Here is a 52,930-nt window from a genome sequence, read left to right on the forward strand (position 1 = left end):
TGAAGGCCGCCGCGAACGAAGCCAATAGCTGATGAATATCCATGCCTTTGCCGACACTAGCTGTCAGAGAACAGGCATGCTATCAAGCATCATGCTGTTCGCCTAACCCAGGTGCGCCAGCATTCGACCAACCACGATAAACGGTAGGAACTCCCGGTCTGGCGAAGTGTGTGGCCAGGACCTTGTTCACCACACTGCTATGCCCATGTCACGCCATCTCAATCTCGAGCACGTGCTCCTGTTCATTCGGCTGCAGCAGCATGCTGCGCAAGCGCAGTGCAGTCTGGACGAACAATGCAGTTGCTGGCGCAACGGGCACTGGCCGGCACCTGGTGTCGGCACTGTTATGACCCAAACCGGAAACGCTATCCCGATTGGAATCAGGCAGCTTATGCAGGTGGGGTACAGCAATCTGCTCACTTGTGAGCAACCATTTTTGCACTGGTGATTACCCCCACTTGAATGCGTTCAGGGAGGAATGCATGTACATCGAGAGCATGACCTTTTCGGGCTTCCGCTGCTTCGCTGCGGAGCCTGTCGCTGTGTCACTAAATCCGCAGTTAACCGCCGTAGTAGGCCCGAACGGCGCTGGCAAAACTGCACTCCTGCAGGGACTCATCCGCATGTACGGGGCGACCAACGCTGAGCGGACGGTCACGCCGCAGGACTTCCATCTGCCTAAGGGTAGCGCTGCCGAGGACAAGACCAAGCAACTGTCCATCGATGTCGTACTGCGCTTGCCCGAACTAGCCGACGGCTCCGCGACGGCGGCTTCCGTGGCGCCGGTGTTTCGAAGATTGCAGATCGCGACGCCGGGCAGTATCCCGGCATGCCGCATGCGCTTGGAGGCCCGCTGGGATGACGATGGCACGGCCGAAGGCAGCGTCACGCAAGAGCTGTTCTGGATCTCTACGCTCGACACAGCAATCAAGGACGAGCAAAAGATACCGGTGGTCGCACCCGACCGTGGCTTAATCCGGGTCTACTACACCCCGGCAAACCGCGACGCGCAGGCTCAGATCCGCGCCACGACGGGCGCTCTCGCTGCACGCCTGCTCAAGGCCATTGAATGGTCCAAGGGAACCGAGAAGGCAATCGACAAGGCCAGTGAGGCCCTAGCCAAGGCCTTCGAGGGCGAAGGCGCGATCCAGGCCATCGCCGCCTCTCTGAAGGCCCGCTGGGAGGAACTGCACGACGGTGACATCGACAAGGCGCCTGGCTTGAGCTTGATCAGCCGCCGCTTCGAGGACGTCGTCAGCCGCATCGGCGTCGTCTTTCGGCACGGACCGGCCGGGGAAGACCGGGGCATCGACGCGTTGAGCGACGGCCAGCGATCGCTGTTTTATTTCGCCCTCGCTGCGTCGGTCTTCGAGCTGGAGCGCGACGCGGCGAATGGCAAGGTCAAGGGCTTCCTCCGCGAGGAGCTCAGCGCGCCCGTCCTGACGCTCTTCGCCATCGAAGAGCCAGAAAACCACCTGTCACCCTATTACTTGTCGCGCATCCTCCAGCAGCTGCGCAAGCTCGTGACGGATTCGCCCGCGCAGGCCATCGTCAGCAGCCACTCGCCGTCAGTCGTGAGCCGCGTCCCGCCGGAAAGCGTCCGGTACTGCCGACTGGCCCGCGGCGCCTCGAAGGTCCAGGTCATACCCATGCCTGCGGACGGAACCGAGGCCGTCAAATTCGTGCGTAGCGCGATGCTGGCTTTCCCAGAGCTCTATTTCGCGCGCATGGTGATTCTGGTTGAGGGCGACTCCGAGCGCATCGTCCTGCCTAAGCTCGCCGAGGGGCTCAACTTGCCGCTTGATCCCTCCTTCGTGGCCATCGCACCTTTGGGTGGTCGACATGTGACGCATTTCTGGCGTCTGCTTTCAGGATTGGGTATTCCCTACGTGACGCTGCTAGATCTCGATCTGGGCCGCAATGGTGGCGGCTTTGGCCGGCTGAAAACCGCGTTCGCGAACCTCATTGAACTCGGCAGCGATCCTGGAGAGCTGCTGATGACCGAAAGCGGCAAGCCTTTGACCAATGCAGAATTTGAGGGCATGCACACTTGGGTGGACCTCTCTCACCTTGATGGATGGGTGACCCATCTAGAGACTAAAAGCAACGTGTTCTTCTCCAGCCCGCTCGACCTGGACCTGGCAATGCTCGCCGCATTTCCAGCCGCTTACGAAAAGGTGATCGACGGTACCGGCCCGAGGATGACCAATGAGGCCGCAGCCGAGGTCGTCCTTGGCACAGGGGGAATGGGTGACAAGGCATATACCAAAGCGCGCGCCCCTTTCTTGAGCCACATGGCGAACTACCGCTACCACTTCCTAACGCATAGCAAGCCGGCCACCCATTTGCGCGCATTGACCTACATCGAAAATGCCGACCTTGCATTGAAGATGCCAGACGCGCTCAAGCGCCTGCTGAAGCATGTGGATTCCACCCTAAGTAGGCTGATCTGAGATGAGCCTGCCACCTCGCCGCGTTGCCGAGGATCTGTGGCTGCCTGTCGGCATAGAGCAACTGGAGGCCAACGCGCTCACCGTGGTCCGGTCGACTGATCACCACTCGGTGATCGCGGGTCCTGGCGCGGGGAAGACTGAGCTGCTGGCGCAAAGGGCAGCTTTCCTACTGCAGACCGGGCACTGTGCGTCGCCGCGGCGAATCCTGGCCATCAGCTTCAAGCGCGACGCCGCGCGCAACCTGGCAGAGCGCGTAGCCGAGCGCTGCCAGCCGGATCAGGCAGCCCGCTTTGATTCGATGACGTTCGACGCCTTTGCGAAGAGCCTCCTCGACCGATTTGGACAGGCACTTCCGGATTGTTGGAGGCCGAGTCCGGACTACGAAATCTTGATGCTTAAAACCAAGGACTGGGGAAACCATCTAAGGCTGGTACGGACTGCGCCCGGCCGCGTTGGTAGTGCAGCGGACATTGAGAATCTCGCCGCTGAGTTCTTCGAACGCGACTGGGTGGTCGCACGACCGCTGCCGGAGGTCGATGGGGCAATCGCTTCGCCGGGTGAGTGGGCGGCGCGAGAGTTCTGGCGCAGAAAGCTAAAGTCACCGAGCAGCCTCACGTTTCCAATGATCGGGCGCCTTGTAGAGCTCATCGTACGGCTAAATCCAATGGCGAGGGCGGCACTTTGCCTGACCTATTCGCACGTGTTCCTGGATGAGTTCCAGGACACCACTCAGGTCCAGTACGACCTGATGCGGACCATCTTCCTGGGAAGCAATGCGGTACTCACAGCAGTGGGAGACAACAAACAGCAGATCATGCGCTTCGCCCTGGCCATGAAAGATCCGTTCAAGGCCTTCGAAGCGGATTTCGGGGCGATGCGCACGTTGCTTGCAAACAACTATCGTTCGTCGCCGGAGCTTGTTCGCATCCAGCATGTTCTTGCTCAGGCCCTGGATGTCAAAGCGGTCGCTCCAGTGTCGAAACGAGCAACCTCGATCAATGGCGACTGCTGCGCAGTACTGGATTTCCCAAGTATCAAGGCAGAGGCGGACTACATCGCGTCCTTCATCGCCAACGAGGTGGAAAATTTGACGACGCAGCCTCGCGACTACTGCCTCCTGGTGCGCCAGCTCGCCGACAACTATGCCAAGGCGCTCGTTCCCAGCTTTGCCAGCTATGGCATCAAGCTGCGTAATGAATCAGGCTACGCCGCCCCTGGGTTGATGCTGCAGGAGCTGTTGACTGAGGAGGTGTCGCAACTCGTCATCCAGATTCTGAAGCTTGCGGCCGGCGTCGATGCAGCAACAGCTTGGACACTATCGCTGCGAGCTTATCTGGACCTCCACAGCATTCACGACCTGACCAGTACCTCCCGCGAGAAGCTGTCGCGCGCCCTTGACGACTTTGCGACAGATCTCGCAGCTCGGTATCCCAAGCCACCGTCTTCCAAGAACGACGCCGAGGTCGTGGTGGCCGCCGTGATCGACTTCTTGGGGGAGGATCGCATCGTCGCGTGGCATCCCTCCTATGCGCAGGGTAATTGGTTTAGCACCGTCGAGGACGGCATAGCCGCGCACCTCTTTTCCAGTTCTGCGGGAACGACGAGTTGGGTTGAGGCGCTTTCCACCTATGAAGGGAGAGACTCTGTGCCCTTAATGACCCTTCACAAGAGCAAGGGCCTGGAGTTTCACACTGTGCTCTTAATCGGGCTTGATGACGAAGCGTGGTGGAGCTACAAGCAAGACGTGGACGAAGCGACGTCATGCTTCTTCGTGGCCTTCAGTCGCGCAAAGCAGAGGGTTGCCTTCACCTATTGCTCCTTGCGCGGCGCCCGCAACTTGATTGCGCCGCTGTATCGGCTTCTTGCAAAGGCCGGAGTGAAAACCTTTACGATGACGTAGCTAACACCGGCATGCGCCGCGATGTTAGGTATGCAGCCTAGACGGTGCGTAGGACGACCGAGCGTGGTCGCCCGCTACCTCTGCAAAGCGGGCATTGGTCATCACGAAGTAAGCGGCAGGAGTGGGTCGAAAGCGGCCATCTGGTGCTGACATGATGATTGGCCGCTTTGGCCGATAGCCTCACCAACCGTCGCTCAAATGACCGGCGGACCTGGGCGGCAACCAATGGCGATCACCAGCGGCGGCATTTGACTGAAACTGGTCAAATTCGACCGGTGCGAGTGGTCGAATTGACCGGAATCCGGAGCCAGCGGCGACACCTCACACATCAAGTAGGACTTGCTGGAGTTGGCGCCAGCCAATCTCAGCCCCACCACCGCGACTGGCTCTCCGGTGAGGGAGTGACTCTGGCCCAGAAGTGCTGCCCCCAATGCCGCGATGAGCGCTTGGTGAGGATGGTCTGGATGCTCCGAACAGGACAACGCCAACGTTGCCAAACCTCTTTCCGCAGCGGCCGGCAGCAAGTCCTGGGTGAGATATTCGGTCTTCCCAATCCCCTGCGGGCCCCGAAACGCCAAACGCGTAATGCCAGCGTCCACCATGGCGGCAAACCGGACAGGGCTGTAGTTGTTGAGCCTGCGACATCAGGTGACGTGAGTAGACTGTCCAAGATGTTTCATCAGTGGCGGCCCGACGATGATTATTCTAGCCGAGCTGCCTGCGCCGCAGCGTGACCTGCCAGTGACGTCACGAAGGTCTTGAAGCTCGTCATGTCGGACAACCCGTTGTACTCGCCCGTCGTAGCGCCGCTGCGCGGCGATGTCATGAGCGCCGCCGTGGTGTAAAGCTGTTCTTTGATCAGGCGCTGGCAGAGGATGTCGTAGCGCTGCTGGTACGACGCTCCCTGAAACTCCTTAAAAACCGGAAAATGTGGGGAGGCGTCGCGAACCGGACGGCGTGATGCCGTTTCGTCCTCCACCAGCATCATCCAGCCGACAAAGGGCTTCGGCTGCTTTCCAAAGGCCTCTTCACGATACGCGGTCCAGAGGTCGTGTGCCGTGCCGATGGCTTCCTCAGTGCGGTTGTTGAAGTTATTGCCAAAGGAGGGGCCAACCTGGCTCTTCAGTTCGATGGCGGCAATCAGCTCGCCCTTGTCCACGACCAGCAAATCCCAGAGCTTCGTGGGGCGGAAGTATCCGGGTAACGTCAGGACGGCACGTTCCTGATAGATCTTTGCGTGAGCAAGGCCGTTCGCCTTGATAATGTCGATGATCAGCGAGACGAACCCGTCCATGTTCTTGCCACTGGTCACGCCGGCCCGCTCGCCTTGGTCGGACCTCCCCGACTCAATCTGCTTCTGCTTTGCCTTTTCTCTGTTGCCCCAGAACGCCATGACCGCTTCCTGTGCCTTGCGTTCGTAATCGACCAAATCAAGTGCCATTCTTCTTCACCATTTTCTTGTAAAGCTGCTTTGTCTAGTTGTTCAGATAGCCAAGGAACGGTGCAGGTACGCTTTTATCAAATCGATTTTCCCGGAAGGCCGTCCAGATGTCTTGGGCGCTGCCAAGCGCCTCTTCAACGCGGTTGTTGAAGTTGTTCTGATCGACTTGCCAGCGTGCGACTTGAAGTCCATCGCGAGGACCAGTTGCCCCTCGGAGACAACAATGAGGTCCCACTTCTTGGTCGAGCGGAATGGCCGGGCAGCTCCAGGGCCGTTCGGATCCGCACGTCGATGCGCTTCAGGCCTGCTTCGCAGAGGATGTCTGCAATGAGGACCTCGAGCGCCCCAATTTGCGTCCCGCCGGTTACCTCGCCGCGCGTACCCGCGTCGATCTTGCCGGACTCAACCTGCTTCTGCTTGTTCTTGGCTCTGACGTCCCAATAGCTTTGGACGGCATCCTGCAAACGCGTGTTGATATCAATCTTGCTGGTCAACGGATCCCCCGAGGGCGGCTTTTTCCTCTGCGGTCAGTCCATAGAGCTTGAACGCGGCGCGATTGCAGGCAGCGAGGTCCTGCATCTCCGCTGCTGTCTTCAACTCGCGGCGAAGATTGGCGGGAACATCCTTCCAGCGCGGCACACGGATGCGCCGCAGGTATTGCGCCTGAAAACGCAGAAAACCGCCGCGCATCTTCGTCGAGTAAGTTGCTATGAACAGGCGGGCAATGGCCGAGAGCAACACGGCCTGCAGTGAGCGCAGGTCCCATTCATCGGACGTGATGAAATACAGATTGTGATGAGGATAGAGTCTGCCGTCCTCATAGACGATGTGCGATTCACCCTTGATGTCCGGGACCAGCAGTTTCGGTTTCCTGGTCAGCGAGGGCGTGATGCGGTCAATTGTGCGATACCAGTTGACCGGAGTCTTCTTCGCGCAATGGCGAGCTGCGATCTCTTCCTTGTGTGCCTCCAGATAGCGCTTGAGGCGCGGGTAGTCGGCGAGATCAACAAGCCCGCCGCCAGTGGCGAAGGGGTTGATGACGCCATAGCCGCGCCATTCAACCGTGCCGCTCATGATGTCTCGCGTCATTACCAGCGGCTCTTTGCGATCGTCCTCGACGTCCAAAGCGTTAAATTGACCGATGAATGCTCGGTCAGCACCCGTCGCGACGCCGATACCAACCTTGCATCCGGCCTCTTCGATGGCGGGAAAGTCGCGCTCCAGGCGACGAACGATGGCAAGCTGGTCAGGCGACTCCAAAAGCCAGGGTTCGGAGCCCGCCGTCACGCCCGCGAGCTCACGCACCTCTCCGTGGTCCTTTGGCAACTTCTTCGCCGTGAGAAGGCCAGCGAGGTTGGTCAGTGCCGCGCGGTCGATCGCGGGTCGATGCGCAAGGCGCGTGACACCGGACTTTTCCCGCGTGATGACAGTAATCGCGGGATAGGCAGTGACCTCCACGTGAAAGGCCGGAGTGTCCGTCATATCCACGTGCACCTTCAGGTGATATCCCTTGTCGACGAGTGCGCGTAGCGGCCCGCCATAGCGGTTCTTCATCCAACGGTCTGCGCAGATGAAGCCGAGCGCGCCGCCCTTCTTCAGAAGACCCAGCGAACGTTCGATGAATGGGATGTAGAGATCCGCCCGGTCATACATAGTCGTGTAACGGCTGCGGTACTCCGCCAGGAGCGCCGCCGGAATCATCTCTTGACGGACATAAGGTGGGTTTCCGATCACCATATCGAACGCATCGGGGAGAGGCGTTAGCAGGAAATCCCCGTGCAGCAGCCACGCATCGGCAATTGCGCTTGCCACGCTCACAGCGATGCCGGCGTCAGCAATCCTAGCGACGACGGCGGCACGGGTGTGGCTGAACGTGTCGCGGTGGAGCTCGACTGCGCGGATACAGCCTCCGAGCGTTTCAAGCGGGTGCGTTGTCTTGCCATGCGCCTTCCAGGCGCACAGCAGACGGTCGATGACGGGCAGCAGAAAGTCCCCATCACCAAATGAAGGCTCGAGGAGGGACAACTTGTGCAGGGGCTGGTCGATCGTGTAGCCGACTAGATCGAGAATGAATTCAACTACCTCACGGCGCGTAAAGATCGCGCCGCGTTCTTCAATGCCGCCAGCGTGCGCGAGCTCTCCCACGGCTGCCATCACGGGGCAGACGTCGGGCAGTGAAGGCTGGCGCAGAAGGAGTTCGTTCATGGGGCGTCTGTTGCGGAGGATTTTAGGATTGATGGTAAATCGTGGTGACTAGTTCTTACTTGTCTTTCGGACGAAATCCCAACGGCGGACGAGGCCGACAACCTGTGCATTCATGCAGCGGAGAGGCGGCGCGCACACAAATGACCTAGGCCGAGGAGCGGCAGATCCGGCCCACCCCGTCTAACTTCTGCTTTTGGCCGATAGTAGCCATTCTACGCATGTAAATGACTGGGCACTTTGGCCGAGTTGCAGTCAAAAAGATGATGATCAGTTAACCCATCGCCTGCTCATGAGTGAACCGCGAGGTGGTCACAAGTGATCAGAGCAGGTGGTCATGTCGGTGCGAATCCACGTTCATCCGTTCGGTACTCATCTGTAACTGCGCCTTCCGCTCGTTCAGACTCCATTGCATCAAGCCCGTTCTCGCTAGCACCGATCTGTTTCGCCAATGCTCCCGGATGCCTCACCGTCGCCGATGATCTTTCGGATTGCCGTGACATACCCAGGCTTGAAGATCACCCGACCGGCCTCGTTGCGGACGCGCCCCTCAGCGTCCGTCGTCCAGCCTTCATCCTGTAGTAAGCGATCACTGATGGCGTGGCGCAACGCCTCAACCTCGGAGGGATAGAGGCCCATCGATGCGGGAAGTATCTGCACTGTCTCTCGCGACTCGACTCCTCTTGGGCGCATGTCGATCACCCGGTTCCCTTCGGCCTTGAGCAGTGTGATTTCCCGGCGCATCTGCCTGTTCTCGGCCAGAATGCCATTCATCATCGAACGCAGCGCCGGATTCTCGATTTTGTCGATCAGCGCTGCGTAGGGGTTCTCGCTGACCTGGCGCACCTTGCGGGTGACGCCCCCTGTATGCTCGGCCCAGGCTTTGATCAGCCCCTTGTAATCATCACCCGTCTTGTTGTGGATCGCGCCCTTGCTGGGGCCGCCCCGGTCCTCCGCAATGCGGGCGATGGTTGCCACGGAGAAGTCGCGGCTGCGGCGCTCGTACTGTTCCCTGCAGACCTCGTAGATCAGGTCGAGGGTCTTCTGCTTGCGCGGCGTAGCGGTTTTCTTGAGCTGGTCCAGCAGGTCGTCAGGATGCATCGTCACTGGAATCCTCCTTGGGCGAGGTAAGCATCCGCTTGGATTTGGCATGATCAATCAGCATCTGGGCCTTGACCTGGGCGATTTCGTTGAGCACCTGATCTTTGAGAAGGCCGATTTCCTTGAGTTTGAGCCGGCATTCGGCATAGGGCAGCGCACCCTGGATCGAGCCGGTGCGCGCCTGGATAAGCTGCATCACGGCATTGCCGACCAGCAACTGCTCCTCCTGGTCGAGGTACATCAGCACGGGGTCCATGCCGTTGTAGCGCAGCATGGCATCGAGGATCTGCGTCCGCCGGATGGTGGCAAAGCCAGCATCGATGTCGGGGTAGATCACCGCATTCTCACAGACAACTTCCAGTTGGTGCAGGACCGATTGCGACTCGATGAAACCCACCTCAAGGTCAGTCATACTCCCCTTGGCAACGAGTTTCACGCCGTCCGTGTTCTTGTCCCTGGCGATCTGAATCGAGCGCTGAACCAGGTGATGCGTGGCCTGCAGGTCGTTTATGTATTTGTTGAGGATCAGCGCCTCGGCCTCGACGTACTTGTTTAACTGATCGAGTTCGCGTAACCGTAGAAAGGGCTGGTTCTCCCGTTCGGCCTCGCGTTGCTGGTCCTCCAGGAAGGTCAGCTTGTCCTGCAAGGTGCTGTAGCGCTCGCTCTGGCGGTGGGTCTTTTCGGAGACCGTGTTGAAATGCGCGATCAGGCCCGGCAGGAAGGCGGGGCCGGTCAGGAAGAATCGGCAGCAGACGCAGTTGCGCTCCTGCGGGAAGCCGGGCACGGGGGCGTAGACTGGCTCCTTTTTGCTGTCGTTGACCTTTTCTCCGCCCACATCGCACAGCGTCGCGCCATTGGGGCAAATGCCTTTGTCATCGAAAACAAAAGCGGCAACCGCGCCTTTGTTGGCAATGGCCGTGCGCACCGCATCATCGGAGACATAGGCGAGGCGCTGGCTCACCTGTTCGAAGGTCGCGTCCTGAAGGAAGCGACGGTGATTGGTTTGCTCGGCTTCCAGTTCGTTCTTCTCCGCCTCGCTTAACACCTCCCGCATATAGGCCTTGCCGAACTTGGTGTAGTAGAGCGTCATGATGATGTTCGCGTGGCCGGCGATCATCTTGGACACCACGGCGATCGGGAGCTTGAGGTCGAGGATGAAGTAGGAGATCAGCGAGACGCGCAGGGCGTGCAGGGGGAAGGCGGTTACTGTATCGGAGTCTGGATTGACAAAGCGCAGCGGCGTGCCGTCGTCCAAAGTCTCGCCCCGATCTGCGCAGTGCTGTTCCAGCCGCGCCAGCAACTTGTACCAAATTGGCTGCAGCGCCATATGGGTAAGCGGTTTGTCGCCCTCGCTATCCGTCGGACCACGAAACAGAAAACAGGCCGCACCGCGTTGCGCCAGTACCTCTGGATGGGGTGGCGTGGTGCCAAAGTGCCGGGTTTTCAACGCTGTCCAAGGTGTCGGCACGGCAATCGGGTTGTAGCGCTCTTGCCAGTTGCGCAGCTTTTCCAGCCAGTACAGCACCTCGTCGTTGGCCCAAGGGATGACATACCCCTTTTCGTTCTCAGCTTTGTTGATATCGGCGGTCTTGTTGGTGTTGATGTAAAAGCCTGCCTCTTTCTCATTCGCGCTGCGATGAAACACCCCGCGCTGGTAGGGGCGTTTCTCGCCGCCGGTGGCCAGTGGGCCATGGTTGAGCACGAAGCCGCCGCCGCCGGGTGCATGGATGTAGCGCCAGGTGTCCGCCTCACCCGAGTCCAGCATACGAACCTGGGAGGTGCGCAGCGGCAGTTGCAGCTTGATATACAGCGCTACCGCACGCGCTGGCGACCACAGCTCCCACACTTCAGCGGGATAGCCCTTAATTTGTATTTCAGTCCTAGTGGCAGCACGCTGCCGCGCTACGCAGTCCGGGTCGTTGGCGTTGATGAGCTTTGGATCGACCACGAACCAGTCGCCGCCGTAGTTTTTTTCTTCAATTGCCTGCTGAGCCCAGGCCCAGTCGCCAAAGTGAAGCCCCTCGGCCAGCATGCCACGCAGCTCGCGGATGTAGCGGATCGAGAGCGCGGCCTTGTTCGATTGGGTGTTGGTGACCAGACCGGAGTTCGTTCGCCGCTGGATGGGGTTATGGAACCGCGATCGATCCCATTCACCAGTATCGGGATCACCCAGCTTGGTCGCCAACACCCAATCGAGGAAGTCGGCGGCACAGTTGCAAAAGCCCACATCGGCCGCTTGAAGCGTCTGCGTGCCCTGTTGTTTGGCGCCGACGAGCACCTGGGCGAAGTCCGGCTTCTCGGTCTCGCGTAACAGAAAGCGCCCAAAGTTGCGTTCCAGGTTCTGATGGTGGATGTAGTGGATCAGGAACCTGTCGAGGGAGTTGCGACGCAGAGCGACGGCGCTTTTCTGATCCTGTAGCCATTCCGCGGCGAGGCTACGCCAGTCCTCAAGCTTCGGATCGAATTGCAGCACATGGGCGAAGCTGAGGTCAGAAATCTTGCCGTGCTGCTTGATTTGCCTTCTCGGGAAGGGATTGGCGAGGTGCGGCGGCACCACACGGTGGCCGTCTGCATCAGCTTGGGCGAGCTTTTGACGGAGAATCCAATCGAGGAAGTCGCTGACGGAGTCGTGTTTATTGTTGGAACTTTTGTTGTTGAGCAAACCCAACCTCAGTGCCGCATCGAGTGCTGGCAGGGCTCGATCCCTTGCGAAGAATGCCTCGGGCGACAGGCTATGCAGCCCCTGCCCATGAAGGTAGGTCACAAGGAAGGCGGATAGGGCGGATTGCATTTGGTTGGATTTCTTGGATATGCCCGCCCAATACTCCGCCGCCCACGCCCGCCAGCCTTCCAGGGCCGGATCAAGATCAAGCAGAAAACGGAAGTCGGGGTCGAATTTTGCGACGGCCTTTCGTCTCTTCCGCATCAGTTTCTCCTCAATAGTCTAGGGTTGGGGCCAGAGAACAGGCCGAGCGGGTCAACGTCCTTGAAGCCGTAGGCGAGGAAGTCGGGAGGTGGCAGCGCCGCGCCATCGTTGGACTTTTCTGAACGGGCCATAGCGGCATCAATGGCCCGGTTGAGCTTCACGCGATCCGGCTCGATGTAGACGGCCTGTGATTCGAGCGACTTGTGGTGCAGCGCCTTCTTCAGGAAGATCGCATCAAGTCCCAGATCTGACAGCCGCTGGCCATAGGCATGACGGTGACCATGCGGTGTGGTGCCGAGCGCCTTGGCCGGCACCAGTCCGATGCGCTTCACCGCCTTGGCATGGGCGTCCTCGAAGGCATCGATGCTGTAGGGCTTGCCTTCGCGGGTGACGAAGGCATACGGGTGGTCAGGGTTGAGTTGATCTCGTTGCGCCATGTAGAACACCCACAGCTTCCAGAACAGTTCCCCCGCCCAGCGTGGCGCCCAATGCACATGCATGAAGTGCTGCTTGCTGTCGAGCGCATTACCCTTCCAGCCGGCATGCAGTGTGTGTGAACTCTTGTAATCCGTCCTTGGTAGCAGCCCGTGCTTGTTGCGCAGGTAGGTGGCACGGTCACAGGCCACTGGCTTGCCCTTGGCATCGCGTAGATCGCCCGGCGCTTGCCCGTGACTTGGGTGATAGACCTTGACTAGCGCCTCTCCGGGGGCGGTGTCGTCGGGAATCACGTCGTGCACGAAGATGTGGGAGGGCTCGCTCACGCGTAGCCCGCCGTAGTGCATCAACATCGTGATCAGGATGTCGCGCAGGTTCAACCGCTCCTCGATGCGCGGGCTCTTCTGCTTGCCCGGCACGATGAAGCCCTTGAACAGCAGATCGACCATGCGCTCCGCGGGGAAGAACTTGACCGGCTCGTGATCGATGACGGGGTTTCGCTTGAGCAGGACGCTACGGGCCTGGCTAACTTTGAGTGCCGCCACGTCAACGTTCAGGGTGTGCCCCAGGAAGGAACGACTCTTTTTGTGTTGCCACGCTGCCCACGCCAGTTGTTCCTCGGCCCGTGTAGCTTGCCGCCACGGATTGAGTGGCTTGACGACGTGCTCTTGCGCCATCCAGTCGCTGAACTTGGAGAGGTGGTACACCAGTATGCGCACCACCGGCGCGCTGCGTGCATCCCAGTACAGGCCGCTGGGGTCGACGCCATCGACACCCACCGTGCCGCTGTAGAGGCGCTGCACGAAGGTATTGAACAGATCATCCGGGTTGTCGAAGGCCTGATGGTTGGCCTCCATGTAATCGACCAGGAGCCCCACCGCCTGCACCAGTTTGGTGGTATTGCTCTTCGAGAGCATGTGCCGATGATTGAGGATGTAACGAATCAGCGGATGCAGTGGGCCGAACTCGGTCAGGATGACTGGAATTTCCTCATGAATTCCGGTGTTGTCGCGTGCGACCTTGTAGTGCACGACGGTATGGGTCATGCCATGCCTTCCAGAATTTGAGTCAGCAACGAGCTCAGGGCCACTTGACGCAGCGACACATCGGGCGGCACTTCGAGGATTTGCGGGGCGTGCTTTACAGCTGTGCTTTGTTCAATCTGTTGTTGGCCGAATAGATTGTTAGCTGGACTCATATTAGTAGTGAAAAGACTCCAGACAAACTAAATATCAAACGAAAAAAATGCCGCCTCCCGGTGCAGAAGCGGTATTTTTGGCCATCAAATATTAGTGTCTAGTTACTCCACATAACAAAGCGGTCTGGTTGTTAAGCGCGATCACACGCGGGCTGGACAGCACCCGGGTGCGACCGAACTGTTCCAGTAGCCGCACCGTGAGATTGAAGGTGCCACCGAACACACCGTCGACATCGGTGTAGCTGAACACGCTGAATGGCGATTGCGCGAGGTTGCCCCCGGTGAAGCTGGTGCCGATGCTGAGGCCGGCGTTGCCATCGGTCAGCCGACTCCAGTCGACGCCGGCCTGATACTGGTCGGACAGCATCACCTCGACGATGGTCGCCTCGATCATCACCTGGCGGCGAGCGCCCGCCTCGACCGAAGCGAGGTAGTCGGCGACGCGCGCGTGATTGCGCTCGGAGGCCCGTACCGTCAGCGTGCCGGTTTCCGGATGGACGATCACAAGTGTGCCGCCTGGGGAGACGGTGGTCGGCGTCGTGGGTGGGGGCGCGCCAGCTGCAGCTTTCGCTGCATCGGCCGCGGGTGGCGCTGCGGGTGTCACCGGCGCTTCCAGCAAGGCTTCGATATTGGCTTGCAGCCGTTGCCAGAACCGGTGTTCGCTGCTGCCTTCGATCCGGGTATTCGAGCTGTTGCCGCTGCCGCTACCCGGATTGCTGCCGGTGCCGGCGACCGAGTTGGCCAGCGTGACGCTGGATCGCATGTCGCGGGCCAGATTCAGGTAGTCGACGTGATACACCTTGAGATAGGGCGTATCGGGCATCACCGTCAGCACGCCGGTTTCCAGCGACCAGCGCAGGTTCACCTGTCGGGCGATGCGGTTGAGGATCTGAGGCAGCGTCTGGTCGAGCGCGTTGAGCGTCACTTCGCCGGTGATGCCGGGGTGGACGTCGAGATTGATACGGGCATCGCGCGCCAGTGCAAACAACAGGCTGTTCACTGACAGCTGATGCGCAACGACGCTATAGGTTTCCTGCGGGGCGGTGGCCGTTGGCTTGGGGAGTGGCGGCGCGGAAAGCATGGGCTTGGGGATGGAGCCGGCCACCGGTTTGGCGGCCATCACATGCCGATGCGGCGCAACTTCGAGAACGGTGCCGGCGGCACAGCCGGTGAGCAGCGTGGCGAGAAAAACCAATACAAGCTGACAAGCATATTTCTTGTTCATAAATTTTCGCGCCGCATTCTAGAGTAAAACTGCCATGAACTACTGCATTTGCTTGTGTTATTAGTAAGAAATTGCCTGTTCGAATTCTGTATAGTCACGACTGGCAGACATGCTGGTAATGAGGCGACTGACGGTTGATTTTGCAGGGCTGCATTTGCGCGGTGGGGGTACTGGCCTTGGCGGGCCGCGATCGTTAGAATGCGCGTTTGTACTCTTCAGTCTAATTTCATGTCCGATGCCCTAGTCCAGTTCGACCAGGTGCGCTTTGCTTACGGCGACGCGCCGGTAATATCCGATGTGTCGCTATCTGTCGCGCGGGGTCAGGTTGTTGCCGTCATGGGCGGCTCCGGCTCGGGCAAGACCACGTTGCTGCGCATGATCGGCGGGCAGTTGCGGGCCAGCGCCGGCACGGTCTGGGTCGATGGCGAAGACATGGGCGGGCTGGGTGAGGCAGCGCTCTATGAGCGTCGCAAGAAGCTTGGCTTGCTGTTCCAGTTCGGCGCGCTGTTCACCGATCTCTCGGTGTTCGACAATGTCGCCTTCCCCTTGCGCGAACGCACCAACCTGCCCGAAGCGCTGGTGCGCGACCTGGTGTTGATGAAGCTGCAGGCCGTCGGCCTGCGCGGCGCGGCGCAGTTGATGCCGAATGAGCTGTCGGGCGGCATGGCGCGGCGCGTGGCCTTGGCGCGCGCGATTGCGCTCGATCCGCAGGTGATGTTGTACGACGAGCCGTTCACCGGTCTCGATCCGATTTCGCTCACCACCATAGGCAGCCTGATCCGCGAGCTGAATGATGCGCTCGGCGCGGCGTCCATCGTGGTGACGCACGATGTGGCCGAGTCGCTCGCCATCGTCGATTACGTCTATTTCCTCGCCGGCGGGCGCATGATTGCCGAAGGCACGCCGGAGGCGGTCAAGGCGTCCGAAGACCCGTTCGTGCGGCAGTTCATCCGTGGCGAGAAGGATGGCCCGGTGCCGTTCCACAAGCCGGCAGCCGACTATGCGCTGGAACTGGGAGTGGCGCGTGGCTAACGTTGTCGTTCGATTCTTCTCGCGCGTCGGTGCGCCGCTGACCGACGCCATCGTCAAGTTCGGCTTTGCCTGTCGTTTCTTCGTCGCGGTATTGCGGCATACGCCGACGTCCTTGCTGCGCTTTTCGCTGACCCTGCGCGAGATCTGGTTCGCCGGCGTGCTGTCGGTGCTGATCATCGGCGTGTCCGGCCTGTTTGTCGGCATGGTGCTGGCGTTGCAGGGCTACGACACGCTGGTGCGTTTTGGCGCTTCGTCGTCGCTGGGCATCCTGGTGGCGCTCTCCTTGGTGCGCGAGCTGGGCCCCGTGGTTGGTGCGCTGCTGTTCGCCAGTCGTGCGGGCTCCGCCATCACCGCCGAGATCGGCCTGATGAAGGCAACCGAGCAACTGGCGGCGATGGAAATGATGGCGGTCAACCCGATCGCCCGCGTCGTTGCGCCCAAGTTCTGGGGCGGGGTGATCTCGATGCCGCTCCTGGCTGCCATGTTTAGCGCCATGGGCATCTTCGGTGGCTATTTGATCGGCGTGCAGTTGTTGGGGCTCGACGCCGGCAGCTTCTGGAACCAGATGCAGTCGCAGGTCGATTTCCGGCTGGACGTGTTGAATGGCGTAATCAAGAGCGCCTTCTTCGGCATCGCCGTCAGCCTGATCGCCGTATTCGAGGGCTTTGACGCGGCGCCGACTGCTGAGGGCGTCTCGCACGCGACGACACGGACCGTGGTCACGAGCGCACTCGTGATTCTGGCGCTCGATTTCGTGCTCACCGCCTTCATGTTCCGCGGCGCGTGAACATTCACTTGGAATAATGGCAATGAAACGTGGAATGATCGACTTCTGGGTGGGGCTGTTTGCGGTGGCGGGTGCAGCCGCCTTGCTGTTCCTGGCGCTGAAGGTCAGTAGCCAGAGCACGCAGCCGGCGTCCAGCAGCTACACCATCACGGCGGAGTTCGAGAACATCGGCAGCCTCAAGGTGCGCGCGCCGGTCAAGAGCGCTGGCGTGGTCGTCGGCCGCGTGACGCGTATCGAGCTCGATCCGGAGCGCTACGTGGCGCGCGCGACGCTGGCGCTCGACAACCACTACCACTTCAGCCGCGACAGCAGTGCCGAGATTCTCACCTCGGGCCTGCTCGGCGAGCAGTACATCGGCCTTGAACCGGGTGCTGACGAACACAATCTCAAGCAAGGCGATCGGATCACGATCACGTCGTCGGCCATCGTGCTGGAGCAGCTGATCAGCCGCTTCCTGTTTTCGAAGGCTGAAACGGCGGGCGAACAAGCAAAGGAGCATACGCAATGAAGCAATGGTTGATGGGTCTGGTCATGGGCCTGATGTCGCTGACGGCACTGGCCGCGGTCGACACCCCGGAACAGATCACGCGCAAGGTCAGCGACGATGTGCTCGCCATCATCAAGCAGAACGAGAAGGACCCGCTCAAGGTGCGCGACATGGTCGATGCGCGCGTCTCGCCGCTGGCCGACTACACCCGCATGACTGCGCTCGCCGTCGGCCGCTACTGGAAGAGCGCGACACCCGAGCAGCAACAGGCGCTGACCCGCGAATTCCGCACCATGCTGGTCCGCACCTATCTGTCGGCGCTCACCGTCTATAAGAACGCGCAGGTCGACGTGAAGGGTGCCCGCCCCGGCCAGAGCGACAACGAGCAGAGCGTGCGCTCCGAGGTCTCGCTGCCGGGCCAGAAAGTGATTCCCGTTGATTTCAGTTTCCAGAAGGGCAATAGCGGCTGGAAGGTGTACGACATCTCGGTTGACGGCATCAGCTTCATCGTCAACAACCGCAACCAGTTCGGCGCGGTGATCCGCAAGGATGGAGTCGATGGCCTGATCAAACAGCTGGCCGATCGCAACAATGCGCTGAAGAACGGAACCGCCGCCAAGTGACTGCCCGCCTTGCCCTCACCGGTGAGCTGACGCTGGCCACGGCGGCGCAGCGCCTGGGCGAGCTTGCCTTTGCCGGCGACGCGCTGACGCTGGATCTTGCCGGCGTGACGCGCGTCGATTCCGCCGCAGTGGCGCTGTTGCTGGCCTGGCAGCGTCAGGCCCATGCTGCCGGTACCCGGCTCACCATCGCCGGTGCGCCAGCGGCCTTGCTGCAGCTCGCGAAGCTCTACGCCGTGGACGCATTGCTGCCGTTCGGGGAGGCAAGACCATGAAGAGGCTGCTCGCCCTGCTGGGCGCGCTGCTGTTGGCAGGCTGTGCCACGCCGCAGAACAGCTACGATCCACTGGAACCGATGAACCGCGCCGTCTATGCGGTGAACCGCGATCTGGACAAGAAGATCCTGCTGCCGATCACGCGCTCGTACGTCGAGAACGTGCCGCAGCCGGTGCAGACCGGCGTGAAGAACTTCTTCGGCAATATCGACGATTTCTTCGACGTCTTCGCCTCTGCTGCGCAGTTCAAGGCTACCAAGGCCGTGCATAGCTTCAGCCGGGTGCTGGTTAACACCACAGCGGGCCTCGGTGGCGTGATCGACTGGGGTACCGACCTTGGCATGCAAAAGAGCGACGAGGATTTCGGTCAGGTGCTGGGGTTCTACGGCGTGCCGAGCGGGCCCTACCTGATGGTGCCGTTCTACGGGCCGGTGACGCTGCGTGATTCGGCCGAGCCCATCGGTCGCTATTTCATGGGGCCACTCGACTTCATCCAGAGCGCGGCGTGGGACGTGGGTTACTACAGCCTGTGGATCGTCGACGCGCGCTCCGAAATCCTACCCCTGGACGGGCTGCTCTCCACGCAACCGGACGAGTATGCCTATCTGCGCGACGGCTACCTGCAACGGCGCTGGAACAAGATCCACGACGGCTATCCGCCGTATCCACTGCCCCTGGGTGAGCCGGACGACGCCGAAGGCAGCTTCGATCCTGGCCCGACCGATGTGGCGGCTCCTGTGAGCGACGCCGCCTCGGCGCCCTTGGCCGACGATGCGTCGAGCAGCGTGTCCGCCATGCCGGAAACCGGTGGCGGCGCGCGCTTCAGCATCGGCTCCGAGGAAGAAGACGGTACGCTGGAGGTGCAATGAGCGCCATCGTCTTCGACCGGGTGGTGAAGCGCTACGGCGAGTTCGAAGCGCTCTCGGGCGTGAGCTTTGCTGTCGAGCAGGGCGATTTCTTCGCGCTGCTGGGTCCCAATGGCGCGGGCAAGACCACGCTGATTTCCATACTCGGCGGCCTCGCGCAGGCCAGCTCAGGCAGCGTGACGGTGATGGGCCACGACGTGAGCGCCGATTACCGCCCAGCGCGCCACGCTGTCGGTATCGTGCCGCAGGAACTGGTGTTCGATCCCTTTTTCACCGTGCGCGAAACGCTGCAGTTCCAGTCCGGCTACTTCGGTATCAAGCGCAATGACGACTGGATCGATGAAATACTGGCCAACCTTGGCCTGACCGCCAAGGCGCACAGCAATATGCGCCAGCTCTCGGGCGGCATGAAGCGCCGGGTGATGGTGGCGCAGGCACTGGTGCACCGCCCGCCGGTGATCGTGCTCGACGAGCCCACCGCCGGTGTCGACGTCGAATTGCGACAGACGCTGTGGGCCTTCATCCAGAAGCTGAATGAAGCGGGCCATACCATCGTCTTGACCACGCATTACCTGGAAGAGGCCGAGGCGCTCTGCAACCGTATCGCCATGCTCAAGCAAGGCCGGCTGATCGCGCTGGAGGACAAGGCCACGCTAATGAAGCGCAACAAGGCACGCAGCGTTTTCCTGCGCCTTAAGCCCGCCCGACTGCCCGAGACGCTGCAGCACCTGCTGGTCGCCGAGCGCGACGACGGCTTCGAGTTGAAGCTTGCCGATCCGGATGCGCTGCCCGGCATCCTGCTGGCGGTGCAGGCCTGTGGTCTGTCGATCCGCGATATCGACGTCAGCAAGCCCGATCTCGAGGATATCTTCGTCGAGACGATGCGGGGTGCGGCATGACGGGTTTCTATACGCTGTTCATCAAGGAGTTGCTGCGCTTCTGGAAGGTGGCGTTCCAGACCGTGGCAGCGCCGGTGCTCACGGGCCTGTTGTACCTGCTGATCTTTGCCCATGTGCTCGATGCGCATGTAGAGCCGTATCCGGGGGTGCGTTACACCGCCTTTTTGATTCCCGGCCTTGCGATGATGAGCATGTTGCAGAACGCGTTCTCCAACACCAGCTCCAGCCTGATCCAGTCCAAGATCACCGGCAACCTCGTTTTTATCCTGCTGCCGCCGCTGTCGTACTTCGAATTCTTCGCCGCCTATGTGCTGGCGGCCGTGGTGCGCGGGCTGATCGTCGGCGTTGGCGTGCTCTCGGTGACGCTATGGTTTGCGGTGCCGCCCATCGCTCATCCGCTGTGGATACTGGTGTTCGCGTTGCTAGGCTGCGGCGTGATGGCGGTGCTGGGCCTCGTGGCGGGCATCTGGGCCGAGAAGTTCGACCAGCTGGCCGCGTTCCAGAACTTCCTCATCATGCCGCTCACCTTCCTCTCCGGCGTGTTCTACTCGATCCACAGCCTGCCGGCCTTCTGGCAATCGGTCTCGCGCTTCAACCCGGTGTTCTACATGATCGATGGCTTTCGCTATGGCTTCTTTGGCCAGGGCGACGTCAATCCGTGGTTCTCGCTGCTCGTGGTCTCAGGCTTTTTCCTGCTGCTGGCCGGTTGGGCGTACGGGCTGATAAAATCCGGCTACAAGATAAGGCACTGATTTTTATGCAAACTGAACGCGTCAAGGCGCTGATCGAAGCGGCGCTGCCCTGTACTTACGTGGACGTCGAGGGGGATGGCAGCCACTTCTACGCCACCATCGTCTCCTCGGCCTTCGAAGGCCTCAAGCTTTTGGATCGTCACCGTCTGGTGAAGGACAGGCTCAAGGACCATTTCGACTCGGGCGAACTGCACGCACTCAGCCTGCGTGGCACCCGCACGCCGGCGGAAGCGCAGTCGTGAGGGACAGCGAGCGTTACGGCCTCGCCGCCATCGAGGCCGAGCGGGCCCGGATCGAGGCCGCCAAGCTTGCCGCGCGCTCCCCCGAGAACCGGCGCAGCGTCGCGCGGCTGGCGGCACTCGCCAACCTGCCGATCGTGATCGCGCTGCTGGTCTGGGCCTGCGTCAAATTCTTCTGAACGAAGCCCCACGGCATCTCGCTTACGCGCGATAATGCCGGCCATTGCCCGCCCCGCGGGCGCGTGCAGCCCGCCGCGTAGCGCGGGCCTTGATTTGAAAGAAAGATTGCGATGGACAAGCTCAGAATCACCGGCGGCGCACCGCTTGCTGGCGACATCACCATTTCCGGCGCCAAGAACGCCGCCCTGCCCATCCTGTGCGCCGGCCTGTTGACGGCCGATACGCTGCGCCTGACCAATGTGCCGCAGCTGGCGGACGTGAAGACCACGCAGAAATTGCTGCAGGGCATGGGCGTGCGGGTGATGACCGACAACGTCCACGAATACGAGATCACCGCCAATCACATCACCAGCACGGTCGCGCCGTACGAGCTGGTAAAGACCATGCGTGCGTCCATCCTGGTGCTGGGCCCGACGCTGGCGCGCTTTGGCGAAGCGCAGGTGTCCTTGCCCGGCGGCTGCGCCATCGGCGCGCGACCGGTCGACCAGCACATCAAGGGCCTGCAGGCGATGGGTGCCGAGATCGTGATCGAGCACGGCTATGTGAAGGCGCGCGGCAAGCTCCGTGGAGCGCGTTTCCGCTCGGACATGATCACGGTGACCGGCACCGAGAATCTCTTGATGGCGGCGGTACTGGCCGAAGGCACCACCGTGCTGGAGAATGCCGCGCGCGAACCGGAAGTGGTTGATCTGGCCGAATGCCTGATCAAGATGGGCGCGAAGATCAGCGGCCATGGCAGCGACACCATCACCATCGAAGGCGTGAAGGAGTTGCACGGCGCAACGCACGCCATCGTGCCTGACCGCATCGAAACCGGTACTTTCCTCGTCGCCGCAGCTGCCGCGCGCGGGCGCATCGTCTGCCGCAACACGCGCGCCGACATCCTGGGCGCCGTGCTCGACAAGCTGGTCGAAGCTGGTGCGCATATCGAGGCTGGCGACGACTGGATCGCGCTCGACATGAAATCGCGCCCCAAGGCAGTCGATATCCGCACGCTGGAATACCCGGCGTTCCCGACCGACATGCAGGCGCAGTTCACGTTGCTCAACGCCGTGGCCGAAGGCACGGCGGTGATCACCGAAACCATTTTCGAGAACCGCTTTATGCACGCGCCGGAACTGGCGCGCATGGGCGCCAACATCAAGGTCGACGGCCACAATGCCGTCGTCACCGGTGTGGAAAAGCTCTCCGGTGCCACGGTGATGGCCACCGACCTGCGCGCATCGGCCTGCCTGGTGATTGCCGGGCTGATCGCCGACGGCGTAACCATGGTCGATCGCATCTATCACCTCGATCGCGGCTACGAGCACATTGAGGCCAAACTCGCCGGTGTCGGCGCGCAGATCGAGCGGATCCGCTGATGCTGACGCTCAATCCCAAGCCCGCCGGCGATGACGACGACGGCAAGCCACGTCCGCCGAGTCAGGCCGAGAAAGGTTTTGCCGTGCTGGCACACCTGGCTGGCCTGTGTTGGTTCCCGTTGATGCCCATGCAACCCCTTGCACTACTGATCCCGTTCCTCACGTTGCAGTTCGCGCGCGTGCATTCGGAGTTCGTCGAGCAGCACGCGGTGCAGGCGAGCAACTTCCAGTTGCTGATGGGATGCTTTTACGTGGTCGCAATGATTATCTCCGGCGTGACCCATTCGGCCATTCCACTGTGGTGGGTCGCCATCGGCTCGACCCTGTTCGCGCTGTGGGAAGCGGCCAAGGCCATCAATGGCTGGCGCTCCAAATACCCGGTGACGCTGAAACTCTTCAAATAAGCAGCCCTGACCATGATTACCATCGCGCTTTCCAAAGGCCGCATCTTCGAGGAAACGCTGCCGCTGCTGGCCGCTGCCGGCGTCGTGCCGACCGAGGATCCGGAAGCCAGCCGCAAGCTCATCATCGGCACCAACCACGATGACGTGCGCCTGATCATCGTGCGTGCCACCGATGTGCCAACCTATGTGCAATACGGCGCGGCCGATCTCGGCGTCGCAGGGCGCGACGTGCTGATCGAGCACGGCGGTGCCGGCCTCTACCAGCCGCTCGATCTCGAGATCGCCAAGTGTCAGCTGATGGTCGCGGTGCGCAACGGTTTCGATTACGCCGGTGCCGTCCAGCAGGGTGCGCGCTTACGTATCGCCACCAAGTACACTGAGCAGGCGCGCGAGCACTTCGCCGGCAAGGGCGTGCACGTCGACCTGATCAAGCTCTACGGCTCGATGGAGCTGGCGCCACTGGTGGGTCTGGCCGATGCCATCGTCGACCTGGTATCGACCGGCGGTACGCTCAAGGCCAACGACCTCGTCGCGGTCGAGCATATCCGCGATATCTCCAGCCGGCTGATCGTCAACCAGGCCGCGCTCAAGCTCAAGGGCGCGCGCATCCAGCCGATGATCGACGCCTTCGCCGGCGCCATTGCGCAGTAACGCGGGCGCGGATGAGCCGATGTTTCGGTGTCCTCCTCCAGATCCCCCGAGATCGACGGGGCGATGAAATAAGTCTTAACAGGACCCAAAGGGCCGATACGTTGCGTATTGGCCCTTACTCCATCTGTGGCGCATTTGCCTCGTCGACTTTCGATGTTACGGTAAACCCGCCGACTCGCCCGGGATCGGCATTGTCCTTGGCCATTCCAGCGTACCGAACTGGAACAGCATGCCGGGCTGCTTGCGCCACTTGTTCAACGCCACCTCACCCTGTTCGTCCACACCTTCGCCAACGAGACCCGGGCTGACGGCCCGATCTTGAAGCGTGCTGACTTGGTGGCGTTTGGTCAGCACGCGCGGGTGATGAACTTGCAGTCGCGGCCTGCCAGCGAACGGGATGATTCGTGTCGGCGCAGCCAAACACTGACATGCTTGTTCAGTGTCTCCGTTTACGCACGCCACGCGGCGCAGCCACTCAGTCGCAACCCAAAATTACACCCTCGACTTTCACAAGCGTCGGCCAGCGGCGTTCCCGTATCTATCCGCATGCTTGTAATGCTTGATCTCGGTTTGCAGTAAACGAAATGGAAAATAAAAATAAGAGTTTGGTAAATTACTTGAAAAATATGCATTTTGAATTTTAAACTTATGCGTATGCATTTGCGTGCACAGTCAGCGTCCCACCGGACGTTGGGCAGACTGAACGTGAGGAGAGGGCGGTTATGACACTGATCATCCCGGGTGTGGAGGTCAAGGTAGTCAAGGAGGTACTGGCGCCGCAGCTGGCGCCGTCCGGCGTGCTGGGCTTGGTAGGCGTGGCTGAGCTGGATGACAAGGGCGCGGCGCGTGGTGTTGCCCGCGCCGCCAGCTGGCGTTCCTTTATCGAATCGGCAGGCCCCGCGGCCGCCTTCGCCATCCCCGAGGCGTCACCCGCCTTGTCCAATGGCGTGTTCGAGCTGGTGGTGAGCCCGGTGAGCGGCGCCACGGCAGCCGGCGTCAAGATTCCGGCCTCGTCCGGCACGGCGTTCACCTTGCAGGCGCGCGCACCCGGCCCCTGGGCCAACGGCGTGCTGGTGCAACTGGTGACGCGCAGCGTCGATGCCGTCGACAAGGACAACAAGCCGATCACCCAGCTGTTGTTCGATCTCACGATCACCGTGCCCGGGACCGAATACAAGGAAGTACACCGCAATCTCTCGGTCGAATCGGCCCAGGCGCGCAATGTGCAGAAGGTACTGGCGCAGCAGTCGCAACTGCTGCGGGTGGTTGAGGACGTGGACAAGATCAAGGAGCCCAAGGCTGCGGCTGAGCCGGCGTCTTTCACGCTGGTCGATGGCAAGGATGCGAGCGCCGACCAGTATCGCGCCGCGCTGGCGCTGCTGGAGAACGAGCCTGATGTCGACATGGTGCTGGTCTCGGTGCAGGACCAGAGCGACCTGACCCGGCTCGCGCGCATCTACAGCGATGTGATCGCGCACTGCGACCGGATGTCCACATTGAGCCAGGGCCGCATTGGCCTGGGCCAGGTGCCCGGCGCCAAAGCCGATGTCGTCAAGACGGCCTCCGAAAAACTCACCGCCACGCTGGTGTCCGATCGCTTCGTGCTGGTGGCGCCGGCCGGTGTCGTCGGCGCGGTGGCCGGTACACTGGGTAGCCTCGATTACTTTCAGTCGCCCACCTTCAAGCGCCTAGCGGCCATTTCCGAGCCAGCGCCTGCGCTCGGCGTCGAGCTGCAGCAGGAGCTGCTCAAGCGCAACGTGGTGCCCGTCGTCAGCCAGCGTGGCCGCGGCATCATCGTGGTGCGGGGCCTCACCACCGATGGCGACCAGATCAGCGTGCGCCGCGTGGCCGACCATGCGGTGCGCGGCATCAAGGTGATCGGCGAGCTGTTCATCGGCCGGCTCAACAACGAGGAAGGCCGCGGCGCGCTGAAGCAGAAGCTGGTCGAGTTCCTGGTGCAGATGCAGAAGGAAGGCGCCATCGTGCCCTCGACCGACGGCAGGGATCCCGCATTCAAGGTCAACGTGTATTCCAGCCAGGACGATTTTGCCAAGGGCATCGTCCGCGTCGACCTCGCGGTGCGGCCGGTGCGCGCCATCGACTACATCTACGCCACGGTGCTGGTGCAGACCTGATAGCCAACGCCTGATCGTCCATCGCTCCCCGTTTTTGCAGGCAGGCGCCGGCCCCACCGCCGTGCGCCGCCCCACCCGAGGTTTGAAACATGCCCACCGTATTCTCCGCGAACCGCAGCAACGTGCTGGTCGACGGCGAGGCCATCGAAGGCCTGCAGTCACTGGCTTTCCGTGTCGTCACCGAGCGCGAGGACATCCGCGCCGTCGGCAGCGCCGAGCGCATCGGCGTCAGCTTTGGCCTGCGCACCGTGCAGGGTGAACTGGCCGTGCGTTCGGCCAACTACAAGCTCGACAGCCATCTGGAACTGCAGGCCAAGTTCCAGCTGGTGGCCAACCTGAAAAAGGACGAAGCCGCCGATTCACCCAAGCGCACGATGTCGTTCGACGATTGCTACATCGAATCCAAGGACTTCGCCATCGGCGCGGGCGGCACGGTGCTGACCCAGTACGTCTTCACCGCGACCCGCGTTCGCGAGGAATAAGCCGTGGTCGAGGTGGCCGGATCGGCCTGGTCCTTGCAGCATCAGGGCGGCGCCAGTTCGTTGGCGATCACCAGTCCGGAAGGCGAGTGCTACACGCTGCAGCCGTGGACCTACGCCGCGCACCTGGCTGCCTTGCGAAACTGCGTCACCGTCTCGGCGCAAGGCGCGACACTTGATCATGCTGGCTTTGCCGAAGCCGTGCTGACCCATTCCGACGTGCCGGTCGAGCGCCAGCAGCAGCTCGCTGCAATCGCGCTGTGGTGGGCAAGTGGCGCGGACGCGGCTGCCACGCCGGATGCAGAGCCTGGCTGGCTCGATCTGGATGGCGCCGCCGCGCGACTGCTGCCCTGGAGCGAGGGCCAGCGGGGCCAGGCGCTGGCCGCATGTCTGGTCGATAGCGACGAGGACGGCGCCTGGTTCGATGCCGTCGGCTACCTGGACCGGATGACCCGCGCCACCGTGCGTGAACTGGCGCCGGCCCAGGCCATCGATGCCCTGCCTGCTGCCGCGACGCAGCGCCTGCTCGATGCCACCGTGGCGCTGAACGTCGTTGCCGACGAAGACCGCGCCTTGCTGGCGGCAGGCCCTGCGGCCCGGGAGACGGCGCAGCGCACGCTGCGCGCCTGCCGCGCACTGGGCTGGACGCCGAGCCAGGTGTGGGCGGCGCCGGCGGTGGAGATCGAGCGCCTGTTACAGCTCGTGGCCCTGGTTGAAACATCCGAGCCGGCCCGGCGTGCGCCTGTCGTGCGCAAGCCGCGCTTGGCCGATCACCCGGATGCCTTCGTGATCCAGATCGAGGACGACCCATCGTGAGCTTCGAGCTGGAGCATCTGGGCGAGCGCTTGCTGCGGCCGCTGGTCTCTTCGTTGCAGGAAGCCAGCCGCCAGCTGGGCCTGGCGTTCGAGCCGGAGGCGGAAGCCCTCGCCGAGGCTGCCCAAGCGAATGAACACGGCGTGCCTGCGGCAACCGGCGCAATCGCACGGCCGGAGACAGCCCGTTACCTGCTAGCGCCAGCGGCCACAACACGTGCGGCCGGTGCGAGCACGCCGCCTGCGGCGCCTGCTGCTGCGGTGCTCCCCACCATCGTGGCGGCGGCGGCGATTGCACCGAACCCGGCAGGCGTCGCGGACGTAGTCCAGCGCTCGCAGCCACCGAGTCTTGCGGCGAATACCCGCGGGGTGAGCGTGGCCGTTCGCATCGATGCTCAAGGGCGCGTCACGCCGCTGACGCAGCAGTCGACGGTAGCAGCGCTGGGAATGACAGTGGATCCGGGTTCGACAGCGGTACCAGGATCGCTGGGCGTAGCCGAAGCGGCACCGGTATCGAGAGCTATCCCGCCCACCGTGGCGGGGGCAGAGATGGCCCCGCTGCCAATTCCGCTGCCAGGGATCAAGCTGGCGTTCCGCGAGGCCGATCCCACGCACATCGATCAAGCCCACGAGGACCTGGTTGCGCCGTATCAGCCGCCCGCCCCGGCGCCGGCCGCCGAGGTGCCGCTAGCCCCAGGGTACCTCGCCGGCCATTCCCAGCTCCAGACGCCACCACCGCGGGTGCGGAATGACCAGGCCATTCATCCCGCGCAGTTTCCCCGCGCCGTGCATCCGCTGCCCGAAGTCGGTAAAGCCGTCGAGCATGGCGAGACGGCTCAACGCCCCTTATTGCTGGAGTCGGCCAGGCCGGTCGCGCCAATGGCGCAGGCGATGGGCGTCGCGAGCCGTCCGGCATTGCCTGGCGTCTGGTTGCCGCGCAAGACCGAGACCACCGACGCTACGCCTGCCGCAGTCACGTCGGTGACTTCGGATGTCGCGCTCAGCAGGGTTGCCGAACATACGCTGCGTCGGGTCGGGCGGGCGGTCGAGCCCATGCTCGATCGGGCCTATGGCCTGACCATGGCCGAGCTGGATGCGGGCACGGCTACCTTTGGCGCCGCGTCCAACGACGAGCCGCCTGCCGAGCCCCCGGCCCGGGTGAACAACCATTTCAATGTGAACGTGGCCGTCGGTGGCGGCACAGCGCAGCTGGCCGACGATCCACAGGCCCTGCGCGAGGCGCTGGCGGATCTGCTGCGTGACGCGGCGCGTCGACAGGGGCTGGACGTATGAGCGCCAGCCAGCCGCGGACCGACTACAGCGTGAAGGTCGGCAGCTATCGCGCCAGCAGCGGCCGCGACCGGGGCGATCGCCAGCTGCTGAGCCTGGTGGTCGATATCGACCTCGATGCGGCCGGTGGCGTGTGCCTGATCGAGTTCGCCGCCAGCGAGGACGCGCCGGTGGCGGTCGGGGAGGCCATTTCAGTCAGCCTCAATGCCGGCGATGGCGCCACCACCGTCTACACCGGAACCGCAGGACAGATCCGCTTGGGCGCCGCCAGTGAGCGTATCGAAGCCTGGGACGCGCTCGCCATGCTGGCACGGGCGCGGCTGGCCGCGTCGTACGAGAGCGTCAGCGCCGATTTCATCATCAAGGATCTGCTGCAGAAGGCCGGTGCCAAGGCCGGGCAGATCGCCACCGGGCCGGAGCTGGCCCAGTACGCGGTCCATCCGGCGCCGTCGGTGCTGGCGCACGTGCAGCGCCTGGCGGGCCTCTCCGGTGCGATCCCGTATTGCGACGGCCAGGGCACGGTACAGGTGCTGGCCACGGCCACTGCCGGCAACACGCACCGTTTCCGCTACGGCGAGACCGTGATTGCGCTGGCGCTGCAGCCGGCGACGCCGGCCTTCGACAGCGTCGAGGCCTGGGGCGAGGGTGCGGCCAGCGCCAAGGGCGCTGACAAGGCGCACTGGCTGACGACCGATCTTTCCGGCGTGGCCGGCAAGGCGGCACTGGGGTCCGGTGGCCAGATCGCAAGCGGCAAGCTGGGCGACGCACCCTTGCAGCTCGTCGACGGTGCACTGCGCAGTGGCCAGGCGGTGCAGACGGCAGCGGACAACCGCATGCAGGCGCTGGCATCCCGGTCGGTGCGCGGTTACCTCGACGTGTTTGCCGCCCCGGCGATCCAGCCGGGCGACACCATCGAACTGGAACGACTGCCGGCGCAGCACCCGGCCACGCGATTGCTGGCGGGCAGCGGGCCGCTGCGGGTACGTCGGGTGCGCCACACGCTGGACCGCGCGCGCGGCCTGGTCACACGGTTGGGTTTCTGACCATGGTGCGCATCGGCAAGATCGAACTCAAGGGCGTGCAGAACCTGCACACCGAGGAGGCGCGCAGCCTCGTCGAGCAACGGGTGCCGGAACAGCAGGGCAGCGTGTTCCAGGATCTGGGGCGCGAGCCAGTCACCGTCGTCATCGACGGGCTGCTGTTCGGCGACGAGGTGATGAGTGCGCTGGAAACGTTGCGGGTGGCGCACGCCAAGGCGCAGCCGCAGTCGTTTGCCGCCGACATCGTCGTCGGCAGCGATCTGACCGACGTGGTGATCGAGGATTTCCGCGTGCGGCAGGTGGCGGGCTACCCCGATCGCTACCGTTTCAGCCTGCGGCTGCGCGAGCACGTCGAGCCGCCGCAGTCGACTGCCACCGCGATGGCGCCGGTCAATCAGGACATCGCCGGGGACGCCGCCGCGTGGAACGAGGGCGCGATCGGCGCGGCAGGTGTGCTGCAAGATCCCGCCTCGCTGACGCAGGCGCTGATGGACAACCCGGCGCTGATCCACAACCTTGACGCCGATGCGCTGGGCGATGCCATCGGCAACAGCCTGGACGAGCTCGACAGCGGACAGCTCGGCGGAATGATCGATGCGGTCGGCGCGCTCGATCCGAGCAAGGCGTCCGGCCTTTTTGACGCACTTGGCCGCGCCGGCAACCTTGGCAAGATGCTGAGCAAGTACCTCGCCGAAGGCGCGAACCTGATCGAGCAGCTGAAGAACTTCGACTGGAGCCGCGCCGGATCGTTGATGCGCGCGTTCGCCGGCGGCCTCGACTTCCTTTCCGCGCTGAAGAACGTGGCCGATAAGGCCGGCCAGCTCGTCGCCGACATCGGCAACCTGGAACTGCCGCCGGAACTGAATCGCATCGTGCGGGGAGAGCGCAAATGAGCACGCCCGCCGATATCGTGCGCGATCTGGCCGGGCTCATCGATGCCTTGACCGCGCTGCTGCAGACCGCCACCGCCAAGGAAATTCCCAATATCGCGCGCGATCTGGGCGCCACCAAACAACTGAACGAAGTGGTCGACCGGGCCAAGGGCCTGCTCGACCAGCTGCGCGACAGCGCGGTGCCGTTGCGTCGCACGGTCATCGACGCCGATGCGCTGGTCGCCCTGCTGGGCCTCGTGCCGCCCTTGACCGAAGGCATGGCCGGCATGAGTGAGCGCATCGCGGTGTGGGTGCAGAGCCTGGCGTTGCCGCAAGGCGATCCGCTCAATATCGACGATGCGGCACAGGCCGCCAGCGTCGTTGCAGTGCCGCTACGCCAGGTGTCCGACGTGCTGGACCAGAGCGTGGAAATTGCCGAAGGCGTCGTCGAACTGACGGCACCCGAGCAATGGACCGGATTGATCGAGTCGCTGGGTGCGCTCGGCCAGGCCGTTCTTGAACTGAAAGCCGACCCTTCCGCCGCCCAAGCGGCTGCCGTTACGCCCTGAGGAGCTCGATCATGCCCGATACACCCACACCCATCACACCCGCCCCGCAAACACCACCGGCTCCCGTTCCCGGTGACCGCGCTGACAACCCGTTCCGCGCGCTGGCACTGCTGCTCGAAGCGGTGCGCACTTCGCTCGAATCGAGCAAGGCGCCGGGCAAGGCGCCGCGTTGGGTGCGCATCGTGCGCGTGCGCGAGTTCAAGGACGATGTGATCGCCGGCGGCGTGAGCAAGACGGTCGATGTGCTGGTGACTGCGATGGGCTATCTGCAGCGCTTCTCGCTCGACGCCTCCGATCTCCTGATCCAGGGCGATGCCGCCAAGGCGCTGGTCGAGGTGTCGGCCGAGTTCATCAAGAAGGCCACCAGCAAGGAATTCGTCAACGCCCTCGAACTCGCCATCGGCCAGGAGCCGAGCGCCAGCGCGCCGATCCCGGACGTGGGCAGCGTGATCGACAAGATCGTTGCCATCGCCGACAAGGTGCCCGAGCCCGAGGACCTGGAAGTGATTGGCCGGGAGCTCTACAAGCTGCTGGCCATCGATCTGAAGACCAGCGAGGACGACCTCGCCGCCGCGACCACCGATCACGTGCTGATCGAGACCACCGGCAAGCTGCGCCTGCTGCAGTGGGGCCTGGGCAACACCTTCAAGCTGCAGAACTTCGGCAAGGGCGCGACCCCGGCCGAGGCGGTGCTCACCTCGCTCGGCTCGCGCCGCCTCTGGCTGGCCACCAATGCCAAGTTGCCGCAACGCACCATCGGCAAGTGGGGCGACGACAATAACCAGGAAACGGTGTTCGAGCTGCAGTTCGCCGGTGACAAGGCCGGTGCCGACATCGCCGAAGTCAACACCATCCTCGACGGCCTGGGCTACCCGGTGCCGAGCGGCCTCGATCGCAAGGTGTTTTCCGACAAGTTCGCCGAGCGCCTCAAGGCCTTCCAGAAGATCAACAGCCTGGAGATCACCGGCAAGCTCGACAAGGCGACGCTCAATCGCTTGCTGCACCTGGATACCGAAACGCTGAGCCTCAAGCGCGCCAAGCGCTACAAGGCCGAGCCGGAAGTCACGTCGTAAACGCGCGAACAGCGGGCCGGCGTGTGCCGGCCCGCACTAATACGCCTGTGTGCCGCCTGGCGCGCGGGCAACCGTAATCAGGAAGAACCGTGAGCGATCCGATCGCCGTCATCCGCGCCGTGGTGCGCGACGAGCTACGCAACCTGCGCCTGGGCGACCTGGGCGTGGTGACCAGCGTGTTCCCGCATACCGATGCCGGGGATGCCCATCATTACGAGTGCAACGTGAAGCTGCGCGAGGCCGATCTGGAACTGCGCAAGGTGCCGATCGCCACGCCGCATATCGGCATGGCCAGCTGCCCGGCCGTGGGCGATCTGGTGCTGTTGAGCTATGTCGGCGGCGACCCGAACCGCGCGGTGGTGATCGGCCGGCTGTATTCGGAAAATGCCACACCGCCGCTGTTCGACGAGAACGAATGGCGCGTGCACTCACCCTTGGCGGGCGCCACGCATATCGCGATCGACAAGGATGAATCCTTCGTTGTCACCGCCGGCAAGACCGTGGTCACGGTCAAGAAGGATGGCAACGTCGAGATTGCCGGCGAGGCCGACGTGAACATCGAGGTCAAGGGCAACGCCACCATCAAGTGCGGCGACTGCACCATCGATGCCTCCGGCAACATCGACCTGGGCAAGGGCGGCGCCGGTGTGATCACCGAGGCCAGCCACAAGTGCTATTTCACCGGCAAGCCGCTGGTGCCGTCGCAAACCGTCAAGGCCAAGGGTTGACCATGCCAGCGCCGCAGGCTTCCCAGCTCGAATCCGTCGCCGACGGCATGGTGCGTGCCGCCGCGCTGCAAGGCGAGGATGCGCCGGGCCTCGCGAAGGCGCTGGCCAATGCCACGGCCCAGGCGCTGGCGCTATTCGCCGCGCAGGGCATGGTGTTGCCGGGTATTCCGGCCGCAGCGGTACCGCCACCGGGCAACGGGGCCACGGCCGGCCCCGGTCGGCTGATGCCGCCTCCCGCTGGCGGGCCGATCGCGCCGCAGCTCGAAGGCATCTGCAATGCGCAGCTGACTGCCCAGGGCATCAAGGGCGAGGATGCGCCCGGTCTGGCCAAGACCATGGCCGCCACCATTGCCCAGGGCATCCAGTTGTTTGCCAGCCAGACCATGGTGATGCCCGGCATTGCCATCGCCGGTTTCGTCACCACCGCGCCGGGCATGTTGCAACCGGTGCCGCTGGCCTCGTCGATCGAGGGTGCGGCCAAGGGCTTCATGCAGCGCGACGGCTTGCGTGGCGAGAACGCGCCTGATCTGGCGCAGGCCATGGCCAACACCGTCAATCTCGCGCTGACGCAGTTTGCCGCGCAGGTCATGGTGGCGCCGGGCATCCCGTGCTCGCCCGGTGCCAGTGCCGGGCCCGGGAGGTTGATGTGACGAGCCTGCCAGCGAAGCTACCCGCTTCCGTTGCAAACGATCCGGCAACAGGCCCCCGGCAAAGTCGGGCGCACACCACCGGTTCATACGAGGAAACAGCATCGTGGTGACACACGACCCTTACGGTACCGATTTGCGGCTGGTGTTCGGTGCGCGCGGCGAGGATGCCGATCTGGCGGTGGGCATGCAGGATCTGGATACGGTGAGCGGCATCGACAACCTGGTGCAGGCGCTGGCGCTGCGCCTGCTGGTCGATCGGGGAGAGTTGTCCGGGCTGGGGCATGCGCGCTACGGCAGCCGCATCCGTGACCTCTTGGGCGAAACGCTCGATCGGCCCAATCTGGAGCTGATGCGGCGCTATGTGCGCCAGTCGCTGCTGCAGGATCCGCGCGTGGCCGAAGTGGTTTCGGTTTCGGTAACGCCGGCCGGTGTGCGGCGCGATGCGGTCGAAGTAGTGGCCCAGGTGCTGGCGGGCGACGGCGACATGGCGCGGGTGGAGGTGGTGTTCGATGCCGCTTGACCAGCCGTTCCAGAAAAAAAGCTTCGCCGAGGTGACCGCCGCGCTGTTGGCCGACATGGCGGCGGGGGCCGGCGGGCGCCAGCCACTGACCGACGTGACCGAGGGTAGCGTGGTGCGCACGCTGGCCGAGTCCTTCGCCCGCGAGCTCGCGGTGTGCTACGAACAGCTCGACCATGTGTATCGCAACGCCTACCTGGAAACGGCCGCTGGCGGCGCGCTCGACAACGTCGTGGCGCTGCTGGGCCTGACGCGCCGGCGCGGTGGTTTCCTTGAGGGCATGGTGCAATTCGGTCGCGGCACACCCGCGCCGGAGGACATCCATATCCCCGCCGGCACCCTGGTTGCCGGGCGCGATGCACCGCTGTGCGCGACCATCGAGTCGGCCACGCTGGAGCGCGGCGAGTTGCGGGTGACGGTCGGCGTGCGGGCGCAGGAGGCATTCGACGGTACGGTCAAGGCGGGTCAGCTGGCGGTGATGCCGCGCCCCATCGCCGGCGTCGAGACCGTACACAACCCGGGTGATCTGCTGCTGCGCCAGCGCGAGGAAACCGACGCCGAGTTGCGCCAGCGCGCGCAGGGCGTGGTGCGTGCGGCCAATACCGGCACGCTGTCGGCAATGGAAGAGGCCGCGCGCTCGGTCGGCATCAACGAAGTGCGCATCATCGAGCAGCCGAACGGCCGCCCCGGCGAAATCGCCGTCATTCTGGGCGACACCGGCATTCCGGACGCGCTGCGTGATGAGGCGCGGCGTCGCATCGAGGCAGTCCGCCCCGCCGGCATCGTGTTCGAGTGTGATCGTGCGCAAACGGTCTATATCCAGGTCACCGCCACGCTGGAAACCGGCGGCGAGCGTAGCGAGCGTGAGCGCAAGGCCATCGAGGCGCAGCTGACGCAGCAACTGGCGGATTACATCGGGCAGCTCGCCATCGGCGATACGGTGCGCGAGGCCAAGATCCGCGCCATCCTCACCAGTCACGACGCCGTGCTCGGCGTCGAGGACACGCCGGGTCTGGCCATGCTCACGCCGTACACGGTGCAGGCCGACGACATCCTGGCGTCGCAGGCCAGCCGCTTCGTCGTGGGCAAGGGCGATATCGCGCCGGGCCGCACCGGCCGCGTAGCGCTGGACCTGGAACGGCTGCCGCTACGGCTCAGCCTTGAGCCTTCGGTCGTCAACGCGCGGCTGACGTTGCAGCTGACGGTTACCCAGGATGCCAACCGTATGGGCATCGAGAACGAGCTCAAGCAAAAGGTGCAGTCGCTCAACGAGGCCATCCTGGAGCACCGCGCTGCCAGCCTTAGTAGCGGCGAGCTGGTCGAGGTGCTGAAGAAGAACCAGCCCGAGTTCGTGCAGTGGGTACGCGCGACGGTGATCCACGATCGCGATGGCCGGGCGGTGGAGCTGGGCGACGGCAACCTGCCTGCGTTGGAGGCCAACGTGCGCAGCGACGATTTCGGGGGCCGCGAGCGGCTGCTGCTCAACCCCATAGATTGGGTGGATGCGGGCAATGGGCAGTAGTCTGCTGCGGCGCCAGCGCCTGCTCGATCTGCTGCCGCGCATCTACACGGCGCAGCCGGCCGATAGCGCGGTCGGTGCGGTGATCGCGGGCATGGCCGGTATGCTGGCGCGCCTGGATGGCGACATGACGCGCGTGCTGCATGATCGCTGGAGCGCGCTGGCCACGGCCCAGCGACCGGACGAGGCGGACAGCGCGCTCGAGCGGCTGGGCCATATGTTGCAGGTCTACCGCCTGCCGCCCCGGCTCATGGTCCAGGGGCAGCAGGAGGACGAGTTCGGCCTGCACCTGCGCTTTGCCTCCGGCCGGCATCTGGACGACGCGCTACGTGATCTGCTGGGCGTGGGCTGGAGCTCCGCCGATGCCGAATCGCACGCGCGCGGTCTCGCGCTGCTGGGCGAGGTGTTCTCTGGTCTGCGTTTCGATCATGTCGCGTTCGACGAAACCCTGCATGTGTCGCTGCTGGGCGAGGATGCCGCGCCGCTCGCCCGGTTCAGGACGTTGCTGCTGCCCGAAGGCGGCGAGGCGTACCGCCAGCGGCTGCGCCTGAGTGCGCCCTTGCTCACGGGCGGTATGACCACGCCACGTGCACTGCTGGCGCTGGCGATCGCGGACCTCGGCGCCGAGCCCAGCCTGGCCATGCGGCGCCACGGCGATACCCTTACCGCCCAGGCCATGCCGCTGGGGACGCGCAAGCGCTGCCGCCATTGCGCCGGGACCGATCCGCTCGCGCCGTGCGTCGCGGCCAGCGAAATACTGTTCGAAGCGAGGCTGACCGACAACCCGGTACTGGATCAGGAGCACAATGAACCGGCGCCCCGCTTGCGCCGGACGTTCAACGTGCACAACGCCAGCCTGCTGGCCGATCGGCCCATCCTGCGCCTGACCGCCACGCAGCGCCCGATCGCCTACCCGGCCATCCAGAGCCGCAGCACCGGTGAGATCGCGTTGTTCGCCGGTACGCTCAAGCCCGGTGAAACGCTGCATCTGTATCCGGATGCCGAACGGCTGGACCTTCCCGCCTACGACAGTGAAGGCCGGGCCGACCATCACCGCTGGCTGCAGTCGTACCCTGAGGGCCGTGCCATCGTCACCGCCGTGGGCCGGCCCGAGCGCGACGTCAGCAGCGACATCTTCTACCTGTGGGGCAATCGTTTCGACGATATGGCGTCGCGCTTCGGTGGCGGTGCGGGCGAGGCGCTGCGCTGCGGTGTGCTCGATCAGGCGGTGCGCACCCCGCAGCTCGTGAGCGGCGACAACGCGCTGATGCTGCTGACCTTCGCCAAGCCGGACGCCGAATTCGCCGGTGCCGGCGATACCACGCATCTGTCGGTGTTCGCCGGCCTCAACGAAAAGGATGGCACCCGCTTTGCCTTGATCGACGGCGATCTGGCGCATTCGGACCAGAGCTTTCTCTCTCTGCTGCTGCAATCGTTGACGCAAACCGACACCAGCGGCGAGGACGAGGGCGATTCCGCGGCCAAGCCGCCGCTGGCGCTGCAGCTGGAATGGGTGGCGCGCCCACCGGCCACCTTCCGCCTGCGTATCCCCAAAAGTGCGTGGGTCATCGAAGCGGAGTTGCGTGGTGCGGTGGCGCTGATGCGCCAGGACATCGAGCGCGCCCGGGCAGCCGGCGTGCGTGCATTGATCGATTTTCCGGTGCCGCCCTATCGCGAGCGGCAGGACAGCGAGGCGCTGCCGCCCAAGTTGCAGGCGCATCAGACCAACCGCGAGCTGAATGAACCGGGCGAAGCGCACCTGGCCATCACCGCGCGGCAGCCGCTGGCCGATACCCAGGCACTGGACGAAGGCCGGCTGGTCTTCGGCGGCGTGCTGGACGCCACGCCACTCGACTGGAGCCGGCTGCAATGAACCATCAAACTTTACGCAATCTGGAGAGGACAGCATGAGCGCGTTACGGGAAGTGAATGGCCTTGCCGGCGTACTCGGCATCGTGGTCCGCGATCAGGACGGCCGCATCGTCGAGGAGCGGCGGGTGAACAACCTGATCACCACTGCCGGGCGCCGGGTGCTGGCACAGCTGATGACGGGCGTCGTATCGCCCGGACTGCTGCAGATCGCCGTGGGCGGCAGCGGCGAGGTGGCGACGCCGGAGGACGTGCAGCTCTACAAGCCGCTCGATGTCGCCGACGCCAAGGTGCCCTCGCTGGACACGACTCCCGATGGCAACAGCGGTCTGCCGCGCGTGCTTGCTGCCGTGCAGGCCACGCTGCCCGCGCGTGGTGGCGGCGAGGTGCAGGAGCTGCAGGAGGCGGGCATCCTAATCACACCATCCAACCAGCTGCCCGTGCTTTATAACCGCGTCACGTTCCCGCCGATCAACCGTTCCGGCAATCTGGAGCTGACGCTGACCTGGGAGGTGATCTTCTGATGGCCGATCGTCCCGAACCCTATATCAAGAAGCAGCCCGGCGACATCATGCTCGCCGCGGACTGGAACGAAGCCCAGGTCCTTGCGCGCGCCGACATCGAAACAGTGCGCACCCAGGCCATCAATGGCGCCCGGCTGGAGCCGGGCAGCAGCGCCAGGCTGGCCGAGCTGGCGCTAAGCGGTGACCTCAAGTTCAGCAACGGCAAGTCGCTGCTGCAGTCGCTTGACGCACTCACCGCCAGCATCAAGACCGCAAGCGATGCCAAGTTCGATCGCAGTGGCGGCACGCTGGAAGGCGGTCTCGTGGTCAAGGGCGAGCTTAGCGTCACGGGCCTTGCCAAACTGGGTGGCGGCGCCCAGGTGAGCGGTCCGATCAAGCTGCGCACGCTGACCACGATCGAGGAAGGCGATGGCAAGTGGTCGAATTTCGGCTCTAACGCCTACTACGACGGCACCTGGCGCCGGGTGGACAATGGGCGCGCCGGCGTCAACCTGCATATGCAGGGCGAGAACGCCGAGGGTCAGGAGTTCCGCTTCTACCGCATCGAGGCCAATGGCCAGGCCGGCAATATCGCCGTGCTCGGTTCGACGCTCAGCTACCTGCGCGACAGTCACCTCGCCATCGGTAGTACCTCGGTGGAGAACGCCGAGAGCTGGACGCGGGTGCTCGATGTGTTCAGCAACAGCTCCACCAAGCTGTCGGTGCGTGCCAACACCGTTGATAGTCGGGTGATGGCGCACGTCAGCGGCATTTACGGTGCGCCGGCTGGCATGGTCGTCGGTACCCGCAGCGCGCATCCGCTCAGCTTCATCAACGAAGGCAAGCTGAATACGACGCTGCAGACCACCTACATCGACATGCTCTGCAGCGCCAGTGGGCCATTGCGCATTTCCTCGAACTGGACTGGCAAACCGGACAACAACCGGGCCTGGGCGGAGATATCCAACGATACCAGCAGCCACAAGACATTGATGATCATCGGCAACAAGGCCAACGATGGCAGCACCCGACGGGTCAGCGTGTGGGACAGGCTGGAAGTGAATGGCAGCTTCCATGTGAATGGCAACGCCACGATGTCTGGCCAGCTCGAGGTGAACAACGGTGTGGTGTTCGAGAACAACCTGGGCGCGCACATCCAGCGCGACGGCGTGCTCTATCGCTACGGCGGTCAGGCCTACATCGGTGTCGACGATCACCTCTTCGTGTACGACTGGGGCCGCAACAAGTCCATCCACCTCGACGTGATGAACTCCAAGATCAACTACAACTCCGATCTGCGCCTCAAAGAGGACGTGGCGCCGCTGTCATCGGTGCTCGACACCGTGCGCCAGCTGCGCGGCGTCAGCTATCGGTGGAAGGATGGCGATGGTGAGCGGCAGCTGGGCTTCATCGCGCAGGAAGTGGAGGCCGTGCTGCCCGAGCTCGTCAGCGAAGGCCCTAATGGCATGAAGCAGATGAGTTACACCAGTTTGATTCCGCTGCTGCTCGAGGCGGTCAAGGCGCAGCAGGCGCAGATCGACGAGCTCAAGGCGAGATAACCCATTATGGGCTGGCCGGGCGCTGTACGTCTCGGCTTTCCAGGAAGAACCACCATGCCAGAAACCAAGGATCCCGCGCTCAAGGCCAACGAGCTCGCTACCGCCACGGCGCCGTACGTGAAGAAATCGGCAGGCGACATCATCCGTGCCGATGACTGGAACACCATGCAGGCGATGGCGCGAGGCGAGATCGCCAGTCACGATCACACCGCGCTGGGCCGGGCGATCCCGCGCGAGGGTATACGCGAGCGCGCCATCGACGGCAGCCGGATCGACCCGGAAGCGCAGATCGCTGCTCGCAGCCTCGCGCTGAAGGACAGCCTGAAAGTCGGTGCACGCGATGTACTGATCGATATCGATCGTGCGCTGAGTGGCCTCGAGCCCTTGAAGAGTGCATCGGACAAGGCCAACGCCGAGCTGGCGCGCCTCAATGGCGCGCTTGGCACGCTGACCAGCCAGGTGACGCTGGTGCCGCAGCAGACACTGTCGCTGGCGGGACTCACCGTCAGTGGTGATGCTGCTCGCGATAGCCGCAACCTGTTCGTTGACGGCGATCTGCAGATCAAGGGCACGCACAAAATCCACTGCCCAGCGCGCCTGCACATATCGGGCGACGAATTGCTCTATCTGCTCAACAAGAGCGGCGTGGTGATCGGCAAGGAATGGGGCGGCAACGGCAAGTTGACGGTCCAGGGCGAACTGGCCGCGCAGGGTGGCATCACCTTTGGCGACGGTAGCCAGCAAACGGCCGGGATGGTGGTGCGCGGCAGTACCTGGAGTAGCGGCGGTCGCTTGGAAAAAACGATCAAGTACATCGACGTGTCGTTCTCGGGCTTCCGCAATATACCGACCGTACTGGTTTCGCTGAGCTTCATCGACGCGGAACAGAGCAAGAACCTGCGGCTGAACAGCTGGGCGGAGGCCGTGACCACCAGTGGCTTCCGGCTCGCCATCCAAACCTGGGCCGACACCATCATCTACGGTGCCAGCGGCACCTGGATCGCTTTTGGCAACTAAGCCCACCAACCTGCAACAAGGAAACCCATGCAACAGCAACTCCAAGCGCGCCTTGCCCAACTGCGCGAAGAATTCGAATCGGGCCAGCAGGTCCTAGCCGAACTCGAGCGGCGCCATACCGAGGTGAGCAACACGCTGCAGCGTATCGGTGGCGCCATCCAGGTGCTGGAAGAGCTGCTGGCATCCGAAGCGCCGGATAGCGCCGCGGCGTAACGGGGGCTACATGGCGGAGGCTGTCGTCCAACTGCTGAGCAACAATCGGCCCGCGTCCGGCCGCGCGCTCGAGGTCACGCCCGAGGGCCTGCTGTTGCAGTTGGTGGTGCCGCCCGGTCGAAAGCTCGAGCGGATCACGCTGGCGTTGCGGGCGGACAACGGCGCAACCAAGGCTGCAACCGGCGTCACCGTCAGCGGCGACGTGACCGATCTGCCCAACAATGCCGCGCGCTGGGTGCGCGCCGAGTGGGCAGAGGAGCGCGCACTCGCCGGGCTGGCCTTTGCCGCCAATACCGCAAATGCAGCGGGCCGCATCCGCATCCTCAGCGACGGCATCTGGCTGCCACTGATGCCGCTCGATACCCTGCCGATCACGACGGCCAACCAGGTTTTTGCGCCGCTGGCAGCCAGCGCGGTGTCGATCGAGGTGCTGGCGCAGAACGACCAGAAGGTGCTGGTACCGGGCGCCGCCAAGGTCGGCGGGCTCAGCTTTACCGTGTCCGATCAGCCCTGCCATGTGGCGCTGGCGGTTGGTGATGATCCACCGTTCTTTCGCCACAGTGGCGTGCTGCCGGTCGCGCCGGTGGAGATAGGCGGGTTGGCGCGCCTCATCAATCGCTATCTGCTCGATCACCCCGGTAGCCAGGTCGTGCCACTGCGCTTGCTGGCCGCGGCGCCACGCAAGCTATGGATAGAACGCTTCAGTGCCACTCTGGTTACCGAGGCGCCACCGGTGGAGCCTGATGATGGCTCGGCACAGGAAGACCCGAATCGGCCGCGACCGGACGAGGTCGCCGTTGTGCAGCCCACGGGCGCCGCGACCGCGATCACGGCGCACCGGCTCGGCGCAGACTACCGGGTGGCGCAGCGTTTTCGCTGGACAGAGGCCACGCGCGCATTGTCGGCGATCGCACTCTATGCGCGGCAATCCGCCCCCGCGCCCAAGCTGCATGTTCGTTTGCACGCCGACGAGCGCGGCATGCCAGGGGCGCCGCTCGGTGCCGACTTGCAGGTGGCCCTGGCGCAGCAGCTTCCCGGTTGGGTGCGCGCGCGCTGGCCGGAAGTGCTGGCGCTCAGCGAGGGCGAGTACTGGCTGGTCGCCAGCGCAGAGGGGGGCGATGCGCTGTGGTATACCGGTGACGCCCGGCCGGCTGGGGCTGGACCCGCACTCTATAGCGTGGCTGACGGCCCCTGGTTGCCAGTGGATGGCAGCGCCAGCTGGGCTCAGTTGGCCGTCCATGTCGTTCCCCCCGAGATGTCCTGACCCCTCGTTCAAGCGAACCCACCATGCTGCATGCCCTCGAAAAGCTGTTCGATGCCGACCTCAAAGCGCTGCTGGGCGACAAGGCCAGCCTGGTGCTGGGCGTGGCGTTGCCGGCGCCGACAGCCGCCAAACCGGCGGTATGCGTGAGTGCGACGCGGCTGGAAACCGGTGGAGCGGGGGACGAGGCCGGCGGCGCGCGTGGACCGGCGCATCAACTGCGCGCACAGACGTTGACTGCGTTGGCGGGTCAGCCGACCACCTTCAAGCTGCCCGCGGGCTACTCGGTCGCCGATGTGCAGGCGCCGCCCGGGCGGCTCTTGAACGCGGCGGATCACTACGTGCAGCAAGGCCAGACGCTGCAATTTCTGACGCCGCCACCGGCGCCGGTACTGGCGCGACTGCGCGGCGACGCGGCGCGCGGCTATACCGAACGCCAGTCGGCAAGCATCGAGCTGCTCGTTACGGTCTGGGCTGCCAGCGGCGCGGTCGCCAGTGCGCTGTCGGGCGAGGTGGTCGGCGCCGTCCTGGCCCGGTTCAGCGATACCAGCGTGATCGATCTCGTCACGCCCGGCGAGGGGCCACTGGCGCTGCGGCTGTACCGGCCGCTGGCGTGGCCCGCGCGCGTGGAATCGACGCTGCAACGGCTCGGTGCCAGCGACTGGCCGTGCGTGACGGTGTTGCTGGCGGTGCGTGGAGAGCTGGAGCTGGCGCTCGGCGTCGGCGCGCCCGATCCGGTTTCGCGCATCGAGCACATCGAGTACCAGACCCAGGTGCAGCCGGGCTTTTCGCCCGGTTGATGCCCGCTCAGGCTGGCATGACGGCGAGATCGTCGGCGAGCCGCGCCCGCATCTGCCGTCCGCCGTCGACGGGGCCAAGCGACTTCACCTTCTCGCAAGCCGCTGCCGTGGCGAGCTCAGCACGATGAGGCGCTCGTTCGGCTCGGCACTCGCCATCTGCGGCGGTGTCACCGGCGGCTTCGATCCAGCCGCCGCCGGCACTCAGCGGCCTTCGGCTGCCGCCTTGAGCTTGGTGAGGCCCGCCTCGAAATCGCGGCCGATCAGCGCATCCATATTGCAGAACACCTGCATCACTCGGGCGATCCACGGGTTGGGGCCGTGCATGCTCCAGCTCACCGCAGTGCCGCCATCCTTGGGCACGAGGCTGAATTCGGCGACGTTTTCGCCAGGGAACGGCCGCACGAAGCGCAGTGCGATAGCGAGGCGCTGCGGCGCATGGGCCTCGGTGATCTCCATCGTTCCTTCGCCCGCCTTGCCGCTGCCGTTCCAGCCGTAGACCGCGCCGACGCCTTGGCTTGCGCCGCCGTATTCACGCTTCATGTTCGGATCGATCGTCTCGAACGGCGACCAGGCCGACCAGCGTTTGAAATCGCTGATGTAGGGGAAAATGGCCTCGGCCGGCGCGTTGATCTGCTGCGTGCGCACCACGCGGAAGGTGTCGGGTTTACGCGCCGCGAGGATGGCAACGAGGGCGATCGCGACGACCAGAGCGATGAGGAGCCATTTGACGACGAGCATGACGGGCTCCGCCTAGTGCGCGTTGCGCGCGGCGAGATCGCTGGCGAGGCGTTGTTCCTGCTCGCGCAGCTCGGGCGTGAGCGCGTCGCCGAAATCGTCCATTTCGAACAGCGGGCGAATCTCGACTTCGGTTTCGCCGATCATGGGGTTGGGGCAACGCTTCACCCATTCGATCGCTTCGGCTAACGACTGCACCTGCCACAGCCAGAAGCCGGCGATCAGATCGCCCGTGTCGGGAAACGGCCCGTGGGTCACGCTGCGCTCTTTTCCGGAAAAGCGTACCCGCGCGCCGCGCGAGGTGGGATGCAGCCCGTCGCCGGCCTGCATGATGCCGGCGGCAACCAGTTCCTCGTTGTAGCGGCCCATGTCGCTGAGCAGCTGTTCGCCGGGCATTTCGCCCGCTTCGCTGTGTTGGTCCGCCTTGATGATGACCATGACGCGCATGTTCGAACTCCTTGGGGTTTACGAGTGTAGGGTGAGCGCGGCGGCAAGCCGCTCGAACGCATCGCGCCAGCCGGCGATGAAGCCGGCGGCAACGATGGCCTCGGTCGCTGTATTGGCGACGCGGGCGTGGATGGTAATGCGGGTGGCGTCCGGCGCGTGTTCGGCGAAGGTCACCGTCACCAGGCTATGCGGCGGGATGCCGGCGCCGCAGGGATGGCGGTCGTCCAGCATTCCCGAATAGACGATGCGCTCGGGCCGCACCACCTCGTGATAGGTGCCCTCGCACGGGTAAACGATGCCGTCCGGGCTGCACAAATCGAGCCGGAAACGGCCGCCGACGCGCAGGTCGATTTCGCAGCGCAGCCCGGCAAAGCCGTGCGGACCCCACCAGTGCGGCAGTTGCTCGGGGTTGGTCCAAGCGTCGAACACCAGCGCGCGCGGCGCGGGTAACACCCGGGTGAGCACGATGTCGTGATGGTTGGGCGGGGCGAGAACGATCTGCGATTCGAAGCCGGGCAGGGTGTGGTTGGACATGGCGTGCGGTCTGGGTGGGGCTCAGTTGGCCAGCGCAGCGGCGCGGCTGGCGTAGGCGGCGAGCCGGTCGAAGCACTCGCTCCAGCCTCCATGGTGGCCATCGCGTTCGGCGCTCGACTGGAACGGCGCCTGGCGGAACACCATGCGGGTGGTACCGCCGAGGTCGGCGAACTGGATGGTCACGAGGTTTTCCAGACCACGCTCACCGTCCTCTTCCCAGGCGAAGGTGAACACCAATTTTTCCGGCGTGACGATCTCGCGGTAGTGGCCGCGCATCCAGTAGTCCTGCCCTTCGGGCGAGCGGATGCAGGCGCGGTAGGCACCGCCGACGCGAAAATCCATCTCGCACGATGGCACGGTGAAATCCTTGGGCCCCAGCCAGTGCACCTGGTGCTCGGCCGAGCTCCAGGCGGCGAACACCAGATGGCGTGGCGCCGGCAAGGTGCGGGTGATGACGAGCTCGCGATCGGTGGCCAACAGGGCGGCACTACTGGACAACAGCATGGTGTTTTCCTTTCGATATGGCCGTCTGTGCGGCGCGGGGTCGGCGAGCCTCGATGGAGGCTGGTGGGCTCAGGTTTCCTTGCCGTCCTTGGCCTGCAGTTCCAGCAGGTAGGCTTCCAGCCGGTCGAGCCGGGCTTCCCAGAAACGGCGGTATTGCTCCACCCAGTCGGCCACGTCCTGCAGCGGCTTGGCTTCCAGCTTGCACGGCCGCCACTGGGCCTGTCGGCCCTGGGTGATCAGCCCGGCGCGTTGCAGCACCTTGAGGTGCTTGGTCACGGCGGGCAGGCTGATGTCGAACGGTTCGGCCAGCTCCGTCACCGAAGTCTCGCCCAGGCACAGACGGGCAAGGATGGCGCGGCGGGTCGGGTCGGCGAGGGCGGCGAAGGTGGCGCTGAGTGGATCGGACTGCATGTATTGCTCGTTGCTTAGTTAACTGATTGGTAAACTAAGGCGCGCAAGAGGCTGCGTCAAGCAGTAGAAAGCTGCTTTGCGATATACGGCAGTATTTTGTCAGCAAGCCGCGCTATCGCTAGGTGGCACGGCGCAGCGGCGTCAGCTCGGCAGTGGCGCACCGTCGATGTGAACGGCGATGACGTTGAGATCGCGATCGAGCTCGACCACGTCGCCACGCGCGCCCGGCACCAGCCGGCCGATATCGCTGCGGCCGAGGTAGTCCGCAGGGTTGCGCGACACGCGGTACGAAGCATCCTCCAGCGTGAGGCCCAGCTGCACCAGGTTGCGCAGCGCCACATCCATGGTCAGCGCGCTGCCGGCCAGCGTGCCGTCCGGCAGCGTGACGGCACCGAGGCATTTGCTGAGCGTGCGGCCGTGGATCGGGTAGCTGCCGTCGGGCAGGCCGGCGGTCTGCGTGGCGTCGGTCACGCAATAGAGCTTGGGAATGCAGCGCAGCGCCACCTTCATCGCGCCGGGGTGGACATGGATCAGGTCAGGGATCAGCTCGCTGTACTCGGCATGCGCGAGCGCAGCGCCCACCATGCCCGGCGCGCGGTGCGCCAGCGGCGTCATCGCGTTATAGAGATGGGTGAAGCCGGCGGCGCCGTGGTTGAGAGCCGCGACGCCGTCTTCATAGCTGCCGAGCGAATGGCCGATCTGCACGCGGATGCCGCGCTGGGTGAGCTCGGCGATCAGTGCGGCATTGCCGGCGTATTCGGGCGAGAGCGTGATCACGGCGATGGGCGCGAGTCGGTGGTAGCCCTCGATCTCGGCCAGATCCACCGGCCGCACCGTATCGGGCAGGCCACCGAGCCGCCCCGGGTTCACGTAGGGGCCTTCCAGATGCACGCCGATCAGCCTGGCGGCGCCGGCAGGGCGTTCACGGCACAGCGCGCCCAGCCCAGCGAGCACAGCGGTCAGCGTGGCATGGTCGGCGCCGACGGTGGTCGCGAGCAGGCTGGTGGTGCCCGAGCGCGCATGCAGGCTGGCAACAGCGCTGGCCGCTTGCGGCCCTTCCATGAAGTCGTGACCGAGCGCGCCGTGGATATGCAGGTCGATGAAGCCCGGTAGCAGGTAGTGCGCGTTGTTATCCACCGGGTCAACCGGTTTGGCGTCGATCGTGCCGATCCGCTCGCCATCGAACGCTAGTGTGCCGAGGCGCCAGCCGTCGGGGGTGAGCAGGTTGCCGCGCAGCATGGAGCACCTCTTAGAGCAAAACGCCATCGTCGCCGCATGGCTTGTCTGGCGCAAGTGCCGCTGCCCGCTACGGCAAGCCGGGCTTGGACTGCGGCGCGACCGGCTGCCAGCGGGCGGTTGCCCAAAAAATAGGCAGGCGTTAGAATGCGCGCCTCTCGCCATTCCCCCCTTGCCTTGCCGCCATGCGCATCGGCCCCTATCAACTTGCGAACAACCTGATCGTCGCGCCGATGGCCGGCGTGACGGACAAGCCGTTCCGGCAGCTGTGCAAGCGCTTTGGCGCGGGCCACGCGGTGAGCGAGATGATCACGGCCGACCAGAGCCTGCGGCTGACCAAGAAGACGCTGCGCCGCGCCGATTTCGATGGCGAGCTCGCGCCGGTCTCGGTGCAGATCGCCGGCTCCGATCCGGCCCAGCTTGCCGAGGCAGCGCGTTACCAGGTGGATAACGGCGCGCAGATCGTCGACATCAACATGGGTTGCCCGGCCAAGAAGGTGTGCAACAAGCTGGCGGGCTCCGCCCTGTTGCAGCACGAGCAACTCGTCGGCGAGATACTCGAAGCGGTGGTCAAGGCGGTGGATGTGCCGGTCACGCTGAAGACCCGGCTGGGGTTCCGGAATGGCGAGGAGAACATCCTGCGCGTGGCCAGGATGGCCGAGGACGCTGGCATTGCCGCACTGGCCATCCACGGGCGCACCCGCGAAGACATGTACAACGGCGACGCCCGCTACGCGCTGATCCGCGAGGTGAAGGCGAGCGTGGCCATGCCCATCATCGCCAACGGCGATATCGACAGCCCGCTTAAGGCGCGCGAGGTGCTCGCAACCACCGGCGCGGACGCCATCATGGTCGGCCGCGCGGCGCAGGGCCGGCCGTGGCTGTTTGGCGAGATCGCGCATTTCCTCGCCACCGGCGAGACCCTGCCGGCTCCGCGCGTGGCGGAGATCAGCGAGGTGCTGCTGGAGCATCTCGATGCGCTGTACAGCCATTACGGCGAATACTCGGGTTGTCGCATCGCCCGCAAGCATATTGCCTGGTACACCAAGGGTTTATCGGGCAGCAATCCATTCCGGCAGGCTATGTACCGGCTGGAAACAACCGCAGAACAGAGGGAGGAGACCCGCGCGTATTTTGCGCGCCTGGGTCAGGAGAGCGAGAGGCTGCGCTACGTCGACGACGTGGCTGCGGATCAGGAACAATCGGGGGAAGCATGAACCATAACGATGATCGCGCCGTAAGTTCGGTCAGCGATCCGATCGCCGAAGCCATTGCGGCTTCACTCGAACAGTATTTCCAGGACCTGGATGGCGAGGCGCCGTGCGCGGTGTACGACATGGTATTGGCGCGGGTGGAAAAGCCCTTGCTCACGCTGGTACTGGCCCGCGTCGACGGTAATCAGACCCGCGCCGCCGAGGTGCTCGGCATCAATCGCAATACGCTGCGCAAGAAACTGCAGACGTACGACCTACTGTAATCACCAAACCAAAAACAGGTGCATGAGATGAGCAAAATCACGCGGGCGCTGATCAGCGTCTCGGACAAGACCGGCGTTCTGGCGTTTGCCCAAGCGCTGGCCGCGCAGGGTGTAGAGATCCTTTCCACCGGCGGCACCGCCAAGCTGTTTGCCGAGAACGGCGTGCCGGTGATCGAGGTGTCGGACTACACCGGCTTCCCGGAAATGCTGGATGGCCGCGTGAAGACGCTGCACCCGAAGATCCACGGCGGCATCCTCGGCCGGCGTGATCTCGATGCCCACGTGGCAACGATGAAGGAACACGGCATCGGCAATATCGATCTCGTCTGCGTGAACCTGTATCCGTTCGAGGCGACCATCGCCAAGCCCGGCTGCAGCTTCGAGGACGCCATCGAGAACATCGACATCGGTGGCCCGGCCATGGTGCGCTCCGCCGCCAAGAACCATGCCCACGTCGCTATCGTCACCGACGCGGCCGAGTATGTCGGCCTGGTCGACGAGATGAAGGCGAACGGCGGCGCGCTCAGTCTCGCCACCCGCGTCAATCTCGCCAAAAAGGCGTTCAGCCATACCGCGGCCTACGATGGCGCGATCTCCAATTACCTGACCGCGCTGACCGCCGAGGGCGAGAAGGCGGCGTATCCGCAGCGTCTCAACCTGCAGTTCGAGAAGGTGCAGGACATGCGCTACGGCGAGAACCCGCACCAGAGCGCCGCGTTCTACCGTGACCTGCATCCTGCCCCGGGCAGCCTCGCCAACTACAAGCAGTTCCAGGGCAAGGAGCTCAGCTACAACAACATCGCCGACGCCGACGCCGCCTGGGAGGCGGTCAAGCAGTTCGAGCTGCCGGCGTGCGTGATCGTCAAGCATGCCAACCCGTGCGGCATCGCTGTCGCGGCCGATCCGTACAGCGCCTACCAGCTGGCGTTCGCCACCGACACCACCAGCGCGTTCGGCGGCATCATCGCTTTCAACAAGCCGGTCGACGTCGAGACCGCTGAGGCGGTATCGAAGCAGTTCATGGAAGTACTGATCGCCCCGGGCTACACCCCGGCCGCGCTGGAATTGCTCGCCAAGAAGGTGAACGTGCGCGTGCTCGAAGTCGCCATCGAAACGGGTGAGAACAAGTTCGACCTCAAGCGTGTCGGCGGTGGCCTCCTGGTGCAGACCCCGGATACCCACACGCTGACGCTGGCTGATCTCAAGGTCGTGACCAAGATCCAGCCGACCGATGCCCAACTCAAGGACCTGCTGTTCGCCTGGAACGTGGCCAAGTTCGTGAAATCGAACGCCATCGTGTTCTGCGGCAAGGGCCAGACCCTCGGTATCGGCGCCGGTCAGATGAGTCGTGTCGACAGCACCAAGATCGCCGCGATCAAGGCCCGCAACGCCGGGCTCGATCTGCGCGGCTCGGTGGCCGCATCGGATGCGTTCTTCCCGTTCCGCGACGGCGTGGATGTGATCGCCGAGAACGGCGTTGCCGCCATCATCCAGCCGGGCGGCTCGGTGCGTGACGACGAAGTGATCGCCGCGGCGGACGAGCATGGCATTGCCATGGTGGTCACCGGCATCCGCCACTTCCGCCATTGATTGTGCGGCTGCGCAGTCCGATGACTTTGTCGCTGCGCGCCTCGTGTACATCAAAGTACACGTCGGCGCTGGCTTCGCGTCCTCGGGCTGCTCGCTCGCCCATGGCCGTGGGTTGCGCGGTGTGATGGCCAGGGTGCGTGGCGAGTCGCGAACAATGAGGCGCGCATCGCCACTGCGTTCCGTGCCCTCGTACGGCCCGCTCCCGAATCGCCCCGGTTTGCGCCGACCCATCTGGATCGCCCACCTTCCATGACATCGACCTCCCCACAACCCGCATGGCCCGCCATCGATGGCCTGCGGGCGCTGGCCGTGCTCGGCGTGGTGCTGTACCACGCCGGCTGGTCGCTGTTCGGCGGTGGCTTCGTCGGCGTCGATGTCTTTTTCGTGATCTCGGGCTTTTTGCTCGGCGATCTGCTGTGGCGCGGCCGCGCGCGCCTGTCGTTCACCGATTTCATGGCTCGCCGCATCCGCCGCCTGCTGCCAGCGCTACTTTTGATGCTGGCGACGATCGCCGTGCTCGCCGCATGGTGGTATGCCCCTGGCGATCGTTCCGGCATGCTGCGTGCCGGGCAGCGCGCTGCGTACTTCACCTCCAATGTCTATTTCGAGAAGCACGCTGGCGATTATTTCGCCGCCAGCGTGAAGCTCAACCCGTTTTTGCACACCTGGTCGCTGGCGGTCGAGTTCCAGTTCTACCTGCTGCTGTTCGCGCTGGCCTGGCTGGCATTTCGCTTTGGCCGTACCGCCGGCAATATCGTGCTCGGCGCGGCGACGATCGCATCGTTCTGTTATGCCGAGTTCCTGTTGCCGGCCGAGCGCAGCACGGCGTTCTACCTGCTGCTGCCACGGTTCTGGGAGCTGGGCATCGGCGCGTGCCTCGCGCTGAACCGGGCGAGCCTGTGCGGCGGGATCGAACGATACCCGCGCGGGCGCATGGCGTCGTTCTGGCTGGGAGCGGGCGCCGTGATCGCCGCGATGCTGCTGTTCGACGCGGACATGCGTTTTCCGGGGTTGGCCGCCGCATTGCCGGTCGGCGGCAGCTTGCTGATGCTGGCGGCTATCGTGGCGGGTCAGCGATCGCCGCTCGATCGGGCGCCAGTGGTGCAGCTGGGCCGGCTGTCCTACGGCTGGTATCTGTGGCACTGGCCCTTGATCGCCATGCTGGCCGTCTACGGCGCGCGACCCTGGACGCTCTGGGTCAATACCGCCGCCATCGGCGTGGCGCTGCTGCTGGCCTACGCGAGCTGGCGCTGGGTCGAGTCGCCGCTGCGTTTCATTCCCGCGCTGCGCAGGGTCTCGACCTGGGGCAGCCTTGCCGCCCTGGCCCTGGTCGCCGTTCTGGCGGGCAAGTTGGCAAGTCATGACTGGAAGGGCGTGCAGTTCAGCGACGAGTATGATCTGGCGCGCATACCGCAATGCGCTGGCGAGGCCGAGGAGGCCCGCTCCGCCACGCTGACGCCACGGCAGCGCTGCACCATCCATGCCGATGAAGGTGGCAGCATGGAGCCCGCGGTGTATGTGTGGGGCGATTCGCACGCCTCGCACTATGGACCGCTGTTTGCTGCCTTCGCTGCCGACACGCAATTGCCCGTGTTGATGCGCGGCAGTGCCGGCAGCCCGCCGCTTGCCGGTACGGCCGTGCGCGAGCCGGAAGGAACGAAACCCATCGTCACCGCGCTGACTCGCGCCAAGCTGGCTGAAATCTCGGCGTTGCCGCAGCTGAAGGGCGTGGTGCTGTCGGCCTACTGGACCAGCTATATCGGCGATCCGCCCGCGTTTGCCGGTTCCGATACCCGCTACCTGGTCGATGCGGCCTGGAGCGAGGATGAAGTCGAGCAACGCTTGAGCACCGATGAATCGCTGCAGATCATGGCGCGCACGTTGGATGCCACGCTGGCCACGCTGGTGCGGCAAGGCAAGCGCGTGCTGGTGATCGCGGACAGCCCCGAATTCCCGTGGCGCGTGCCCGATTGCCTGTACTACGGGGGCGATGCCTTGCGCTGCGCCATTTCGCGCCACGAGGCGGAAGCCCAGCGCAGCAAGGTGCTGGCCGTGATACGTGCTGCGAGTTCGCGCTATCCGCAATCGGTGCGGATCTGGGACCCGTTCAAACAGGTATGCGACGCCGAACGCTGCAGCGCGGTGGCCAGCGGCATACCTATCTATCGCGACAGCGACCATTTCAACCCGGCCTTTATCGCCACCCTGTATCCTGTTGTGCGCGACGAATTGGCCTGGCTCGTTTCAATGCCGCCAGCGAAGACGCTCACGCAGGCGCAGAGCGCTGGCAAGGCCCCTGTTTTTGCATCAGGCAAGGAAATCCCATGAACATACTCGTCATCGGCAATGGTGGCCGTGAACACGCACTGGCGTGGAAGCTGGCGCAGAGCCCGCGCGTGGCCAAGATCTTCGTCGCACCCGGCAATGCCGGAACCGCGCTCGATCCCCATCTCGTCAACGTGCCGGCCCACACCATCGATGAGCTGCTGGCCTTTGCCAAGACCGAGCAGGTGGCCTTTACCGTGGTCGGGCCCGAGGCGCCGTTGTCGCAGGGCGTGGTCGATGCCTTCCGTGCCGCAGGCCTCAAGATTTTCGGCCCGACCCGCGCTGCCGCCCAGCTCGAATGGTCCAAGGACTACGCCAAGGCCTTTATGCAGCGCCACGGCATTCCCACTGCCGCCTACGAGACCTTCAGCGACGCCAGGGCAGCGCACGACTACATCGCCGCGCGTGGTGCGCCCATCGTGATCAAGGCCGATGGCCTTGCCGCAGGCAAGGGCGTGGTGGTGGCGTTGAGCCTGGACGAAGCGCACGCCGCCGTCGACATGATGCTGGAAGGCAACAAGTTCGGTGATGCCGGCGCCCGCGTGGTGATCGAGGATTTCCTCGAAGGCGAGGAAGCGAGCTTCATCGTGATGGTCGATGGCAAGAATGTATTGCCGATGGCATCGAGCCAGGACCACAAGCGCCTCTTGGACGCCGACCAGGGCCCGAACACTGGCGGCATGGGCGCCTACAGCCCGGCCCCGGTGGTCACCCCGGAAGTGCACGCCCGCGCCATGCGCGAGGTGATCCTGCCCACCGTGGCCGGCATGGCCAAGGACGGCATCGAGTACACCGGTTTCCTCTATGCCGGCCTGATGGTCGGCGCCGACAACTCGGTGAAGGTGGTCGAATTCAACTGCCGCTTCGGCGACCCGGAAACCCAGCCCATCATGATGCGACTCAAGAGCGACTTCGTCGCGCTGATCGAGGCCGGCATCAACGGCACGCTGGATCAAGTGGAAGCCGAATGGGATCGCCGCGTCGCCATGGGCGTGGTGCTGGCTGCCGCCAACTACCCGGAAACGCCGAAGAAGGGCGACGTGATCACCGGTCACACGGTGCACGAGGAAGATGGCCACATCTTCCACGCCGGCACGACGCAGAACGCGGCCGGTGAGGTCGTCACCGCCGGTGGGCGCGTGCTGTGCGTCACCGCGCTGGCCGACAGCTTCAAGACCGCGCACAAGCGCGCCTACGAGCTCGTGGCCGGGGTGAGTTTCGAGGGCATGCAGTACCGCAGCGATATTGGCTGGCGAGCGATTGCACGCAAGTGAGAACGTAGGCCGCACCAAGAAAAACCGCCGGGGAACCGGCGGTTTTTATTTTTGGGG

The 52,930-nt window shown here is 64.0% G+C and carries 52 protein-coding genes and 1 pseudogene; 39 read left to right on the plus strand and 14 right to left on the minus strand.

Annotated features, from left to right (window positions below; genetic code table 11):
* Positions 1–482 precede the first annotated feature (482 nt).
* Positions 483–2,453: an ATP-dependent nuclease gene (locus NLI84_RS16020; RefSeq protein WP_255991682.1), complete on the plus strand. Its 1,971-nt coding sequence runs from the start codon at positions 483–485 to the stop codon at positions 2,451–2,453.
* Between the two features lies 1 nt (position 2,454).
* The gene (locus NLI84_RS16025; protein ID WP_255991683.1) at positions 2,455–4,353 is read left to right on the plus strand and encodes a UvrD-helicase domain-containing protein; all 1,899 of its coding nucleotides are present in this window, start codon (positions 2,455–2,457) and stop codon (positions 4,351–4,353) included.
* Positions 4,354–5,053: 700 nt separating this feature from the next.
* Here NLI84_RS16025 and NLI84_RS16030 read toward each other — a convergent pair.
* From NLI84_RS16030 to NLI84_RS16060, 7 genes and pseudogenes are all read right to left on the minus strand, one after another.
* Positions 5,054–5,794: a PaeR7I family type II restriction endonuclease gene (locus tag NLI84_RS16030; protein ID WP_255991684.1), complete on the minus strand. Its 741-nt coding sequence runs from the start codon at positions 5,792–5,794 to the stop codon at positions 5,054–5,056.
* Positions 5,795–5,828: 34 nt separating this feature from the next.
* Positions 5,829–6,288 (minus strand): annotated as a pseudogene (locus NLI84_RS16035) (PaeR7I family type II restriction endonuclease).
* Positions 6,272–7,999 (minus strand): Eco57I restriction-modification methylase domain-containing protein, encoded by a 1,728-nt coding sequence (locus NLI84_RS16040; RefSeq protein ID WP_255991686.1) that lies wholly within the window; start codon positions 7,997–7,999, stop codon positions 6,272–6,274. Before NLI84_RS16040 ends, NLI84_RS16035 begins: the two are co-directional and overlap by 17 nt.
* 426 nt (positions 8,000–8,425) lie before the next feature.
* Positions 8,426–9,097, minus strand: a complete 672-nt coding sequence (gene gmtX / locus NLI84_RS16045; protein ID WP_255991736.1) for a gamma-mobile-trio protein GmtX — start codon at positions 9,095–9,097, stop codon at positions 8,426–8,428.
* Positions 9,087–12,023, minus strand: a complete 2,937-nt coding sequence (gene gmtZ, locus NLI84_RS16050; protein ID WP_255991687.1) for a gamma-mobile-trio integrase GmtZ — start codon at positions 12,021–12,023, stop codon at positions 9,087–9,089. The genes gmtX and gmtZ overlap by 11 nt, the downstream gene beginning before the upstream one ends.
* Positions 12,023–13,504 carry a gamma-mobile-trio recombinase GmtY gene (gene gmtY / locus NLI84_RS16055; protein WP_255991688.1) on the minus strand — a complete coding sequence of 494 codons (1,482 nt, stop codon included), beginning with the start codon at positions 13,502–13,504 and terminating at the stop codon, positions 12,023–12,025. The genes gmtZ and gmtY overlap by 1 nt, the downstream gene beginning before the upstream one ends.
* A 243-nt stretch (positions 13,505–13,747) precedes the next feature.
* A complete protein-coding gene (locus NLI84_RS16060) occupies positions 13,748–14,881 on the minus strand; it encodes a secretin N-terminal domain-containing protein (protein ID WP_255991689.1) in 1,134 nt (377 codons plus the stop codon).
* A 228-nt stretch (positions 14,882–15,109) separates the two neighbouring features.
* Between NLI84_RS16060 and NLI84_RS16065 the strand changes: the two genes are divergently transcribed.
* The 13 genes from NLI84_RS16065 (at position 15,110) to hisG (ending at position 23,434) form a co-directional block, all read left to right on the plus strand.
* Entirely contained in the window at positions 15,110–15,913 is an 804-nt protein-coding gene (locus NLI84_RS16065) for an ABC transporter ATP-binding protein (RefSeq protein ID WP_255991690.1), read from the plus strand.
* Positions 15,906–16,700 (plus strand): lipid asymmetry maintenance ABC transporter permease subunit MlaE, encoded by a 795-nt coding sequence (mlaE, locus tag NLI84_RS16070; RefSeq protein WP_255991691.1) that lies wholly within the window; start codon positions 15,906–15,908, stop codon positions 16,698–16,700. The genes NLI84_RS16065 and mlaE overlap by 8 nt, the downstream gene beginning before the upstream one ends.
* A gap of 22 nt (positions 16,701–16,722) precedes the next feature.
* A complete protein-coding gene (gene mlaD / locus NLI84_RS16075; RefSeq protein ID WP_255991692.1) occupies positions 16,723–17,208 on the plus strand; it encodes an outer membrane lipid asymmetry maintenance protein MlaD in 486 nt (161 codons plus the stop codon).
* Positions 17,205–17,810 (plus strand): MlaC/ttg2D family ABC transporter substrate-binding protein, encoded by a 606-nt coding sequence (locus tag NLI84_RS16080; protein WP_255991693.1) that lies wholly within the window; start codon positions 17,205–17,207, stop codon positions 17,808–17,810. Before mlaD ends, NLI84_RS16080 begins: the two co-directional genes overlap by 4 nt.
* Positions 17,807–18,082 (plus strand): STAS domain-containing protein, encoded by a 276-nt coding sequence (locus tag NLI84_RS16085; RefSeq protein ID WP_255991694.1) that lies wholly within the window; start codon positions 17,807–17,809, stop codon positions 18,080–18,082. Before NLI84_RS16080 ends, NLI84_RS16085 begins: the two co-directional genes overlap by 4 nt.
* Positions 18,079–18,951, plus strand: a complete 873-nt coding sequence (locus tag NLI84_RS16090) for an MlaA family lipoprotein (RefSeq protein ID WP_255991695.1) — start codon at positions 18,079–18,081, stop codon at positions 18,949–18,951. Before NLI84_RS16085 ends, NLI84_RS16090 begins: the two co-directional genes overlap by 4 nt.
* Positions 18,948–19,847, plus strand: coding sequence for an ABC transporter ATP-binding protein (locus tag NLI84_RS16095; protein ID WP_255991696.1), 900 nt, complete (start codon positions 18,948–18,950; stop codon positions 19,845–19,847). The genes NLI84_RS16090 and NLI84_RS16095 overlap by 4 nt, the downstream gene beginning before the upstream one ends.
* Positions 19,844–20,599, plus strand: coding sequence for an ABC transporter permease (locus NLI84_RS16100; RefSeq protein WP_255991697.1), 756 nt, complete (start codon positions 19,844–19,846; stop codon positions 20,597–20,599). The genes NLI84_RS16095 and NLI84_RS16100 overlap by 4 nt, the downstream gene beginning before the upstream one ends.
* 5 nt (positions 20,600–20,604) lie before the next feature.
* A complete protein-coding gene (locus NLI84_RS16105; protein ID WP_255991698.1) occupies positions 20,605–20,841 on the plus strand; it encodes a BolA family protein in 237 nt (78 codons plus the stop codon).
* Positions 20,838–21,017 (plus strand): hypothetical protein, encoded by a 180-nt coding sequence (locus NLI84_RS16110; protein WP_255991699.1) that lies wholly within the window; start codon positions 20,838–20,840, stop codon positions 21,015–21,017. The genes NLI84_RS16105 and NLI84_RS16110 overlap by 4 nt, the downstream gene beginning before the upstream one ends.
* Positions 21,018–21,128: 111 nt before the next feature.
* Positions 21,129–22,379, plus strand: coding sequence for a UDP-N-acetylglucosamine 1-carboxyvinyltransferase (murA, locus tag NLI84_RS16115; protein WP_255991700.1), 1,251 nt, complete (start codon positions 21,129–21,131; stop codon positions 22,377–22,379).
* Positions 22,379–22,783, plus strand: coding sequence for a DUF4870 domain-containing protein (locus NLI84_RS16120; protein WP_255991701.1), 405 nt, complete (start codon positions 22,379–22,381; stop codon positions 22,781–22,783). Before murA ends, NLI84_RS16120 begins: the two co-directional genes overlap by 1 nt.
* Before the next feature lie 12 nt (positions 22,784–22,795).
* Positions 22,796–23,434 carry an ATP phosphoribosyltransferase gene (gene hisG, locus NLI84_RS16125; RefSeq protein ID WP_255991702.1) on the plus strand — a complete coding sequence of 213 codons (639 nt, stop codon included), beginning with the start codon at positions 22,796–22,798 and terminating at the stop codon, positions 23,432–23,434.
* A gap of 156 nt (positions 23,435–23,590) precedes the next feature.
* Here hisG and NLI84_RS16130 read toward each other — a convergent pair whose 3' ends face one another.
* Positions 23,591–23,788, minus strand: coding sequence for a hypothetical protein (locus NLI84_RS16130; RefSeq protein WP_255991703.1), 198 nt, complete (start codon positions 23,786–23,788; stop codon positions 23,591–23,593).
* A 368-nt stretch (positions 23,789–24,156) separates the two neighbouring features.
* Between NLI84_RS16130 and NLI84_RS16135 the strand changes: the two genes are divergently transcribed.
* From NLI84_RS16135 to NLI84_RS16225, 19 genes are all read left to right on the plus strand, one after another.
* Complete coding sequence (locus tag NLI84_RS16135) at positions 24,157–25,569, plus strand: phage tail sheath subtilisin-like domain-containing protein (protein WP_255991704.1); 1,413 nt, start codon at positions 24,157–24,159, stop codon at positions 25,567–25,569.
* A gap of 89 nt (positions 25,570–25,658) precedes the next feature.
* Entirely contained in the window at positions 25,659–26,051 is a 393-nt protein-coding gene (locus NLI84_RS16140; RefSeq protein ID WP_255991705.1) for a hypothetical protein, read from the plus strand.
* Between the two features lie 3 nt (positions 26,052–26,054).
* Complete coding sequence (locus NLI84_RS16145) at positions 26,055–26,864, plus strand: hypothetical protein (protein WP_255991706.1); 810 nt, start codon at positions 26,055–26,057, stop codon at positions 26,862–26,864.
* Entirely contained in the window at positions 26,861–28,153 is a 1,293-nt protein-coding gene (locus NLI84_RS16150) for a hypothetical protein (RefSeq protein WP_255991707.1), read from the plus strand. The genes NLI84_RS16145 and NLI84_RS16150 overlap by 4 nt, the downstream gene beginning before the upstream one ends.
* Complete coding sequence (locus NLI84_RS16155; protein WP_255991708.1) at positions 28,150–29,193, plus strand: contractile injection system protein, VgrG/Pvc8 family; 1,044 nt, start codon at positions 28,150–28,152, stop codon at positions 29,191–29,193. The genes NLI84_RS16150 and NLI84_RS16155 overlap by 4 nt, the downstream gene beginning before the upstream one ends.
* A gap of 2 nt (positions 29,194–29,195) precedes the next feature.
* Positions 29,196–30,083 (plus strand): DNA circularization N-terminal domain-containing protein, encoded by an 888-nt coding sequence (locus tag NLI84_RS16160; protein WP_255991709.1) that lies wholly within the window; start codon positions 29,196–29,198, stop codon positions 30,081–30,083.
* Positions 30,080–30,631, plus strand: a complete 552-nt coding sequence (locus NLI84_RS16165; protein WP_255991710.1) for a hypothetical protein — start codon at positions 30,080–30,082, stop codon at positions 30,629–30,631. The genes NLI84_RS16160 and NLI84_RS16165 overlap by 4 nt, the downstream gene beginning before the upstream one ends.
* Before the next feature lie 11 nt (positions 30,632–30,642).
* On the plus strand, positions 30,643–31,704 hold the full coding sequence (locus NLI84_RS16170) for a peptidoglycan-binding domain-containing protein (protein WP_255991712.1): 1,062 nt from the start codon (positions 30,643–30,645) through the stop codon (positions 31,702–31,704).
* Between the two features lie 89 nt (positions 31,705–31,793).
* Positions 31,794–32,432 (plus strand): phage baseplate assembly protein V, encoded by a 639-nt coding sequence (locus NLI84_RS16175; RefSeq protein WP_255991713.1) that lies wholly within the window; start codon positions 31,794–31,796, stop codon positions 32,430–32,432.
* Between the two features lie 2 nt (positions 32,433–32,434).
* Entirely contained in the window at positions 32,435–33,082 is a 648-nt protein-coding gene (locus NLI84_RS16180) for a hypothetical protein (RefSeq protein WP_255991714.1), read from the plus strand.
* A gap of 103 nt (positions 33,083–33,185) precedes the next feature.
* Positions 33,186–33,602: a DUF2634 domain-containing protein gene (locus tag NLI84_RS16185; protein ID WP_255991715.1), complete on the plus strand. Its 417-nt coding sequence runs from the start codon at positions 33,186–33,188 to the stop codon at positions 33,600–33,602.
* Positions 33,592–35,121, plus strand: coding sequence for a baseplate J/gp47 family protein (locus NLI84_RS16190; protein ID WP_255991716.1), 1,530 nt, complete (start codon positions 33,592–33,594; stop codon positions 35,119–35,121). Before NLI84_RS16185 ends, NLI84_RS16190 begins: the two co-directional genes overlap by 11 nt.
* Positions 35,111–36,991, plus strand: a complete 1,881-nt coding sequence (locus NLI84_RS16195) for a hypothetical protein (RefSeq protein ID WP_255991717.1) — start codon at positions 35,111–35,113, stop codon at positions 36,989–36,991. Before NLI84_RS16190 ends, NLI84_RS16195 begins: the two co-directional genes overlap by 11 nt.
* 34 nt (positions 36,992–37,025) lie before the next feature.
* Complete coding sequence (locus NLI84_RS16200) at positions 37,026–37,511, plus strand: hypothetical protein (RefSeq protein ID WP_255991718.1); 486 nt, start codon at positions 37,026–37,028, stop codon at positions 37,509–37,511.
* Entirely contained in the window at positions 37,511–39,049 is a 1,539-nt protein-coding gene (locus NLI84_RS16205) for a tail fiber domain-containing protein (RefSeq protein ID WP_255991719.1), read from the plus strand. The genes NLI84_RS16200 and NLI84_RS16205 overlap by 1 nt, the downstream gene beginning before the upstream one ends.
* Positions 39,050–39,103: 54 nt before the next feature.
* On the plus strand, positions 39,104–40,066 hold the full coding sequence (locus tag NLI84_RS16210; RefSeq protein ID WP_255991720.1) for an H-type lectin domain-containing protein: 963 nt from the start codon (positions 39,104–39,106) through the stop codon (positions 40,064–40,066).
* A 27-nt stretch (positions 40,067–40,093) separates the two neighbouring features.
* The gene (locus tag NLI84_RS16215) at positions 40,094–40,279 is read left to right on the plus strand and encodes a hypothetical protein (RefSeq protein WP_255991721.1); all 186 of its coding nucleotides are present in this window, start codon (positions 40,094–40,096) and stop codon (positions 40,277–40,279) included.
* Positions 40,280–40,289: 10 nt separating this feature from the next.
* Positions 40,290–41,543, plus strand: a complete 1,254-nt coding sequence (locus NLI84_RS16220) for a type II toxin-antitoxin system CcdA family antitoxin (RefSeq protein WP_255991722.1) — start codon at positions 40,290–40,292, stop codon at positions 41,541–41,543.
* Between the two features lie 23 nt (positions 41,544–41,566).
* Positions 41,567–42,340 (plus strand): hypothetical protein, encoded by a 774-nt coding sequence (locus tag NLI84_RS16225; protein ID WP_255991723.1) that lies wholly within the window; start codon positions 41,567–41,569, stop codon positions 42,338–42,340.
* A gap of 201 nt (positions 42,341–42,541) precedes the next feature.
* Here the strand turns inward: NLI84_RS16225 and NLI84_RS16230 are convergent, their stop codons facing one another.
* The 6 genes from NLI84_RS16230 to NLI84_RS16255 all read right to left on the minus strand — a co-directional run bounded on the left by NLI84_RS16230 (position 42,542) and on the right by NLI84_RS16255 (position 46,210).
* Complete coding sequence (locus tag NLI84_RS16230; protein WP_255991724.1) at positions 42,542–43,078, minus strand: SRPBCC family protein; 537 nt, start codon at positions 43,076–43,078, stop codon at positions 42,542–42,544.
* Positions 43,079–43,090: 12 nt separating this feature from the next.
* The gene (locus tag NLI84_RS16235) at positions 43,091–43,522 is read right to left on the minus strand and encodes a YciI family protein (protein WP_255991725.1); all 432 of its coding nucleotides are present in this window, start codon (positions 43,520–43,522) and stop codon (positions 43,091–43,093) included.
* A gap of 18 nt (positions 43,523–43,540) precedes the next feature.
* The gene (locus NLI84_RS16240) at positions 43,541–44,056 is read right to left on the minus strand and encodes an SRPBCC family protein (RefSeq protein WP_255991726.1); all 516 of its coding nucleotides are present in this window, start codon (positions 44,054–44,056) and stop codon (positions 43,541–43,543) included.
* A gap of 21 nt (positions 44,057–44,077) precedes the next feature.
* Positions 44,078–44,560 (minus strand): SRPBCC family protein, encoded by a 483-nt coding sequence (locus tag NLI84_RS16245; RefSeq protein ID WP_255991727.1) that lies wholly within the window; start codon positions 44,558–44,560, stop codon positions 44,078–44,080.
* 69 nt (positions 44,561–44,629) lie between these two features.
* Positions 44,630–44,971: an ArsR/SmtB family transcription factor gene (locus NLI84_RS16250; protein ID WP_255991728.1), complete on the minus strand. Its 342-nt coding sequence runs from the start codon at positions 44,969–44,971 to the stop codon at positions 44,630–44,632.
* A gap of 141 nt (positions 44,972–45,112) precedes the next feature.
* Positions 45,113–46,210 (minus strand): N-acetylglucosamine-6-phosphate deacetylase, encoded by a 1,098-nt coding sequence (locus NLI84_RS16255; RefSeq protein WP_255991729.1) that lies wholly within the window; start codon positions 46,208–46,210, stop codon positions 45,113–45,115.
* 182 nt (positions 46,211–46,392) lie between these two features.
* Here NLI84_RS16255 and dusB point away from each other — a divergent pair, with 182 nt between their 5' ends.
* The 5 genes from dusB to purD all read left to right on the plus strand — a co-directional run bounded on the left by dusB (position 46,393) and on the right by purD (position 52,873).
* Positions 46,393–47,424 carry a tRNA dihydrouridine synthase DusB gene (gene dusB, locus NLI84_RS16260; protein WP_255991731.1) on the plus strand — a complete coding sequence of 344 codons (1,032 nt, stop codon included), beginning with the start codon at positions 46,393–46,395 and terminating at the stop codon, positions 47,422–47,424.
* Positions 47,421–47,684, plus strand: a complete 264-nt coding sequence (locus NLI84_RS16265; protein ID WP_255991732.1) for a helix-turn-helix domain-containing protein — start codon at positions 47,421–47,423, stop codon at positions 47,682–47,684. The genes dusB and NLI84_RS16265 overlap by 4 nt, the downstream gene beginning before the upstream one ends.
* Positions 47,685–47,711: 27 nt before the next feature.
* Positions 47,712–49,274, plus strand: coding sequence for a bifunctional phosphoribosylaminoimidazolecarboxamide formyltransferase/IMP cyclohydrolase (purH, locus tag NLI84_RS16270; protein WP_255991733.1), 1,563 nt, complete (start codon positions 47,712–47,714; stop codon positions 49,272–49,274).
* 249 nt (positions 49,275–49,523) lie between these two features.
* Positions 49,524–51,602 (plus strand): acyltransferase family protein, encoded by a 2,079-nt coding sequence (locus tag NLI84_RS16275; RefSeq protein WP_255991734.1) that lies wholly within the window; start codon positions 49,524–49,526, stop codon positions 51,600–51,602.
* On the plus strand, positions 51,599–52,873 hold the full coding sequence (gene purD, locus NLI84_RS16280) for a phosphoribosylamine--glycine ligase (protein ID WP_255991735.1): 1,275 nt from the start codon (positions 51,599–51,601) through the stop codon (positions 52,871–52,873). The genes NLI84_RS16275 and purD overlap by 4 nt, the downstream gene beginning before the upstream one ends.
* Positions 52,874–52,930 lie beyond the last annotated feature (57 nt).

Source organism: Chitinolyticbacter albus, assembly GCF_024437655.1.
Taxonomy (GTDB): domain Bacteria; phylum Pseudomonadota; class Gammaproteobacteria; order Burkholderiales; family Chitinibacteraceae; genus Chitinolyticbacter; species Chitinolyticbacter albus.

Excerpts from the sequence above, each read along its gene's own strand:
- NLI84_RS16235 (WP_255991725.1), bottom strand. The coding sequence starts at position 43,522 with ATGCGCGTCATGGTCATCATCAAGGCGGACCAACACAGCGAAGCGGGC.
- NLI84_RS16105 (WP_255991698.1), top strand. The coding sequence starts at position 20,605 with ATGCAAACTGAACGCGTCAAGGCGCTGATCGAAGCGGCGCTGCCCTGT.
- NLI84_RS16255 (WP_255991729.1), bottom strand. The coding sequence starts at position 46,210 with ATGCTGCGCGGCAACCTGCTCACCCCCGACGGCTGGCGCCTCGGCACA.
- NLI84_RS16040 (WP_255991686.1), bottom strand. The coding sequence starts at position 7,999 with ATGAACGAACTCCTTCTGCGCCAGCCTTCACTGCCCGACGTCTGCCCC.
- NLI84_RS16090 (WP_255991695.1), top strand. The coding sequence starts at position 18,079 with ATGAAGAGGCTGCTCGCCCTGCTGGGCGCGCTGCTGTTGGCAGGCTGT.
- hisG (WP_255991702.1), top strand. The coding sequence starts at position 22,796 with ATGATTACCATCGCGCTTTCCAAAGGCCGCATCTTCGAGGAAACGCTG.
- NLI84_RS16195 (WP_255991717.1), top strand. The coding sequence starts at position 35,111 with ATGGGCAGTAGTCTGCTGCGGCGCCAGCGCCTGCTCGATCTGCTGCCG.
- purH (WP_255991733.1), top strand. The coding sequence starts at position 47,712 with ATGAGCAAAATCACGCGGGCGCTGATCAGCGTCTCGGACAAGACCGGC.
- NLI84_RS16220 (WP_255991722.1), top strand. The coding sequence starts at position 40,290 with ATGGCGGAGGCTGTCGTCCAACTGCTGAGCAACAATCGGCCCGCGTCC.
- NLI84_RS16245 (WP_255991727.1), bottom strand. The coding sequence starts at position 44,560 with ATGCTGTTGTCCAGTAGTGCCGCCCTGTTGGCCACCGATCGCGAGCTC.
- NLI84_RS16140 (WP_255991705.1), top strand. The coding sequence starts at position 25,659 with ATGCCCACCGTATTCTCCGCGAACCGCAGCAACGTGCTGGTCGACGGC.
- NLI84_RS16135 (WP_255991704.1), top strand. The coding sequence starts at position 24,157 with ATGACACTGATCATCCCGGGTGTGGAGGTCAAGGTAGTCAAGGAGGTA.
- NLI84_RS16060 (WP_255991689.1), bottom strand. The coding sequence starts at position 14,881 with ATGAACAAGAAATATGCTTGTCAGCTTGTATTGGTTTTTCTCGCCACG.
- NLI84_RS16030 (WP_255991684.1), bottom strand. The coding sequence starts at position 5,794 with ATGGCACTTGATTTGGTCGATTACGAACGCAAGGCACAGGAAGCGGTC.
- NLI84_RS16230 (WP_255991724.1), bottom strand. The coding sequence starts at position 43,078 with ATGCTCGTCGTCAAATGGCTCCTCATCGCTCTGGTCGTCGCGATCGCC.
- NLI84_RS16155 (WP_255991708.1), top strand. The coding sequence starts at position 28,150 with ATGAGCGCCAGCCAGCCGCGGACCGACTACAGCGTGAAGGTCGGCAGC.
- NLI84_RS16225 (WP_255991723.1), top strand. The coding sequence starts at position 41,567 with ATGCTGCATGCCCTCGAAAAGCTGTTCGATGCCGACCTCAAAGCGCTG.
- NLI84_RS16020 (WP_255991682.1), top strand. The coding sequence starts at position 483 with ATGTACATCGAGAGCATGACCTTTTCGGGCTTCCGCTGCTTCGCTGCG.
- purD (WP_255991735.1), top strand. The coding sequence starts at position 51,599 with ATGAACATACTCGTCATCGGCAATGGTGGCCGTGAACACGCACTGGCG.
- NLI84_RS16265 (WP_255991732.1), top strand. The coding sequence starts at position 47,421 with ATGAACCATAACGATGATCGCGCCGTAAGTTCGGTCAGCGATCCGATC.
- NLI84_RS16190 (WP_255991716.1), top strand. The coding sequence starts at position 33,592 with ATGCCGCTTGACCAGCCGTTCCAGAAAAAAAGCTTCGCCGAGGTGACC.
- NLI84_RS16025 (WP_255991683.1), top strand. The coding sequence starts at position 2,455 with ATGAGCCTGCCACCTCGCCGCGTTGCCGAGGATCTGTGGCTGCCTGTC.
- NLI84_RS16065 (WP_255991690.1), top strand. The coding sequence starts at position 15,110 with ATGTCCGATGCCCTAGTCCAGTTCGACCAGGTGCGCTTTGCTTACGGC.
- NLI84_RS16160 (WP_255991709.1), top strand. The coding sequence starts at position 29,196 with ATGGTGCGCATCGGCAAGATCGAACTCAAGGGCGTGCAGAACCTGCAC.
- NLI84_RS16120 (WP_255991701.1), top strand. The coding sequence starts at position 22,379 with ATGCTGACGCTCAATCCCAAGCCCGCCGGCGATGACGACGACGGCAAG.
- gmtX (WP_255991736.1), bottom strand. The coding sequence starts at position 9,097 with ATGCATCCTGACGACCTGCTGGACCAGCTCAAGAAAACCGCTACGCCG.
- NLI84_RS16215 (WP_255991721.1), top strand. The coding sequence starts at position 40,094 with ATGCAACAGCAACTCCAAGCGCGCCTTGCCCAACTGCGCGAAGAATTC.
- NLI84_RS16170 (WP_255991712.1), top strand. The coding sequence starts at position 30,643 with ATGCCCGATACACCCACACCCATCACACCCGCCCCGCAAACACCACCG.
- mlaD (WP_255991692.1), top strand. The coding sequence starts at position 16,723 with ATGAAACGTGGAATGATCGACTTCTGGGTGGGGCTGTTTGCGGTGGCG.
- gmtZ (WP_255991687.1), bottom strand. The coding sequence starts at position 12,023 with ATGCGGAAGAGACGAAAGGCCGTCGCAAAATTCGACCCCGACTTCCGT.
- dusB (WP_255991731.1), top strand. The coding sequence starts at position 46,393 with ATGCGCATCGGCCCCTATCAACTTGCGAACAACCTGATCGTCGCGCCG.
- NLI84_RS16275 (WP_255991734.1), top strand. The coding sequence starts at position 49,524 with ATGACATCGACCTCCCCACAACCCGCATGGCCCGCCATCGATGGCCTG.
- gmtY (WP_255991688.1), bottom strand. The coding sequence starts at position 13,504 with ATGACCCATACCGTCGTGCACTACAAGGTCGCACGCGACAACACCGGA.
- NLI84_RS16080 (WP_255991693.1), top strand. The coding sequence starts at position 17,205 with ATGAAGCAATGGTTGATGGGTCTGGTCATGGGCCTGATGTCGCTGACG.
- NLI84_RS16205 (WP_255991719.1), top strand. The coding sequence starts at position 37,511 with ATGGCCGATCGTCCCGAACCCTATATCAAGAAGCAGCCCGGCGACATC.
- NLI84_RS16210 (WP_255991720.1), top strand. The coding sequence starts at position 39,104 with ATGCCAGAAACCAAGGATCCCGCGCTCAAGGCCAACGAGCTCGCTACC.
- NLI84_RS16200 (WP_255991718.1), top strand. The coding sequence starts at position 37,026 with ATGAGCGCGTTACGGGAAGTGAATGGCCTTGCCGGCGTACTCGGCATC.
- NLI84_RS16100 (WP_255991697.1), top strand. The coding sequence starts at position 19,844 with ATGACGGGTTTCTATACGCTGTTCATCAAGGAGTTGCTGCGCTTCTGG.
- murA (WP_255991700.1), top strand. The coding sequence starts at position 21,129 with ATGGACAAGCTCAGAATCACCGGCGGCGCACCGCTTGCTGGCGACATC.
- NLI84_RS16095 (WP_255991696.1), top strand. The coding sequence starts at position 18,948 with ATGAGCGCCATCGTCTTCGACCGGGTGGTGAAGCGCTACGGCGAGTTC.
- NLI84_RS16180 (WP_255991714.1), top strand. The coding sequence starts at position 32,435 with ATGCCAGCGCCGCAGGCTTCCCAGCTCGAATCCGTCGCCGACGGCATG.
- NLI84_RS16240 (WP_255991726.1), bottom strand. The coding sequence starts at position 44,056 with ATGTCCAACCACACCCTGCCCGGCTTCGAATCGCAGATCGTTCTCGCC.
- NLI84_RS16165 (WP_255991710.1), top strand. The coding sequence starts at position 30,080 with ATGAGCACGCCCGCCGATATCGTGCGCGATCTGGCCGGGCTCATCGAT.
- NLI84_RS16250 (WP_255991728.1), bottom strand. The coding sequence starts at position 44,971 with ATGCAGTCCGATCCACTCAGCGCCACCTTCGCCGCCCTCGCCGACCCG.